This window comes from Enterobacter asburiae (genome assembly GCF_007035645.1).
GTDB lineage: Bacteria > Pseudomonadota > Gammaproteobacteria > Enterobacterales > Enterobacteriaceae > Enterobacter > Enterobacter asburiae_B.
On record NZ_AP019633.1, the window covers coordinates 53,487 to 111,157 of the forward strand.

A 57,671-nucleotide genomic window follows, 5' to 3' on the forward strand; every position below is an offset into this window, starting at 1 on the left:
TGGCCCTGGCGAGCGCCCAGACCGATATCTCCGTCTCCGACCATAGCTGGATCAAAGGTCAGCAGGATGCGCTGACAGCGATGAAGGAAGACCTGCAGGGGCATCCGGCGGCCGCACCCGTCTTACCGCAGCAGCAACTGGACCTGATTAACCGCCTGCAGGGCGATATCGCAGCCCAGACCAACAAGATGGGGGAAAAAGACACGTTCCCGGCTATTTACTTTGTGAGCCTCGGTATTCCACGTGAAGGTCTGCTGCCCATGCTGAAGGATGCCCGCCGTTACAACATTCCGCCAACGCTGCGCGGCCTGGTTAATAACGACATGCGACAGACCGCGGCGGCAATGTTTGAGCTGAGTAAGGAGGACAAGGACGCTGGCGTGCAAATCGATCCAACGTTGTTCACTCAGTACAACATCACCACGGTGCCCGCCCTGGTGGTGACCTGCACTGGCCACTATGACGTAATCAGGGGAAGTCTGCCCCTGCAGCAGGCTCTCGAAAAAGTAGCTGAAAGTGGTGATTGTGCGGCAACGGCACGCCATCTTCTGGAGGCCGGAAAATGAAAAAACTACTTTCAACGGTGCTGATGCTTTTTCCGCTTCTGGCTGGCGCAGCTGATCCTGCCTTTGAGGCGGGAGCGAGCTTTGGTAAAGGCAATGCTTCCGCCGGGACGGGAGCCCTGAAAAATCCGGATACCGTCACGGGGGCAATACCAGGCTATACCGCTAACCCACCGGAGAAAGGATATTACGGCGGCGTGGATGGCGGTGACGGTGGGCTGGCCAACAAAGGGCAGGCCGCTCTGCAGGGCAATGACGCAGCGCAGTCGGTTATCAACTCCGGAAAAACGAATCCGACGCCCGCCATCGACCCGAACGCACCTTTCATCACTATCGGTAAAAATGCGGAAGCTGGCGCTGACGGTGTGCTAAACGGGACCGCGAACCAGTGTAAGGAGGTCACGGTATCGAAAACCACCTTTGAAAATTACACCTGCGATAAAGATGTGGCCTCAGTTGAGGCCTGTACCCGCACAGCAGTGGCGGGCGGGCATGTAGAAAAAACAACTGAACAGAAGACCATCACAATTGATAAACCGATGTGGAACTGGACCTATGACAATGACAAACGCGTCTATTTCACGTTTACCTCCCCTTATTCAGGACCGGTTATCAGTGCTTCGCTGGCCATACATTTCAACGATAAGAATATGTATTACCAGTTAACCTGGTGGGGTGTTGATCAAGAGTCAGTTGCCAAAAGAGACAACTCGTGGGTTCTTCCTGGTGCTGCAGGTGCAGTGCTGGCAGAGGGACAGCCTTCACCGCAAGGTGTGATACTCAATAAAAACTGTCTTAATGGAAACCAGGGGCGATGCAGAGAATACGCAAGAAAAACCTATGACTGGCTGAACAGTGGTGAGGCCACCATGACCGTAACATTGACCATGATCGCGACAACAGAGAAGTGGGTTCCGGAAGTTAACTGGTCCTCTTCCTGTGGCCTGGATATGTCGAAGGCGCAAAAAACCACGTCAACATGCACCTCTCCGGGCGGAAATAAAACCATTGTTAACAATGGCCAGAGCTATGACGTTTATAGCGACTGCTGGGAGTACACCGATAACTATGTCGTACCGTCAGACTCCAAGGGAACCTGCGGAACGCTGATGACGAATCCGTCCTGTACGGCGGCAGGAACAACCTGCACCGAGTCGACCGACGGGCAGTGTACCCATATGAGCTACACCTACCAGTGTCAGACCACTCATCAGTCTGGCGGCCTGGTTTGCGGCGGCGACTACATCTGTAAGTCAGGCGAGTGTGACGACACCAATGGTGCCGGAAGCAGCGGTTTTGATACGGCTGTGGCCAAACTGGCAGGTCTTGCCTCGGCGGCTGAAGATGCAAAAGACGCCAGCAGTACCATTGAAGTTAAAGCCTTCACGGGGAAAGCCATGCGCTGCCGTAAGGCCTTTGCCGGTTTCTCTAACTGCTGCAAAGACTCTGGCTGGGGACAAAGTGCCGGACTGGCCTCATGTGATGATGAAGAAAAGGCTATAGGGAAGGCGAAGGCGAAGAAAATTACCGTCAGCGTCGGCGAGCGGTGCGATCGCAAGGTGCTGGGTGCCTGCATCCAGAAAAGTCAGGTCTACTGCGTCTTTGACGGCAAGCTTGCCCGCATCATTCAGGAGCAGGGGCGTCGCGACCAGCTGGGCGTTAAGTTCGGCAGCGGCGACAGTCCGAACTGTCGGGGGATCACCGTCCCGGAGCTGCAGAGTATCGACTTCGACAAAATCAACTTCTCTGACTTCTACGAGGATTTGATGAAGAACCAGAAAATCCCCGATACCAGCACGCAGGTCCAGCAGATTAAGGAGCGTATCGCCGCGCAGGTGAATCAGCAGGGAGGTGGTAAATGAAGCGTGTCCTCTGTGGCCTGCTTATGGCGCTGACGAGCCATACGGTGATGGCCGAGGAGATTGTGACCCCGGCAGAGCCGTTCACCGGCTGGTCCTGGTACAACGAGCCGAAAAAGCCGCCGGAGCAGTCCAGAAAGCCACAACAGCCTGCACCGCAGGCCATTCCGGATCTCAGCAAAATGTCCCCTATGGAACAGGCCCGGGTGCTGAAAGGGTACACACAGGAGGCGCTTAACCGCGCCATCCTGTTTCCCTCCCGGGAAAACACGGCGACGTTCCTGCGCTGGCAGAAATTCTGGACCGATCGGGCATCGATGTTCAGCCAGTCCTTTGCGGCTGCGCAGCTGAGCCACCCGGACCTCGACTACAACCTGGAGTATCCGCACTACAACAGCATGGCGCCGTTTATGCAGACCCGCGACCAGCAGACGCGGCAGAGCGCCGTGGAGCAGCTGGCGCAGCAGTACGGTCTGTTCTACTTCTACCGGGGCAGTGACCCGATTGACGTGCAGATGGCCGGCGTGGTGGCGGACTTTGCGAAAACCAACGGGATTTCGCTTATACCGGTATCGGTTGATGGCCAGGTGGCAGCCTCCCTGCCGCAGAGCCGTCCGGATACGGGGCAGTCCCAGTCGATGAATATTACGCACTTCCCGGCGCTCTACCTTGTTGACCCCCGGAGCAAGAATTATCGCGCGCTGTCATACGGCTTCATGACGCAGGATGACCTGTCTAAGCGATTCCTGAACGTGGCCACCGGCTTTAAACCCAATTCCTGAGAGATTCTTATGACAAAAACACTTTTCACCCTCATCCGCGATGCAGGGCGGGTCGCCATGTATTCCTTAGTCTTTGGCCCGGCACTGGTGCTGTATGTGTTTGTGATGCTGGCTGTATCAGACGGCTCACTTTCCCGGCAATTCCTGACGACCTTTCATGACCTGACTGACGGTGCGCCTGCCGGCAAGGTCATGGGGTGTGTTAATGAAAATGTGATGGCAGGACGCTTCTTGCCACCTGAACCCGGAGAGTCATTAAAGCCTGTGCCTCCTGCCTTAGCGAAAGCACCGCCTGAAGTGTTGTGTCGGCGTGGCCCTGTGGACAGCGATTCGTGGACGCGTGCGACAGATGCAACATTGCTCAACACCTGGCTTCTCTCGGTGATGTTTGGCTTTGGTGTGTGGTTTGTATTCCGAGGCCTGAACCTTGCCGCCCGAAAGAAAATTTCACCAGACACGCATTCGGTTCTGGCACGGCAAAACAAGGAGACACACGAATGAAACCCGCTATTCTCGCAGGACTGATTTTCTGGGGCACGATGGCGCGCGTACTGAGCGAACTGATGACCTGGTCGGTTGAGCATACGCAGCAGGGGCTCTTATGGCTGTGCAATGGGATGTGGGCTGGTGCGGCTGGCATGGTGGTGTATGCCGTGTATCGCTGGTTCCGTTACGAAAGAGGGCAAGCGCATAAGGAAGCCGATCATGAACATTAAAACCGGACTCATTGCGCTCCTGTTATCCCTGCCCCTGCTGGCGAACGCCGGTGCGCGTGAGGAGTTAATGGCGCTTGAAGCATCCAAAACGGCCTCATCTGCAGACGCTGCAGCCATCACCGCTTCCACTATTCCTGTACCCGCGCCAGCAAGCCTGATGGCGCTGCCGGACGGACGTCGGGCTAACATGAAAGATTATGCCGTGGTGCTCTTTATGCAGGCGCACTGCCAGTACAGCGCTAAATTTGACCCGCTGCTGAAGGGCTGGGCCGATGAACATGCCATCAGGGTGTACCCGTACAGCCTTGACGGCGGCGGGGACGTTTCTTACCCGACCCCGATGATTCCGCGTAAGACGGACCCTAACTCTCCCATCGCAGATGAGATTGTCACCTTCTTCGGAAACGGTTTGCCAATTGCGACACCGACGGCCTTTATGGTCAACGTCAACACCCTGAAAGCCTATCCACTCACCCAGGGCGTGATGGACATCCCGGCACTTGAGAGCCGTATGGCCAGCCTGATTCAGGCTGACATGGATAACGTTGATCCAAAAATGCTGCCGCCAATGCCGGCAAGCGCGCAGGTCACCCCTCAGTAATACAAACGGACTACAAAATGACGACAAATACGTATGCGTTATCGCGTACCGAGCGCGTGTGGCTGTTATTCAGCGTGACGCTGCTTGTGTCCGCAGCGTTCTATGGGGTGCTGGCTCACCGGGTGGTCAGCGTTATGGATCGCCCTGAACTGACAACCTGTCTGCAGGACTTTCCGGTGCTCCTGCTTATCTCGCTGAGCATCGGATTCTTTTTTACCGTCACCGGGCTGTACGTCTGCCGGCAGACCCTGGCCAGGAAACCCCGGGAGGAGATTGCATGACGCTTATCAGACTGAGGACGCTTACACAAGTTGTGGAGGTGCCAAATGATTAAGGCGCTTATTACGGCAGGGGCCGTGTTCTTCTCAGGCCTGGCTGCTCTGCCTGCCCAGGCGGACGTCAACGGCGATCTGAACGGTTTCTTCAATAATCTGGGCTACAGCGGCAACGTTACTCAGGCACAGGCCTGGCAGGGACAGGCGGCCGGTTATTTTACCGGTGGCTCCGTTTACCTGCGAAATCCCGTCAAAAACGTCCAGTTGATCTCGATGCAGCTGCCTTCTCTGAACGCCGGCTGCGGCGGTATAGACGCCTATCTCGGGTCGTTCAGTATGATCAGCGGCGAGGAAATCCAGCGATTCGTGAAGCAAATCATGAGCAACGCAGCTGGCTATGCATTCGACCTGGCCCTGCAGACGATGGTACCGGAGCTGAAGCAGGCAAAAGACTTCCTGCAGAAGCTGGCCAGTGATGTTAACTCCATGAACATGAGTTCGTGTCAGGCCGCTCAGGGCATTATCGGCGGGCTGTGGCCCGTGACACAGGTCTCGCAGCAGAAAATCTGCCAGGACATCGCCGGTGAAACCAATATGTTTTCCGACTGGGCGGCTTCCAGGCAGGGTTGTACCGTCGGAGGACAGGGCGACAAAGTCACGGCTAAGGCCGGGGATGATGAGAAGGATCAGGTGCTGAAGAACAAAAACCTTATCTGGGACACCCTCAGTAAGAATGGTCTTCTCGGCAACGACCGCGCGCTGAAGGAGCTGGTTATGAGTACCGTTGGCTCCATCATTTTCAACAAGAATGGTGATGTGACAATTCTGACGCCACTGGTCGATAACCGCGACCTGATTAAAGTCCTGATGCGCGGCGGAACAGCGAAAGTCTACGGATGTGACGAATCCGATCTCTGTCTGGGACCTGTCGTGACCAATCTGACCATTTCCGAGTCGAACGCTCTGGTCACGTTGGTTAAAAACCTGATGCTCTCGATGCAGAACAAGCTGGTCGACGATACTGCGCTGACCGATCAGGAAAAAGGCTTTGTGAACACCACTTCTGTGCCGGTACTGAAGTACCTGACTAACGCCCAGAGCATGGGTCAGAGTGCAACATATCTGATACAGGTAGCTGACTTCATCGCACAGGACCTGATGATTCAGTACCTCCAGGAGCTGGTAAAACAGGCAAGTCTGTCGCTGGCTGGCAAGAACTTCCCTGAAGAGGCTGCCGCCAAACTACGCGACAACATCATTCATGCGCAAGGACTCCTCGCAGACATGAAGTTGCAGTCTGCTGCTGATCAGAACGCGCTGGACGGTATCGACCGCAACATGCAGTACCTGCAGCAGCAGGTGTCCACCATTGTTTCAGGCTCCTATCAAAGCAACTATCACTGGGGTGATCGCTGATGCTTGAGATATACACCATTTATGGCGGGGGGATGTGGAAAACGGCGCTGGACGCCGTTGTCACCCTTGTCGGTCAGAATACTTTCCACACCTTAATGCGTATTGCCGGCACCTTTGGGGTGCTGGCCGTACTGCTTACTTTCATCAAACAACGTAACCCAATGCTTTTCGTCCAGTGGCTGGCGGTCTTCATGATCCTGACATCCATCCTGCTGATACCGAAACGCTCAGTGCAGGTTATTGACCTCTCTGACCCGGGTACGGTCTGGGTCACCGATAACGTACCGGTTGGCCTGGCGGCTATTGCGTCTCTTACGACCAGTATCGGGTACAAGATGGCGTCGGTTTACGACATGCTTATGGCCAGACCCGACTCAGTGACCTATAGCAAAACCGGGATGCTTTTTGGCTCGCAGATTGTGGCGGAAACCAGTGACTTCACGACGCAAAATCCGGAGCTGGCGCAGATGCTGCCGGACTACGTGGAAAACTGTGTGATCGGCGACATTCTTCTGAATGGAAAATACACCATTAATCAGCTGCTCAATTCTACTGACCCGCTGACGTTGATAACCAGTAACCCAAGCCCGCTGCGGGGAATCTTTAAGATGACCTCCACCTCGCGTCAGTTCCTGACCTGCCAGCAGGCCGCAACGGAGATCCAGAAGCTTGCCAATACTGACGTTAACCCGGGCAGTGCGACGTTCACCTGGCTGACGAGAAAGGTCTTTGGCAACAAGCTGAATGGTGCGTCGCTTCTGGCCAACTCAATGGGGGACAGTTATGGGTTCTTCTATGCCGGTGGTATGACTGCTGCGCAGATCATGAAGAACAACATCACGAACAGTGCAGTACGGCAAGGGATAAAGGGCTTTGCCGCTCGCTCATCAGACACGGCTAACCTGCTTAATCTGGCCACCGAGAACGCTGCAACAAAACAGCGTCTTGCCTGGGCTGCAGGCAATGAGCTGGCGACCCGCACGCTGCCGTTTGCACAGTCTCTGCTGATGCTTATCCTGGTGTGCCTGTTCCCGCTGATGATTGCGCTGGCCGCATCAAACCACACGCTTTTTGGCCTGAACACCCTGAAAATATACGTTTCCGGGTTTATCTATTTCCAGATGTGGCCGGTGATGTTCGCCATTCTTAACTATGCCGCCAACTACTGGCTGCAGAGCCAGTCCGGGGGTACGCCCCTGGTGCTGGCCAACAAGGATGTGGTTGCGCTGCAGCATTCGGACGTGGCGAATCTGGCAGGGTATTTGTCCCTTTCCATTCCGGTGCTGTCGTTCTATCTGACCAAAGGTGCTGCGGCGATGGGCTCTCAGGTGGCAGGGAGTGTACTCAGCTCGGGCGCCTTCACGTCAGCAGGTGTGGCCGCGACCACAGCCGACGGAAACTGGTCATTTAACAACATGTCGATGGACAATGTCAGCCAGAACAAGATGGATACCAACCTGATGCAGCGTCAGGGTCAGCAAACCTGGCAGGCGGATAACGGCTCCACGCAGACTCAGACGGCCGGTGGCCATACGGTTATCGACGGCTCGGGTGCAATGTCGAACCTGCCGGTGAACATGAAGCTCAGCCAGCTGGCCAGCAGTGGATTCCAGGAGTCCGCCCGTCAGTCGCAGGTACAGGCGCAGACTGCACTCGATGGCTACAACCACAGCGTTACCAGTGGCTGGTCACAGCTCTCTCAGCTTTCTAATCAGACCGGTACCAGCGACAGCCTGATCAAAGGCAGTGAAAACAGCCAGGCCACTAATGCAACACGCGGTGCTGGCATGATGTTGTCTGCCGCTGAAAGTTATGCGAAAGCAAACAACATCTCGACGCAGGAAGCCTATAACAAACTGATGGATATCAGTAATCAGGGATCAGTATCTGCAGGTGTTAAAGGTACTGCTGGGGCAGGCGTCAATTTAGGTGTTGTTAAATTTGGTGCTGAAGGAAGTGTTTCTGGCGATTTGCGGCACTCGACGGGCAGTTCAAGAGGCGTTCAGGACTCGGGCTCCCAAACACAAGATTCGCGACATGATCAGAACAGCCAGGCAGTTAATGACTTCCGCCAGGGTATGGATATGGTTAAAAGCAGCCGTATCACTGATGGTGCGAATCATTCCGAAAATGCTGCAAGCAGTAATGTTCAGCAGCTGGCCGCAACACTCAATGATGCTGAAAGCAAGTACCATCAGTACACCACCAGTTCTACACAGAGTAGCGAGTTCAGTCGGATGGCCACCGTTGCGCAGAATCAGAGCGCAAGCCTCGATACGAACTATACGCAGGAGTTTGTGGACTGGGCGGCTAATAAATACGGTGATAAGGCTCAGTCCATGCTGACAAGTGCGCCGTCGGCGCGAGAAGCAGCGATGGAATTCGTAAATGAACGTCTCAAACCTGAAATTATGGGGGATTATCAGCAGGGTCGTTCAGATCTTACCAGCGGCCAGGAGCATGCAGCATTCAGTGGTGAGCATATTGTTCAGCCAGCGCGTGGCAGTCAGCAGGTATCAGGTTCATCTGGTCATGATGCTGGAGTCAGTTACAGTGCTCAGTATGGCGGTGCTCGTAGCTCGGGAAGTGTTAGCAGTACCCAGCCTTACGAAACGACTCAGGGCGCTGAATATGGAGGCCAGCAGGGTGAGAATTATTCTGCCAGAACAGACGATTCTGTTTCGCCGGGTATTGAGCATTCAACTGTTCATCAGGGGCAAGCAGCCGGACAGAGAAGCAGTTCGGGTAATATCACCTCGTCGGCAGGGATGGTTGATGCCGGTGGACGCACTACTGCAGATGAAAGGACCGGTCACATTGCAGAATCGCACCCGGAGTTCCATCATTCAGGAGCCATTAGGGAGAAAGGAAACACGTATGGCCAGGAGAGTGAAATTACTCATAGCCGTTCAGGAATTAATGTTGGCGGCGAAAAAGTACGTGGTGATGCTATGCAGGAGTCCTTCAAAGAAAATCAGGCTAAGTTGCATGAACATTCTACTCAGGGTTTTGGTCCCCAGAATGAATTACAGCGCAGAGTGGCGGAACAAAGATCTGAAAATGAGCATAAAATCAACGAATCTGCTGGAGAAATTGATAAAAAACAATCCACTGTTCAGGCATCCAGTGATATCCTGAAAGGAGAGAATTTAAACGCAACCGGTAATTTCAAAATTCAACGAAAAGAAGCCGAGATTGACCAGCAGACGCCAGTTATAGACAGTGCTGAAAAAAGGAAGTTAGAAGAGCAGTTGCTGGAATTGAGGAAAAGAGCCGGCTAGGAGGATAAATGCTAAAGGCTAATCTATGCAGAATTTCGTACATTCCTGTATTTAGTATATATGCTGCTATTCCACTCATTCATGATGTAATACCTAACCATAACGGGTATTACAGCGAGGATTGGATCGCATTGGCAGGGATGTACGCGTTAGGCACATTGATATCCTTACCATTGTTCTATCTTCTTAAAAAAGCGGATAAGAGCGGCAGTGGTGTTTCAATTGCCTCGCTCTTTCCACGCTTGCTTGCTTCAATTTTAGCGCAAGTAATATGTCTCTATTTCCTCTGGGAAAATTCAGTATATCTTTATCTGTCGATGTCCACAGTTATGGTTCTTTCCGCCGTTTTATTTGGGGCTGGAAGGAAGGGGTTAAACCTCTTGATGGATAAAGATACAGGCAATGTCTATGAAATACGCGGGAGTAAAGCGTATAGACTCTCAGATGAAATGGCCGCCAGATATCAAACAAGTATGTCTGGCAAGGGAATAGCATTGGCTGAGTTTTCATCGAGCCAATATTCAGGGCTAGACACAAATTCATCTGTTCTACCTATCAATTTCGGTGCGAGTCATACGGATATCAGTCAAGGGATTGCTATAAATCCTTCGTCAGGAATGCCAATGGTTGGTGGCATTTCTGGCCTTGATATACACGGAAACAGTTGGGGAACAAACTTCAACGAACCTTCAAATACGTATGACCCTAACCGGGGATACTGAGAGTAAGGGGGCATTGGCCCCCTTAATTTTTGTAGTAATCTAAGTAAGCCATCTATTTAACCTAAATTCCCTTTCAAATCAGCCGATAACGTCTCTGTTAGCTATATCTCGCTAACGGGGACGTTTTTCTATGCACAGGATGAATTCATGAAATTAAAACAATTAGCCGTTGTTGGTCTGATCGCGTCTACTCTCGCTCTGTCTGGTTGTGGTGCCATGTCCACAGCGGTGAAGAAACGTAACCTCGATGTCAAAACCCAGATGAGTGAAACCATCTGGCTGGAGCCATCATCAGAGAAGACTGTTTATTTGCAGATCCGTAATACCTCTGACAAGGATATGTCTGGTCTGCAGGCACAGATTACAAATGAACTGGCCGCGAAAGGTTACCGCGTCTCCAGCTCTCCGGACACGGCCTACTACTGGATTCAGGCAAACGTGCTGAAAGCCGAGAAAATGGATCTACGTGATGCCCAGGGCTTCCTTAAGACCGGGTATGAAGGTGCGGCAATGGGTGCGGCACTGGGCGCGGGTATTACGGCGTATAACTCGTCGTCTGCTGGCGCAACGCTGGGTGTAGGGCTGGCCACCGGGCTGATTGGTATGGCTGCTGATGCAATGGTCGAAGACGTTAACTACACGATGGTGACCGATCTGCAAATCTCCGAGCGCAGCAAAGCTGCCGTCACTACCGACAATATTGCCGCCCTGAAACAGGGCACGTCAGGTATTAAGCTGCAGACCAGCACGGAGCAGGGCAACCGTGCTAAATACCAGACTCGCGTGGTATCCAACGCCAACAAGGTGAACCTCAAGTTTGAAGAGGCAAAACCTGTCCTGGAAGCACAGCTGGCCAAGTCCATCGCTGGCATCATGTAATACCCGCGGCTGCGGCGATCGTCGCAGCCGTTCTCCCTCACAGCTGATTTTTAACCGTGCTCATTCCGGGCAGGGTGCGTCGGTGCTTTCTGTCAGTTACCAGTAATTACGCTTCCTCGCATGACTGCGCCTGGCGCAGCCCTGTCTGCGGCGAGCGTTGCGTCCTTAATTTCAAAGGAGTTTGTCCATCATGATGCATCAGATAAATGAACGTGCAGATTACTCAGCTGAATTCTGGTCGCTTATCCATCTGGAAAGTGAGCTGATGTTAGCGAGGGCTTATATGAATGTATTTGGTTCACTTCCTGAGGGGCAGGGAATGACCATCATTGCTGGCTGGGCTGGCTATGAATTCACTCTATATGGTCTGGAGCCCCAGGAGTGGCATTCACCGGTTTATAAGGATGTGGCCTCCTCAGTCCGTTCTGTGGCTGCATACATTAATGCACAGGACTGGGAGGACGGATGTCAGCAGGCCAGATATGAACTGAGTCTGATGTAATAACCCGACGTTTTCCCACTCGCGCTATCACGTAATTCATCACCCTTTTCAACGTTTCTCCCCTGATAACACACATCACCGAACAGGTGATGCAATAACGGCCGGACAACACTCTATGAGCTTCGCAGGAAAAAACCTCACTCAGGGCGGGCAGATGACCGCCTACCGCTGGCGCATGTTCATTCAGGTGAACAACTGGATAGGATTCTGGATCTTCATCCTGTTCGCCGTGCTAACTACCGCCATTTTTCTCTGGCGAATTCCACAGGAAGCCCTTGATAACGGCTCCCTGTGGTGGTTTGCCAGCATCAACAGCAGTTTTATCGATCTGATGCCGGCAACGGGGACGCCAAAAATTTACGACGTCCACTACTGGTATGCGCCAACCGCGACGATGATGGTGCTCAAAATGACCCTGCCGCAGATCTATACCGACCTGTATATGCAGGAGATGGGCAACCAGTGCCTGACTGAGCTGCAGTGGGCGGCCGGCGCCAGCGGGTTGTTCAGTATGGTGGTGTTTATCGCCGTGACATGGTTTATCGCCAATATCGGTCGAAAGGAAAGTGAAGACGAATACATTTCCGGGATGCAGCTGACTGACAAGCCTGCTGAAGTGAATAAGCTGCTGCGTAAAAACGGTGAGTTCTCTGACCTTCGCGTGGGTGATCTGCATATGGTCAGGATGGCGGAGGTACTCAATTTCCTGATGCATGGCACTATCGGGGTGGGGAAGTCGACGCTAATACGCTGGTTACTCGACTACATCCGCAAACGTGGTGACCGGGCCATCATCTACGACTCCGGCTGTACCTTCACCGAAACCCACTATAACCCGTCTACCGATATCATCCTTAACGCCCACGACGAGCGCTGTGCCAACTGGCAGATGTGGGGTGAGTGTGTCGACGCGGTCGATTACGACAACCTGGCCGCCAGTCTCATTCCGGTGGAAGGGGAGTCCGATCCGTTCTGGGTATCCAGCTCGCGAACTATTTATGCCGACCTTGCAATTCGTATGTCGACGGACCCGGAACGCAGCATTGAGAAGTTCCTCAAAACCCTGCTGTCACTCGACATGAAAAGTTTGCGTGAATATCTGGCCAACACGCCCTCAGCCAACCTGGTTGAGGAGAAGATCGAGAAAACGGCCATTTCCATTCGCTCTGTGGTAACCAACTACGCCAAAGCCCTTCGCTACCTGCAGGGGCTGGATGACGGAACGAAGCCGCCGTTCACCATCCGGGAGTGGATGACGCAGGAACGCTATGACAGCAGCTGGTTGTTTATTTCAACACAGGCTCGTCACCGCAAGAGTGTACGCCCGCTGATCTCGCTGTGGGTATCTCTGGCCACGCTGATGCTGCAGAGCATGGGGGAGAACAGCGACCGCCGCGTATGGTTCATTATCGATGAAGCCCCCAGCCTGCAGCGTATCCCCGAGCTGGCCGAGACGCTTGCCGAGGCGCGTAAGTTTGGTGGCTGTTTTGTGCTGGGGATGCAAAACATGGCCCAGCTGGTTCACGTCTACGGCCGCGAGCTGGCCAAAAGTATCTTCGACCTGATGAACACCCGTATGTACGGTCGATCACCTAGTGCGGAGATGGCCAAAGTGGTGGAAGAGGAGCTGGGCAACCAGCGTAAGCGCAAAATCCGCGAGCAGAACAGCTACGGTCTGGACCAGGTGCGTGACGGTGTGTCCCTCGGTAAGGACGAGGTCAATAACCCGATTGTCGACTACGAGCAGATCATGCGTCTGCCGAACCTCAACTTTTATGTGCGCCTCCCGGGGGAGTATCCGGTCGTCCGTCTTAAGCTGAAATATCGCGCGCCGAAGAAGCGGCAGGCAGGCCTTCTCGAGCGCAATATCCGAGATTCACTGAGTCCGGAGCTGGAGAGGGTTATTCAGGAGAACGAGCGCGCAGCTGCAGCTGCAGGTCTGACGTTCCCAACCGGTGATGAAGTGCTGGAGAAGGGGAGCGAGACATCCTCTGCAGATGACGGTCCTGCTCCGGTTTCGTCTGCAGGGGCATCCGGTTCGCCGGCAACATCGGCCGTCGAAAAAGTGGCGCGTACTCCGGCGGAAGAAAATAAACCTTCGCGCAGCGCTGCACCTGAACGGAAGCCAGTACCAGCCAGGGAGCCCGTCACATCGCGAACAGCGCCTGTGGTTACGCAAGTCGTAACTGAAAATCACAGCACGGTGACAGACACTGTCACCGAAGACAAAAAAGACAACGTCGTTTCACTTCGATCTTCTCCTCCTTCAGTAACTCGTCAAAAAGAGACTGCGCCCCTCAAACCGGAAATACCTGCAGCACTGCAAAAAATCCGCAGCAGAACCCAGCTGGATGCTCCCTCCGAGCCAGCTGCAGTCGGCGCACTGGGGATGCTGAAACGGCGGCTCAATACCGGAGCCACCTCAGGCGGAGGCGAAGATCAGGCCAGCGAGAATGCGGGCGAATCAATGAACCTGGATATGAAGGTGACGGCACTGCCTGACGGCGGCCTGAGTCTGACGACGGCAGGGAAGTCAGTGACACCGCAGACCCAGGATGAAGCCCACAGCACCCACCGTCAGCTGGCGCAGGAAGAAGAGAACATTTTACTTCACCGTCACGCGGACGACCCGGGTTACGACGAAAACGACCATCACTATTACGAGAGAGAGCATGACCTATGATGTCTGTCGCCCCAGTAGCGTCAGCCGGTGAGGCTGCAGGCTACTACAGCAATTCCGATAACTACTATTTTCTGGGGAGCCTGCAGAGTCTCTGGATGGGGGAAGGTGCAAAAGATCTGGGTCTTGAGGGCAATGTTCGTGGCGATGATCTGACGGCCGTGCTCGAGGGCCGCCTGCCGGACGGCTCACGGCTTGGCAAGGAGGTTAACGGACAGCACGTCCACCGCCCCGGCCATGACCTGACTTTTTCCGCCCCCAAAAGCGTGTCCATTCTGGCACTCATCGGCAACGATAAAGAAATGGTGGAAGCACATAACCATGCCGTCCGCGTGGCGGCCGGCTATGTGGAGAAGCTCATCTCGGCCCGCGACACGAAAGACGGCGTTACGTCCATCGTACACACCGGCAAGATGGTGGCGGCCGCCTATACGCATGATACCTCGCGCAATCTTGATCCGCAGCTGCACACCCATCTCCTGATTGCCAACATGACGGAGTATGCGGGCAAATGGAAAGCTCTGGCCACGGACTATATCCATAACGCCGGCTTTATCGAAACCGTCATGAAGCACCAGGTCACCCTCGGGAAAATCTATCGCAGCGCGCTGCGCGAGCGGGTTGAAGCGCTCGGCCATGAAGTGGAAGAAGTAGGCAAGCATGGGATGTGGGAGATCAAGGGCGTTCCGGAAGAAGTCAGGGACGAATATTCATCACGGGGCCGGGAAATTCAGGGGGCCGTGGGGGCTGAAGCCACGCTGCGCAGCCGGGATGTGGCCGCCAAAGACACCCGCAGGGCGAAAGTTGACCCTTCGCGGATGCGCCTGATGGAGCGCTGGCTGGGCCAGATGAAGGAGAAGGGATTTGACCTGAAGGCGTATCAGGAGAGCGTGGTGCCGCGTGATGCAGGTCTTCGTGAGACCGCGCCTCAGCCGGAGCGAGGTCACCAGGCTAAGCCGGCTCCAGCCGGGCCTGAACAGGCTTCTCTGCAGACGTCGTCCACGGCAGAAAAGAGCGTCGACACACCTGCTCAACCCGCAGAACAGGAGAGCCAGTCCCGTCAGCCAGTACCACAACAGACTGACACGCTGAGTCAGCCGGCACAGACCGGTCCCGAAAAGACACCGGCGACCAGGAGCTTACCTGCCGCGCAGCTGGACACTGAAATACCCCGCCCGGAACTGACTGAGGCTGTCCGGCTGGCCATCTCGCAGCTCAGCGACAGTAAAACGCGCTTCACCTTTGGCGAGCTGATGATGACCACCGCTGAGCTGAGTGAACGGCTGCCGGAGATTAAGGATATTCGTGTGGCCATTGATGCAGCGCTGAAGGACGGCATGATTGTGCCGCTGGACAGTGAGAAAGGGGTTTTCACCTCCCGTATTCACCTGCTGGATGAACTCTCGATCCAGGCGCTGAGTCAGGAGCATCTCAAATCCACAAAAGTCGTCAGTTTCACCCGCCCGGCGCAGTACGCGCCGGCGGCGCTTGAAGTTGTGGAGAAGGACGCCCTGGTGCTGATGAATGCCCCGTCAGGCGTGGCGGGCATCCGTGACCTGACCGCGCAGCTGGCCGGTATTGCCGGCGCGAATGGTCGTGATGTGCAGGTGCTGGCCAGCTCTGCCGAACGCGCCATTTCGCTGGCAAAATCCGACGATTTGCGTGAACGGATTATCAGCCGGCAGCATGTTCTGAGCGGTGATTTCCACCTTAAACCCCAGAGCACGCTGATTATAGAAGGGGCAGAGCGTCTGGGGCTAAAGGAGACGCTGGTTCTGCTGGGCGAAGCGCGCGCGCAGGACGCACAGCTGGTCTTTCTCGACAGTGCCGGACGGCAGGCGAACGGTAACGCCATGTCCGTGCTGGAGTCCGCGGGGGTTGCCCGCTCCCGCCGCACGGAGCCTGCGCCCGGGCTGGAGGCCGAAGTGGTCAGTATTCCGAACAAACGCGACCGTTACGAGGCGCTGGCCAACCGGTTTGCAGAGCTGAGCGGTGGAACTGATAACGTCACCGCCGTCGTGGTCGGCAAACGTGAACAGGCGCAGCTGACGGGCCTGGTACGTGAGGCGCTGCAGAACGCAGGGCAGCTGGGGCGTGACGGCGTGGAGATAGAGGCCCGGCAGCCGGTGTGGCTCGACAGCAAAACGCGCCGCATGCCAGGTTCGTACCGTCCCGGCATGGTGCTTGAAGATCGCACGGACGCAAAAGAGCGTAAGTCCTATGTGATTGACCGGGTGCATGAGGACACGCGAGTCCTCTCGCTAATCGACGGTGACGGCGTGCTGACCCGGATGAAAATCGGGGATATCAGCGCTGACTGGCGTCTCTTCAGCCGTGAAACCCTCAGCGTGGCCACCGGCGAAAAACTGCTGTCCGTGGCGGGCGACCGCGAGCACAGCCTGAAGGCCAAAGATCGTCTTGAGGTGACCGGGATAAGTGAAAAGGGGATTGAGGTTAAACGGGGGGAAGACACACTGACGCTGCCAAAAGACCAGCCGCTCTATCTGTCACATGCTTACGTGACCGCGCCGGGCGGACGGGATAACGACACCGGCGTGGTGCTGGCCGCGCTCAACAGCCGCGACATATCGACCCAGACCATGAACTCGCTGGCACAGAGTGGCCACCGGGCGGAAGTGTTCACCGCCGAAGTGCAGGACCGGGCTGAAGCCCGGCTGCAGCGCATGAAGACCAATGCCTCTCCCGTGCAGCTGGTCAGAAACCTGAGCGGTCACCAGGACGTCAGTCAGGCGGTTGATTCACTGCATCACAGCGTCCGGACGGACGCGGGTCTGGCCGTGTGGCGTGCCATTAACGACCAGCGCACCGTGGTGATCAGCGAGCTTAAGCTGGCGACGGAAGCGCAGAAATATCATCCCGACCTCGAAGCCATCGGGAATGAAATTGGCGCGATGATTAAAAATGGCGAGCTGTTGTCCGTATCCGCAGGGGGAGAGCCGGTACTGGTGTCCCGGTCCACCTGGGAGATGGAGAAAGCCATTCTGCGCGTGGTGGAGGAAGGGAAAGGTACGCAGCAGCCGTTGCTGGAACAGGTACCGGAGGCCGTGCTGAACGGACTCACCGATGGCCAGAAAAAGGCGACCACCCTGGTGCTGGGTACCACCGATCAGTTTATCGGGATTCAGGGCTATGCCGGCGTGGGGAAAACCACGCAGCTGAAGGCGGTGATATCTGCACTGGAGACCCTGCCGGCGGACGTTCGTCCGGTGATGACGGGGCTTGCTCCTACGCACCAGGCGGTGAAAGAAATGAGCGACGTCGGTGTACGGGCGCAGACCATCAAATCCTTTGTCGTTGAGCATGACCAGGCGACGGCCGCAGGCGGGAAACCTGACTATAAAGGACAGGTGTTTCTTATCGATGAATCATCAATGGCAGGCAACCAGGATACGGCGGCATTGTTCCAGGCCATTGCCAGCGGCGGCGGACGTGCAGTCTCGATGGGGGATATCGACCAGTTTGAAGCGGTCGACGTGGGCGCGCCGTTTAAGCTGATGCAGGAGCGAAGCCCGATGGATGTGGCCATCATGAAGGAAATCGTCCGTCAGAAAGACATGCAGCTGCGCGGCGCCGTTCACGACATCATCGATAACCGGATCGATGCGGCCCTGCAGCGCATTGAAACCCAGCCGGCTGACCGTGTGGCGCGTAGCGCTTCAGCCGCGCTCCCGGAAAGTGCGATTCAGGAAACGGAGACGCCTGTTAACGACATCGTGGCGGACTGGAAGGACCGGACGCCGGAGGCGCGGTCCCGTACGCTCATCATTGCGCAGCTGAACGCCGACCGTAAAGCGATAAATGCCGGCATTCATGCCGCGCTTGCAGCGCGGGGAGAACTGGGGGAGAAGGCCATTAAGGTGCCTGTGCTCGATAAAATCACCCATACGCGCCATGAGTTCAACAAAACAGAGGCCTGGGAAGCAGGGATGGTGGTTAAACGCGGTGACCGCTACCAGGATGTGGTGGCTGTTGACCGTAACGGCAGAACGGTGACGGTACGTGATGAGGAAGGGAAGATTGCTCTGATTTCACCGAAGGAGCTGATCACCGGTGACGTGCAGCTGTTTCGCCGCAGCGAGATGGAAGTCCGTTCCGGCGATCTGCTTAAGTTCACGGCGACCGATCGCGAACAGGGGCAGATGGCCAACCAGCGCTATACGGTGGAGTCGGTCAGCGAGGAGGGGAATATCCGTCTGAAAGGGGAGAACGGTCGCGTCACCATCAATCCGGAGAAGGTCCGGGCGCAGCAGCATATCGACTACGGCTGGGCCGTCACCGGCTACGGCGCACAGGGGGCCAGCAGTGATTATGTCATTGCGCTTGAGGGCACGAAAGACGGACGTAAGGCACTGGCTTCCCGTCGTGCCTTCTACATTTCAGCCTCACGCGTGAAAGAGCACGTCCAGATATACACCGACGGGAAAGCGGACTGGGTTAAGGCGGTAAAAACACCGGAGCGTGATATCAAAACTGCGCACGATGCGCTGGCACCGGAAACGCAGCGCAAACAGGCGAAAGCCATCTGGGCAATGGGGCAGCCGGTGAATAAAACGGCCATCGGTCGCGCCTGGGTGCGCCATCAGGGCATGCAGGATGCGTCACTGACGGCAAAAATCATCCCGGCCACCCGGCGCTTTCCTGAACCGGCGCTGGCGCTGCCGGTGTATGACAACAATGGCAGGAGTGCGGGCCTGGCCCTGGTTTCCCTGGTTTCCAGCCCGGAAGGACGGATGGCTCAGGGGGAGACACGAATGGTCATGACAGAGCGTGCCCGTGGCGCCGTGCTGCAGCGGAGTCAGTCCGGAAACACGATTGTGGCCAGCGACCTGACGGCTGCACTCGATGCAGTACGAAATCATCCAAAGGACGGCGTGGTCTGGCAGACCGGTGATGAACCGCCTTCAGCATGGCTGCTTAAGGTAAGCGGTGGGACAAAACAGGATGTGTCGCCGGGTATTGTCTCCACGCTGACGGACGAACAGAACGTACAGCAGCTGCGCGAGCAAATGCTGGCAGACCAGGTTCGCAATGAAGAAGCCGGACGAAGCAGGCAGCCGGAGTCGTTGCTGGCGGAAGTTCCACAGGAAGAGGTGATCAGACTGAAACCGGAAGACATTAACCCGCGTAAACCGGAACCACTCAACCCGGATGCGGATGTGATCGCCAGGGTCAGAGGTGAGGAAAACACCGATGGACAGGAAATAAAAGCCGCTGCAGGCGTCAGAAGCGAGCTGGAAGGTGCTGACAAGACCGCTGGTGAACAGTCGCGGGCATCGCGTGTGATTGCAGATCTGGCAAACGCTGAACGAGACATGCTCAGGGCGGCAGAAAATACTGAACGCGGCCGCATGCCGGAGCGTGAAGAACAGACCCTCACTCGAACCATTCAGAAAGAACGTTAATCCCCCTTTTAATCATGAGAATCAGGCTATGAAAGCAAACAAATTAGCAGCATTAATAGTTACAACATACATTGGCTTTATTTCAATGGCACACGCTTCGGCCCCTCAGCCCTTATTCAGCCCGGAGCAGGAGGCACGTATCGGCGAAATCGCTGCTGACTACCTGGTGTCGCACCCGGAGATACTGGTGACGGTCAGTCGTAAGCTGCAGGAACAGCAGGAGACACGTAAGCAGAAGATGTTTGCACTCAGCGTGATGGAGAATCAGGCGAACCTTCTGCATGATCCGGACACCCCGGCTTACGGGCCTGATAATGCAAAGGTCGCTGTGATTGAATTCTTTGATTACCAGTGCGTGTTCTGCAGCCGCTTCGCGCCGGAGCTGGAGAAGGTCATGAAAGCGCAGCCGGACGTCCGCTACCTCTTTAAGGAGTGGCCAATATTTGGTGGACGCTGGGAAGCTTCACTTCAGGCTGCGCAGCAGGGGCTGACGGTCTGGCAAAAGAAAGGGCCGCAGGCCTATGTCACCTATCACAATGCCATCTACGCCACCGGCCATAATGAAGGCAAACTGACGGCGGAGGATATTCACGGAGCAGCGTCAAAGGCGGGACTGACCACCCCAGCTCCTGGCGACCATACCGCATCCCTTGAGAAAAACAGTAACCTGGCTGAGGCGCTGGGACTCACCGGAACGCCGGGGATCATCGTCATGCCCGTTAGCGGAGCGACTCCTGACACCATCACGGTTTTCCCGGAAGCTGTAACCGCTGTAAGACTCCAGGCTGCAATCCAGAAAGCCACGGCCAGATAGAGGATTTCAATTTCCTGTTTGCTGTGCCAGCAACATATGCAACCAACTTTTTTTCGCATATAGTTAAGTTCAGTAGTAAAATGCAGCGCCTCGTCGAGAGATGATGATTATGGAGCCCGTCGTGAAATTTAAAATCCAGCACTTGCAGGCCGCAGTGGCACTGGTTCTTGCCAGTTTCCAGCCGCAACCCAAAGCGGTTGCGTGTCAGCCTACGATTGTTGAACGGGTTTACGAAATGGGCTCCAGAGTCAACAAAACCGATATCAGCGAGCTCACTGTTGCTCTCAATGACGTAGCTGAAGAATTACGCTCAAGTCGCATCGAGCTGGCCCGGTATGCAGACAGCGATTTCTCCGGCGCTATCAAAGTCGCCAGCGACATCAGAAATCATACTATCCATGTCGCAGGTATCGCAGAGTCCTTTGTTCTGATGCTGCCGGAAAAAAACATCGTTCAGTCGTATGACAGGAATTCTGTTGAGTTTGCATTCTTTAAGGCCATTAAAATGGTCAGTCTTGCGACCAAAAACTACCTTAGTCTGATTGATCAAATCACACGAACGACAGAAGTGCGTGACTCTGGAATCAACCTCTCGGCCATGAATCACCTGCTGGATTCAGGCAACAGAGCTGCGGCTAAATGGCGTTAACGGCTGAGTATAGTCATCTCACGTGGGATACTTTTTTCCAGCCCACGTTTGCCGTTTACCCTGAGCTGGAGAGCCAGTTACAAGCAGAGTTCATTACGTATAAATCAACTGGCGCACCATCAAATCTTCTTGGAAGGGACGCCCCTTTTGATTTCCCGCCATTCGCTGTCAATGCTAACGTCCTGCATATTCACGTTAATCTGCATTTCCAGCTCACTTGGAGTGCCAGACAAGAGAACTACAACCGTACCTCAGATCACTATCTCATTTACACAGAACACATGTGGGATAGCGGCCGCTTTCTGCTGATGGGGCTGATAACACCGGCTCATGAACGTATGCCGGCGAGAGATACCCGGTTACTCAGCTACTTTTCTGAAGTTGCAGAAGATTTTCACGCTTCATAACCTTCAAAATCACATATGGTACCCGGCGAAAGAACGAAAAGGACCGGCCATCCCGCATATCCAAACCACCCCGGTTCAGAAGGGGAAGCAGGATAGCCAGCAGACCTACTTTAACGGAAGTTCCACTGTGACACCATTTCAGAAAATTGCGCAGTATGCGAGCATCCACGCTAACTATCTTGTTAACTTGGTATCTTAATATGTTGTTAAGTTCATATCAGATCCAGACGGTCGCGCGCCGTACGCAGGCGCGCCTCTCCACGGCGATCGTACTGCTGGGTGGTGGTGACGCTGGCATGCCCCATCGCATCCTTAACCGTGATTAAATCCTCGCCGTTATCCAGCATGGCCGTAGCAAAGGTTCGACGCAGGTCGTGCGGCGCACATTTCCCTATCCCGGCCTGACGCTGGCGCACCTGCAGGACATGGTATACCGCCTGGTCGGTCAGTCGGTCGCTCGTCAGGGTGTCAAACCGGCGAATGCGGGTGAACAGCGGCCCGTCTTTTTCCCCCCGAACCTCATCGATCCACATTCTGAGCCGCTGCCAGGTGCCGGCCGGCATGTAGGCGAGGCGCTCCTTGTTGCCCTTGCCCAGTACCCGGAGTGCCCGCTCATCTGTGACAATGTCACTTAAATCAAGCCCTACGGCCTCCGAGCGTCGCAGGCCGCAGCCAAGAATAACACCCAGCATCGCAGCATCACGCACCCCGATGCTGGAGTCATCGGCCTCGCAGACACCGAACAGCGACAGGATCTCCTCCGGCGGTAGGGCCCGGCCGCGCGGGAGACGGCTGCCGCGCAGATTACGCACCGCCCGGATGTGCTGGAAGCTTTCGACGTCCATCAGCTTCAGCATCCAGGCTTCCTTCGCCACGCCCTTGAGCGCCGATAGGTAGGTGTTAACGGTGGCCGTGGCCCGGCCGGTGTCGCGCAGCAGCTCGGTCACGGCCATCACGTGATGGCGCCGCAGGCAGCCCCAGCTGCAAGCATCCATGGTGGCGGCGCCGAGCATGCCGGCGACAATCCTGAGGAAAGAGGCCATGGTCTGCCGGCTGCGGGGGGAGTTCAGGGAAAGCAGGTAGGCCCGGGCGGGACTGACCGGAGCATCACCGCCTGACAGCGCAGGCAGGAAATCCTCATCTGAGGGAATACCCACCGGCGACGGGATCAGCTCTGGTTCATCGTCAGGCATCAGTGTCATCCAGTGCTCCGTCCGGGCCGGAAAGCGTCCGGCGCGCTGCGTGAAAAATCGGGGAAAAGTATACGCCAAAGCGTACCGCAGAGAGTCTACTTTTTCAAAGGTACATTTTAATAAGTAAATAATCGGCAAAAGATAACGTACTTTTTACTCATCTAACCAACGAGAGGTAAAAGGTGTAACAACAAAGCGAACATTACAAAATAGCTATAAACGCGCCACGTGATGTGACTTTCCAGAATAACTACATATCGATTGAGCAGTTTAGATTGAATCTAGCATCTTTATTCATAAAAAGAACACCCCTGTATAAACTTATGAAAAAACATCAACTCGATATGGGAAGTATTATAGACATAACTGTGAAATCTGAACTACTATGATCAGTGACATCATATTTTTAACAATCCTGAAAAGGTAAACATCATGAAGATGATAGATAAAACAATAAGTCAGTTTATTGATTATTATAGCGCAATAAATATGCGCCCTCCTCATATACTCAATGAGATATATCACCCTGACGTAATTTTAATTGATCCTTTCGGGTGCTATTATGGTTTGAATAAATTAAAAAAAGCTCTGTCACCGTTGGTGTTAAACCTTAATGTACATTATCTGCTAACAGATGAACCACTGAGAAATGATCGTTCTTTCGCCATAACATGGACATTATACTGGTCACATCCTATTTTAACGTTCAATACAATTGCAGAACTAAATGGCTGCACATACGCATGCATATATAAAGGCAAAATAATCTCACAAGAAAACTATTATGACCTTGGTGAATTTCTTTATGAGAAAATACCACTTTTAAAGTGTGCTATCAAAAAAATCAAGATAAATCAAATGAATGAAGATCCTGATGCTGCGTCCGATAGCGATCATGGTTAGTTAAATGCTCTGAAGTCAGAGCGTATAAACAACCATATATTTGAACCAATGTTAATTTTGCTTTCTTTAACTTCGCATAAGGATATATCTCCACATGATAATTAACACGTAATTCATAGACAGAAAATCAATAAATTTCTCAGGGTAATAAGAAATTTTATAAAGACTAAGATATATGTAATCTCTGTTTATAATAAAACTATCTAATTAGTTTTATGATCTATAGAAAAAAGCCACGTACGTGATTATGAGCATTAGCTGAAACACAAGTAAATGCGTATTTATATAATCATGTAAAAACACCTACATAGCAACTAAAGAAAAGGGGAAATTGTACATACTAAACCTGTAGTTGATGAAAGATCGATATATAAGTGATCCAACTGCACAATCACAAGCGCCTCTATGGTTGAATTGGAAGCCTTAAACTATAGGGCAGGATCGTCTACCAGGGCGTGGTCAGTCCATAAATGATTCTGAGGCGTCTAACCTGTGGCGATTCATCAAGTCTATAACCCCTCGGTGGGCACCAGTACTGAAGGGCCTTACGAATCAAATAACAACACTAAATACTAGTTTTAAGTTACAAAAAAACAATTGAAGTTTTTTTTAGGGGTTTACGCGAGTGAGAAATATAATTATGATATTAAACATTGAGTTGCTAATATAGTGTAATTTTAAACAATTGCCGTTATAACTTAAAAGCATTCTGTTTATCATTAAAATATTGGTGCCACGTTAATGGGGTAAACACATTTACGTGCCAATAAATAGGAAGAACTCAACCTAGTTACTGCTTACATTCTAATCTTATCAAGTTGGCGGTTTTAAATATGAATGGATATTTCAATTAAAACCTGGGAAGTATTAAACACAAACCTTTATGGTAATTTACTAATGATAAACTACAGATTATGTAAATTATTTTTGATGCTTATATTTTTTATTAATAAAATTTTTTTCGCATCGGCTTTTGCTGAAACTGAAATTTACCCATCAAAAATGATAAGGCTGATAGTTCCTTTTCCTCCAGGTGGTGGTGCTGATATTTCTGGTCGTATAATGGCACAGCATTTATCTCGTGAGTTGAAGGTTAAAGTTATTGTTGAAAATAAACCTGGTGCAGGTGGGAATATAGGGGCGTTTTATGTATCAAAAGCTCGTTCAGATGGTTACACACTTTTGGTAAGCACATTAGGCCCCAGTGTTACTAACAAAATAATTTATCCAAAAGCAGGATTTGATCCTGAGCTCGACCTTATCCCTGTTGCTCTTTATTCCAGAACACCGATGGCTTTAGTTGTAAATAAGTCCTCTCCATTTAACAGTGTACAGGACTTAGTGAACACTTCCAAAAATAGTGATGCAGGACTTGTTTATGGTAGTGGAGGTCGGGGCTCTACTTCACATTTGGGTATTGAGTTGTTAAAAGAGATGACTGGTATGAAACTTACCCATATCCCGTATAAGGGAAGCGCACCCGCATTGATCGATCTCATAGGCGGTCGTTTAGATTTTACGCTAGATAGTCTTCCTTCTGTAACTCCACATATTCACTCAGGCAATATAAAAATTCTTGCAGTTACCGAAAAATGGCGCCTCAAGGATCTACCAGATGTGCCAGTTCTTTCTGAGATTCCTGATTTATATAACTATGAAGCGTCAGGATGGGTTGGTTTATTTGCTCCAAAAAACACTCCCCCTGAAGTAATATCGGTTATCGCGCGTGCTTTGACTCAGCCAGTCGATAAGATATGGATCAAGGGTAGATTAGAAAATATAGGAGCTATTTATGTTGGTGCTGACACACAGGAATTTAAAGTTTTTTTAAATAATGAAGTTAAAAAGTGGACGCCGCTTGCTGAAAAAAACAGCTCAAAATAATTTCATGTAACTCGAATGGATGGTTTGTAATATGAGTTTAAAAGTGTTTTTACCCTGGAAAAAACCTGGAAAAATAGAAAAAATTACTCGGAATGCTAAAGAGACTGCACATCTTCTCGGGCATTTAGCACTATTTAATTCGCTTGAAAAGGTTTGCCGTGAATATGGCGAAGGGAAAATATCTTGCCCTCCACGCACCTATATATCCTTGCCTGAACACGGACATCTTTATTCGATGGTTGCTAGTGCCCATGATATAACTGTACACAAACTAATCCTCGTTAATCCCAACAACCGCAAGCGAGATTTACCGCTAGTACATAGTGAGGTAAGGGTTTACGATTCAAAAAGTGGCGAATCAATATTATTACTGGATGGGCCTACAGTAACAGAAAGGCGTACAGCGGTATTAAGTGCAGTTGGTATGCGGCATCTCTGTTCTGCTCCGCCTTCTGAGGGAATGTTAATCGGTACGGGAAAACTGGCAATAAGTCACTTACAGGCATTTAATATATTGTTTCCTAATATGAGTTTTTGGATTAAAGCAACAAGTGAGGCTAAAGCTAAAGAGTTTTGCCGTAAACATTCTTCGATTGGTGTGGAATTACGCCCATGCACTAGTAACGTTGTCCCTGAGTCTGTAGATGTAGTTATAACTATGACTAGCAGTACTAATCCTGTTTATTCTGAACCAGCAATCGCTGGACGATTGCTTATTGGTGTAGGAACATGTAATCCAAATGCTTCTGAGATTTTTGCTGATACAGTACGTTCCAGTCAGGTGGTTATAGATGAAAAAACAGGCGGCATAAATGAGGCGGGTGATTTGCTTCAAGCGAAAATTGATTGGTCGGAGGTTCATTCGCTTTCCGATATTTTGACATCTCAACCTGATTTTTCACGCCCCATTTTTTTTAAGACTGTCGGTTGTGCCGCCTGGGATTTAGCAGCAGCTAGAGTTGCTATTGATACAGCTAGATAATTTTTAGCCATAAAATTATGGATAACCCTGATGTATGTATTTTTAATTATTTATAGAATTCTATAAAAGGCGATTGCCAAACAGTCCCTTAACTAAATAAAAAAGATGAGGTCGCCAGAAATGCAAGTCAATACTATAACACAAAATCTTAACCAATTCTTTTAGATATGTTATGAAATATAACTTTAACAATAGAGATGGACAGAAAATTTGAAAAGTAAAAAAAGAGAGTGGACTTCATCAGTGGTTATATTTTCAATCGCTATCATTACTCTGTATGGCGGACTTAGCTACCCGAGAGGAACATTAGAAAATATGGGGCCGGGTTTTTTTCCTTTAATTATAGGTGGGAGCATGGTTGTCATAAGTATAATCATGGTTGCAGTGCCTATAAGTCAAGATAAGATCGAAAAAGTCTCCACGCAAGAATTACGAGCTTTCTTCTTCCTTGTTGGGGGTTTTTTAGCTTTCGTGATCTTGGGCATTTATTGTGGTCTAGTACCTGCAACTTTCTCGATAGTGTTTATATCAGCACTAGGGGATAAAAATAATTCTCCGTTATCTGCGTTGATACTGTCCTTGGCAAGTGTTATTGCAATGTTACTCTTTGCATTTGTTCTTCAAATTCAGCTTCCATTTTTCCGCGAGATGTAAGTTTTTATGAATAATATTATTAGCCTTTTTGACGGCTTTCTTGTAGCATTAGAGCCAATTAATTTACTATACTCCTTTATAGGGGTTTTTCTTGGAAACGTCGTAGGGGTCTTGCCTGGGATTGGTCCGCTTGCTGCTATTTCTATTCTATTGCCGATTACTTATAATCTAGATCCTACTGCTGCTCTGATGATGTTAGCTGGTCTATATTATGGGGCTCAATATGGCGGGGCAATAACATCTATTTTATTGAATATTCCTGGTGTTACATCGCATGCAGTTACTTGTTTTGATGGATATCCTATGGCCAAAAAAGGCCTTGCTGCACAAGCATTGTTGATTTCAATGTTTGCATCTTTTATCGGCGCATCTGTAGGTATTATTCTCATAATATTATTCACTCCTTTTTTAACAGGTATTGCATTCAAATTTGGGGCGGTAGAATATACTTCTATTTTAATGCTTGGTCTCTTGCTGGCATCGACTGTTTCTGTGAGCTCACCATTAAAAGGTATTGCGATGATGCTTTTAGGTTTGGTTGCTGGACTCATCGGTACAGATATTAATTCAGGAATTGTTAGGTTTTCGTTTGGGTTTGCAGAACTCAATGATGGGATTGCAGTTGTTGCGATCGCTATGGGACTTTTTGGAATTTCCGATGTCCTGCGTAATGCTAACCGCGATAATAATCGGGAAACCGTCGACTCCAATATATCTATAAAGTCAATGCGACTAAATCGAAATGGGAGAAAAAAGTCAATAATGCCGATTCTCAGAGGCTCAGTAATAGGTTCATTATTTGGTATATTGCCTGGAACTGGCTCAACTATAGCATCATTTATGTCCTATGCAATTGAAAAAAAAATATCATTATCGCCAAGGCGTTTTGGCCATGGAGCAATTGAAGGTGTTGCAGGTCCAGAAGCAGCGAACAGTGCTGCTGCACAAACTGCGTTTATTCCGACTATGAGTATCGGTGTTCCAGGAGATGCTGTAATGGCGCTTATGCTTGGTGCGCTAATGATCCAAAATATTCAGCCAGGTCCTCAATTAATAAACGAGTATCCGTTAATTTTTTGGGGGCTTATAGCCAGTTTCTGGGTTGGGAATTTATTACTTTTAATTCTTAATGTACCTCTGATTGGATGCTGGACTAAGATGCTATCTATTCCTTATAGACTAATATTTCCTATTGTACTCTTCTTAATATGTATCGGTGTATATAGCACGAATGCAAATATTTTTGATGTTTTGATTGCGCTGGCTATTGGCGTTTTTAGTTATTCTTTATCTCGCCTAGGATTTCAACCTGCTCCTTTACTTCTGGGCTTTGTTCTTGGCCCAATATTCGAAGAGAATTTACGGCGAGCTATGCTGCTATCACGAGGAGATGTCGCTGTATTTTTAACTAATCCTATTAGTGTGATGTGTTTATTTATTGTTGTGATTGTATTGATTTATAATGTTCGGAGGAAATTAATCCTCAGCTATGACGTTAAATAACTAGTTAAGCTAGTTAGTTTATTTACATCTAAATGGAAAAGACGTTCTGGATCAAAGGAAGAACCAGTTTAATCGGTTGTATTTAGAACGTTGGTCGGAGGTGCTATATTCAGGACCAATATCTGCAGATTCCTAAACAGAGTTCTAGAGCTTAATTTTTCTTCTAATGACTGACCTGATAAAAGGACATATATATTAATGGAAATTTCAACAGAAAAAATTTCTAACGGCATCGTTCTGACGCTTCGTTCTCCCTCCGACAGTACAAAAAGCCCGGTGCTCATTTTGTGCCATGGCTTCTGTGGTATCAGAGAATTTTTACTACCTGATTTTGCTGAAGCATTTACCCGCGCCGGATTCTCCACCATCACGTTTGATTATCGTGGTTTTGGGGACAGTGACGGCGAACGCGGACGCCTGGTCCCTGCTATGCAAATTGACGATATTATCTCCGTTGTTAACTGGGCAAGAGAACAGCCATCCCTTGATGCCCAGCGTATTGGCCTGTGGGGAACATCATTTGGAGGATGCCACGTATTTGGTGCGGCGGTCAGAAGCCAGGGGGTCAAATGTATTGTCAGTCAGTTGGCTTTTGCAGACGGTGAAGGAATAGTCACCGGGAATATGAATAAGGAAGAGAAAGAAGCTTTTGTTTCAACCCTGGACAAGATGGCTGAAAAGCAGAAGAGCACCGGTAAAGAAATGTTCGTGGGGGTCAATCGGGTACTGAGCGATACAGAATCAAAATCATTTTTTGAAGAAAATAGAACGCAACATCCAAAGATGGACATTAAAATACCATTCCTTACGGTGCGCGAAACTCTTCTGTATAAACCCGCATTTAATGCCTCACTGGTGACGTGCCCAACCCTGATCGTTATTGCTGGTCAGGATACGGTTAATCCACCGGAGCAGGGACGAGCCTTATTTGACGCTGTGGGGGCCAAAGAAAAAAGGCTATACGAGGTAAGCAGTGCACGTCATTACGATTTTTATGCAGGAGAGCATCTTAAGCAGGTTATCAGCATTCAGACAGAATGGTTTAAAACGCACTTGTAATTTTAGATGTCCACTAACGGCGGGTTCAACAGAGCCCACCGTTATGACAAACGTCAAATGCCGCATCCGCATTTTGTAGCTTCAGCTTTCTCTGAGTCTTATTTCACGATGTTTTTGCCACCGGCCCTCTTTTTTGACATGTACACATGCCAGTAATCACATCCGGCGGTCAGTATAAGGCTGCGCCACTGCGATTTGATGGTGATGGGCGGCTGCGAGACGCCGTCTGACCAGGCGCCCAAGAGAAATGAATGTGAAGATGCCATTTGATTCGACTTCCGTTGGAAAGGATAGCACAGAAAACGCCGATATACAGCCCGCACTTGCGGGCGGCGTACCGCATGTTATCTAGAGCCAAGTGCCAGAGCGCACGGTTGTTCTTCCAGACCGTCGGTATAATGCTTTCCTATCTCACTTTCTGTCCGTGGCAGATCGCTCTGGCAACCGCATAGCTGCTTTCTCCGATGTTAAGTTAAGTCAGTATAAGCCTGCGGAACGCTTCATCATCAATCAAATGTTTTGTTAATTCCGCCCACTTCAATTATTGCCTGAATCAGTCTGGAGGGGCTTTCACTTTTCAGTAATGAACATACCTGCACCGAGGACAGGGCTTTTCTCTGCTTCAGGAAACTAAAGCTGGTAGGTTCAACGTTCAATTCTCGCTGAAGATGAGTGGGAACACTCATCTGCCGGAAACCGTATGCTGTAGTTCTGTGAGTCGGGTTCTGAGGAGTACACGTCCGCATAAACGGCGTGCCAGCAAGCCTCAACTCCCATCACCACAAAATACTTTTTGCGCTGCAGTACCGCTTTGAAGCAAAAAATCGCCCTATTCACGTATTTTTTCAATATCTTAGATAACATATCCCACGGAGTAAACTTTATCCGCCAGTACAGCATGACCACGTCGCTTCTCTGGTGCTGAACACCAATGCAGTCCTGCTTGCTTTCTACGGACTGGCTTTCGTTGCTTTGTCCGATGCTGAGCACGATATTTAACGGCAGTTCGTTTCCGTCTATCGTCAGATTGGTTTTGTGCCAAAACCACCGCGAGTGCGACCCCGCACACTATCTCTGGAGATATCAGTATGTTCTTTTTAGCCCTGGCAGCTCATCTGATGAGTGCACGGATATTGCTGCTATCCAGCGCTGTCGCTGACCAGTCAACGAAACCATGAGCTTCAGGAGATAAAAGCAACTTATTGAAAGTAATGTTCATCACCGCTGACTTTGAACGCGGGCTGTAAACGGCCTTACCTGGACCATATCGCTCAGGAAATCGGGTCATGGTGCGACCGAACACAGAATACAGAACATATAATGAATATACGGTTTTCTGCCCAAGAGAGTGCTGCCCCGGTGTTGCTGGTTCAGCAGTCTGGATGAGAGCCCCTGCTTCACAGGAAAGAACGTAACGAGCAATAGTTCAATATGTTGTGAAAAAAGGCTGTGACAATTAAGAGGCTCAGCCTGGATTATCCGTGGCAATTCACTCAGCCACTTCCTGTGATTCTCGATGCAACTGCCGTACAGCCAGAGCCGCTCGCAGAAGATACGTAAAACGATGTGCCCGGATTACCGCACCCATCAGTAACGCTTATGGTGCTCTGCCGCACTCATGGACAGCCTTGTATCCTGGGTTCGGTGTCTGGTCCGCACTCCACGTTCAGCGGCGATGTTCTGTGCATGAGCCTAAAGAGCGCAAAGAACTGACCGCACCGGGTGAAGTAAATCACAGCCAGCCTTTTATCTTCCTTGATGCAACGCATGACTCTGGCGGGTCGGTAAGGATGGAAACCTCAACCACAGACTCATCTTTAATAATTTTTTGGGAGATGTCGAAGCTCAATCAGTTTTCCTCTTTCCATGGTAATGTACTGCCCAGCCTGCAGACTCCTGATAACCTTGTACAGAGTGCTGCGGGAGACGGTTGAACGCTCGCTGATATACCGGTGAAACGATTCCTGCTTCAGGAGGCCCCCGTCACCGTTGCTCAGGGCAAGAAGATGGTGGCGAACGATGTGGTAATTGCTGCCGAACGCACTGATGGCGAGATTATCCCGCACATGCCGCGCATTGTCTGCAAGAATGCTGAAGACATCATGCCACATCCCCGACAGCTCAATTTCCGCAGCAAGGTCAGAAGACAGCACCTGAATAAGACGAGCTGAATCCTGAACGGCCACGGTTGTATCTGGTTCACGACCGCAGAGCAGCTCAAGACCGAGCACCGCGGGTGCCGTGAAGTCGGCAATAATGTAGCCATTACTTTTAAGGCGAAGGGAGGCCCGCCCCTCCTCGAGAAAGAAGACAGTGGGACGTGCGCGCAGTGTCATGGCTATATCTTCCCGCCCGGAGACCATAACACTCCTTTTTTCCCGGAGGGAGCGAATGATGTTTTCAAGTTTCTGCTGCGGAGTGAATTCAGTATTCATCATAAAAAAGTTTATTTATTAGTTTAGGGAGTGGAGTACCTGGGCTCTCAGGTACTCCGGTGTTGCCTTTAGTTCGTGGCACCCGCTGTGATGGTGTACGGGGCGGAGAGGACGATTCCGTCGGCTAGAGTGATGGAGGCCACCATGTCGGAGCCCTCATTCTGTGCGATGCCGGTCATTAACCAGGTGCCGCCTGCCGGCATCCAGGCTGGGGTCGGGGCCGGCCCGGCGCCCGGTATGTTGATGGTATCCGGACTATCAGGCGGCATGTTCGCAATGTTGCCCTGCGCGTCGCGCGGGGTGAAGGTGACGGTCATCTCGTCTCCAATCCAGAACGTGTTGCCGCTGACGACAAGGGTGGAGGTGGCCGCAGAAGCCGCGCCCGCCGTGATGGTGTACGCGGCGGAGGTGACGGTTCCGCTGCCCAGCGTGATGCCGGCCGTCAGGCCGGTGCCCGCCGTCGTCGCGGTGAAGGTGCGGGTCCAGACGCCGTCGGCCTGCGTCCAGGCTGAGCCCTGTGCCGGCGCGGCGTTCGCCACGGTGATGGTGTCCGCAGCCTCAGCCGTGATGGTCGCCGGGCCGTTAAAATTGTTACGCGGGATGAAGGTGACGGTCATCTCGTCTCCGGCAGTGAACGTGTCGCCGCTGACGGCAAGGGTGGAGTTGGCCGCAGAAGCCTCGCCATCCGTAATTGTGTACGTGGCGGAGGCGATCGCCCCGTCGGGTAGAAAGAGTAAGGCCATAAGATCGGTGCCAAACGACGCTGCGGTGAAGGTGCGGGTCCAGACGCCGTCGGCCTGCGTCCAGGTTGTGTTCAAGAGCGGAAGGGTGCCAATCACTGTCATGGTTTCCAGTATATCAGTATCGATGCCTGCTGGGTTGCCCTGCGCGTCGCGCGGGGTGAAGGTGACGGTCATCTCGTCTCCAACCCTGAACGTGCCGTTAGCGCCGCCGCTGACGGCAAGGGTGGAGGTGGCCGCAGAAACCGCGCCCGCCGTGACGGAGTACGGGGCGGAGGTGACGGTTCCGTCGCCCAGCGTGACGCCGGCCGTCAGGCCGGTGCCCGCCGTCGTCGCGGTGAAGGTGCGGGTCCAGACGCCGCCGGCCTGCGTCCAGGTGGAGCCCTGAGCCGGCGTTGCGCCCGGCACGGCGATGGTGTCCGCAACCGCAGCCGCGATGTCTGCCGGGTTGCCCTGCGCGTCGCGCGGGGTGAAGGTGACGGTCATGCTGTCTCCGGCAGCGAACGTGCCGTTAGTGCCGCCGCTGACGGCAAGGGTGGAGGTGGCCGCAGAAGCCGCGCCCGCCGTGACGGAGTACGGGGCGGAGGTGACGGTTCCGTCGCCCAGCGTGACGCCGGCCGTCAGGCCGGTGCCCGCCGTCGTCGCGGTGAAGGTGCGGGTCCAGACGCCGCCGGCCTGCGTCCAGGTGGAGCCCTGAGCCGGCGTTGCGCCCGGCACGGCGATGGTGTCCGCAACCGCAGCCGTGATGGTCGCCGGGTTATCCTGCGCGTCGCGCGGGGTGAAGGTGACGGTCATCTCGTCTCCGGCGGTGAACGTGCCGTTAGTGCCGCCGCTGACGGCAAGGGTGGAGGTGGCCGCAGAAGCCGCGCCCGCCGTGACGGAGTACGGGGCGGAGGTGACGGTTCCGTCGCCCAGCGTGACGCCGGCCGTTATGCCGGTGCCCGCCGTCGTCGCGGTGAAGGTGCGGGTCCAGACGCCGCCGGCCTGCGTCCAGGTGGAGCCCTGAGCCGGCGTTGCGCCCGGCACGGCGATGGTGTCCGCAACCGCAGCCGCGATGTCTGCCGGGTTGCCCTGCGCGTCGCGCGGGGTGAAGGTGACGGTCATCTCGTCTCCGGCGGTGAACGTGCCGTTAGTGCCGCCGCTGACGGCAAGGGTGGAGGTGGCCGCAGAAGCCGCGCCCGCCGTGACGGAGTACGGGGCGGAGGTGACGGTTCCGTCGCCCAGCGTGACGCCGGCCGTTATGCCGGTGCCCGCCGTCGTCGCGGTGAAGGTGCGGGTCCAGACGCCGCCGGCCTGCGTCCAGGTGGAGCCCTGAGCCGGCGTTGCGCCCGGCACGGCGATGGTGTCCGCAACCGCAGCCGCGATGTCTGCCGGGTTGCCCTGCGCGTCGCGCGGGGTGAAGGTGACGGTCATGCTGTCTCCGGCAGCGAACGTGTCGCCGCTGACGGCAAGGGTGGAGGTGGCCGCAGAAGCCGCGCCCGCCGTGACGGAGTACGGGGCGGAGGTGACGGTTCCGTCGCCCAGCGTGACGCCGGCCGTCAGGCCGGTGCCCGCCGTCGTCGCGGTGAAGGTGCGGGTCCAGACGCCGCCGGCCTGCGTCCAGGTGGAGCCCTGAGCCGGCGTTGCGCCCGGCACGGCGATGGTGTCCGCAACCGCAGCCGCGATGTCTGCCGGGTTGCCCTGCGCGTCGCGCGGGGTGAAGGTGACGGTCATGCTGTCTCCGGCAGCGAACGTGCCGTTAGTGCCGCCGCTGACGGCAAGGGTGGAGGTGGCCGCAGAAGCCGCGCCCGCCGTGACGGAGTACGGGGCGGAGGTGACGGTTCCGTCGCCCAGCGTGACGCCGGCCGTCAGGCCGGTGCCCGCCGTCGTCGCGGTGAAGGTGCGGGTCCAGACGCCGCCGGCCTGCGTCCAGGCTGAGCCCTGTGCCGGCGCGGCGTTCGCCACGGTGATGGTGTCCGCAGCCTCCGCCGTGATGGTCGCCGGGTTATCCTGCGCGTCGCGCGGGGTGAAGGTGATGGTCATCTCGTCTCCGGCGGTGAACGTGCCGTTAACGCCGCCGCTGACCCCAAGGGTGGAGGTGGCCGCAGAAGCCGCGGCAGCCGTGATGGTGTACGCGGCGGAGGTAACGGCCGTGCCGCCCAGCGTGATGCCGGCCGTCAGGCCGGTGCCCGCCGTCGTCGCGGTGAAGGTGCGGGTCCAGACGCCGCCGGCCTGCGTCCAGGCTGAGCCCTCCTTCTCCTGTAGCCCCGGACCAGTAAATGTGGCAGAGGCAAGATCCACCTCCGTCACACTGTTGCCGGATGCATCCTTCAGAGTCAGTGTCAGTACCACATCCTCCTGACTGGCATAACGCGTACGGTCTGTTTTAAGGGTCGAAGTGGCCTGCGAGACAGAGCCCGCTTTCACTGTGACGGTGGCCTGCGGCTGCGCCAGCTGGATGCCGTTCACAATAGAGCTCACCGTCACCACGCCCGTCCGCGTGGCGCGCATAGTGGCAGTGTAAACTCCGCCAGCAGACTCCTGCACGTCAGAGAAGGTGACGCCGTCCTGACCGCTGCTGAATCTCACCTTCTGGCCGTTAATCGGAATGCTCGCCTCATCACGCAGCGTAAGCATTACAGGCACCGGCGTATCCGTGTCGGTAACAGGCTGCCCGACCACCAGTGAGGAGTTAGCATCACTCAGAGTCTGGCTGATGTTGACAGTGATGGTGCCGGCGCTGTAGCCGCGCACATACGGAGTCAGCGTGAAGTGCTCTTCCTGCGTTCCCGGAGTAACCGTCAGGTCATAGCTGCCGGCAGAGGTGCGTACGAAATGCCCCACCCGGGCGAGACCGCGTGCAGCCCGCGCTGCGTTTTTGTCGGTATTATCGCTGCGTTCCGTAACAATCTCACTTTCGTCCACGTCAACCGGATTGCCGGCTGCATCACGCAGGGTGAGGGTGACTTTCTGCGCACTGGTGCCGTCCGGGACCAGATTAAGCGACGAAAGGCTCAGGCCCGACAGTGCGGGACTGATGGCTGCCTGTGAAACGACAACACGGGTGCTGGACGCGGCAGAGCGGTTGCCCCGACTGTCCACGGCAACACCGCGTACCGTATAGGTATTGCCGTGGAGAGCTCTTCCCGGCTGCCAGGCCGGTAGTATAACAGCGTGAGAATGCGGGCCGGAAGACATGATAATCCCTCCGGCCGCCTCCAGCTCTGGCGACTGCCACTCAATGCGCTCAGCAGGATACCGGCTCTTTATCTCCACGCTCAGGGGCTTCTGCTCACCAGCGTAGCCAGTGACCAGCTCCTGGGTCTTCAGGAATATGACCTCTTTCTTTTTGTACTCGAGGACAATGTTGCTGTTGCGCTCGACAAGGTCATGGCGAGCACCGCTCAGACTACGCAGTGCGGCGACGGAGTCAGGACTGGTCTGATGCGCCCAGGATACGCCCGGGGTGTAGCGCAGCTCAAGACCCAGGCGGGAATCGCTGGCCGAGCCCTTGCCCTGACGCTGCCCGGCGTTCAGGGTGAGCAGCGGGAACGGCGTCCAGTTCAGGCCTGCAGTGGCGGCATAAGGGTCCTTCTGGCGGTTGCTGTGTCCGAACAGGCCCACCTCTTCACCGTAGTAGCGCTCAAAGCCCAGCGAGGCGCCGAGCTGCGGCAGCGAAGGAAGCCAGCCGCGGGCGGTAATGTCCCAGCCGTTTGCCGGACGCTCAAGGTAGTCGGTGACGTCCGGGGAGTCCTTCCAGCCCGAGAGGCGCATGTAGCTGTTGGCGCCAAGGCGGAGGTTGTCGCGCCAGTATTCAATACCGAGCCCAGCCCGGGTGTGGCTGCGGGAGAGGTCGTGGTCGATAAAGGCGCTGGCGCCGAGCATACTGTCGGACCCGAAGCTGCGCACGCCGAGGCCGAGGGAGGACTGCGTGCGGTCGTCCGCCCGGCGGATACCGCCCTGGGCAAAGGTGAGCAGGTCAGGCGAGTCGTGCAGGGGCACCAGGAGGTCGAGAGAGGAGCCCTTCAGTGAGAAGTCCTTATCAACGTCAATGGTGGTGCGCGCCGTGCCGAACTGGCTGAGCCACTGCTGGACTTCGGCACTGGCGTACCCGCTGGCGAGTGATGCAGCAGCATCGGTATCTGGGGCGTTGCTCAAGAAGGTCCCTGCCCGGGATGCGGCCTGGGCAAGGCGTGCGGCGGCCTGATTGTCGTTCACGTCGGCGGTCGCGGTGGTGTCGCGGTTTGGCTGAACGGCGGAGGCAATAGCCGGGGTAAAGGCAACAGATAATGGAGAGCAGAACTGCACCAAAAGTGTGGCGATTGCAGTTTTCCGAATAAGAACTTTTTTCACAGTTTAATATTCTTCCTAATGGAATGAATGACTGCGGTACTTTAGAATCGGAGTGTGTTTTTTTGGAATGTAATTTTGTTGATTATAGTTATATTAGTTTTATGTGTGTAGAAAGTTTATTTTTTTGGATAGAAAAACCAGCAGAATAAGTGCATGTCGTGGTCGGGGCTGGTGACTGGCGGAGTTTACGGTGTATGGAAAAAAAACCGCCCGGGGAGGGCGGAAAAACCACATCCAGAAAAACAGGGGAATGCAGTGCAACACAATGTTCAGAAGAATCATGACAGGCTATGCTGGCAATTGACAGGCTATAATGGGATGGCTGGAGTGCAAAATAACACGTATCACTCTGTACATGACGGAGGGGGGCGAAAAACGAGATCAGATATTAGCCATTTATAACACATCCTTTTATCTCTGCAACCGGCTGAACCGTACCGGGTTTCAGGGAGACTAAACTCTCAGTGAAAGAAGAACCGAAATGTTATCCAAAACGAGCCAACCGTTATATGCCCCCTTTGATGAAAAGGCGATCCGTGCGGCTTCGGCCAGCCATTATCAGACCCAGCAGCCGTCCTATCCGTCGAGACGGGTCTGTTGCTGCCAATGTGACAAGCTTGTGTTACATTTCGCTGATTATCGAAGGTCTTCACCTTATTAGGTCTGTTAGTTCACTTCGCAAACACCTTTAAACTGCTTCCCTTTGCCGTGTAACGGGCTTTCCCCATCACAGACTACTGCGGAAGCTCCGCCAGCCAGCGAGTCATCGGAGCCATGCCCCCTTAACATCCGTCGCTGACTTTCCCCGGTTCACCTTTCAGCTTCCGTCAGGGAAGCCTTAACTGACTGGAAGTCTGTGTGGCTCAATATCATCTCGTTGCGTTCCCCTAGCAGTTACTGAATGTAGCCATCCGGACTAATTGTCGTTCACGTAGGCGGTCGCGGTTTGGCTGAACGGTAGAGGCAAGAGCCGTGGTAAAGGCAACATATCATAGAGAGGAGCTGAACCAAAAGTGTGGCGAGTCATGCGAAAACATGGAATTGTGGAGGATTGTTGGAAGACGGACATTTATAGCAAAGGAAAATCTGGCACGAGGAAATACTAGCTGTTTTGTCAGCCAAAATGAGCATTCGCGCGATAGCTGCTACACTTAATTCTAGTCATTAGACGATCCCTGCTGAAGTTCAGCGTAATCGAGGCAGGCGCTATTACAAAGCTGTTGATGCTAATAACCGTGCAAATAGGATATCAAAAAGAACAAAATCGTGCTTACTGGAACAGAATTTACCGATGTGAGCGCTTGGTAGTGATTAGCTTATGTAGCATTAATCATAAATATATTCGCCGGTATTATCGTAGCTGGAACTTTTCACTCGTAACCTTGAACGGTATTATCATCGGCTGCCCGAGTTTGTTCCAGCATATTTTTAAACTCATTTAAAGGTACAGGTATACTGAAATAATAACCCTGAAAATGTGTCACCCCCATTGCTCTCAGCATTTGTTTTTGTGTCTCGTTCTCTACACCTTCAGCTATTATAGCGCAGCCCAGCTTTCTGGCCAGATTAATAATACTGGAAATCACATATTGACAAACTCTATCATTTTCAACACCGGAAGTAAACATCTTATCGATTTTTAGATAGTCAGGAGAGAAAAGCTTTACATAGCTGTAGTTGGCATTTCCTGTTCCAAAGTCATCCAATGACAATGCAATATGACGTTCTTTTAATGACTCTATAACTTCCTGTGTTTCTAAACTGTCGGTAATTATTTCCCTTTCGGTTACCTCTAGGACGATACGGAAATGATTGGGTGAAACAAGCCGTGAAAAATAATCACATAATGAGAGTATGTCTTTGTTTTTAAAATGCCATGCACTTACGTTGAAACAAATAATGAGAGGAGTATAGCCGGCGAAACTGAATTCTTTCAATTCTTTTGCCGTATTTATAAAGCAGATGCTTGTCAGTTCTTTAATCGTGCCGTTCTCTTCCGCCAGTTTGATAAATATATCGGGTGCGATATAATCCTTACCGGGTTCTAACCAGCGAAGAAGTATCTCACCGCCTGCAATTTGCTCATTCTCTGCATCATAAATCGGCTGGATCCAGGGTGAGATTTCAGCTTTTTTTATCGCTTTATGAAGACGGGCATCAAGCGTTTTACGATAAAGAACGTACCGGCTCATAAGAAAACTGGTCAGAACCGAAAAAAATACAACTAAAGCTATTGAATCCCAGGAATGTTGCAGGAAAGTAGAAAATGTGTATATCTGTGAAATATCCGCTACGACTGAGAAAGGATACAGCGAAGAATCTTGAGAGATCGTTTTCTCAACTCCTGGCTGGGTGATAACGATACCATCCTTGCTCATAAATTTATTACCTACCTGTATATAAAAATGTGATTTACTGTCTATTAGCTTCAGTATATTGTACAGATAATACCCATCGACACCGGCCAGCACAGAATTTCCATAGCTCGTAAGGTTACGATAGACAATAAGAGAGCGGTAAGGTGTCAGTTCGTTTCCATTAAGCAGTAACAGTTTTCCCTGAGTGTAATCTTTTCCATCAACGTCAAAATGTCTGCTGCCGTAGACAGTTGTACAGTAAATCTGATTGTACTTAGCAAGATTAATAGAACGGACATCAGGAATTGCAGCAACATGTGCCCGCAGAGCTGAAAGAACCGAATCTGTGCAGGTACTTCCAGCATACATGGCGCCTTTTTCAGAGGCTGACTTTGCATGCCCTAATATTGCCTCAACTCTTACTGCGGCCTGCACAAGCTGATTGCGTGTCTCTTGCTCAAGCATTGATTCCATTTTCCAGTAACTGAATGCGAGACCTGAAATAAAGATTACAAAGAAGACAAATGCATTAAAAAGCCATATCGGAAGTTCTAAATTTTTCATAGTATCTGGCATCTTAATATACGGGAGGCTGTACTTAATAAAGTAGCATGAAAAAAGATATTTTGCATGTGTGCAGGATAAACAATAGTAATTCAGATTGCTCGATAATATGTAGTCTAATGAAATATTAGGGCATTATGCTACGTGTCAGCCTATTTTTCTCCTGCAGATCCCTCGCAGCAGCCTCAGTTAGTTCCCACTGCTGCTTCCCTCAGTCGCCCGCTCCTTACATCCGGCTGCGAACTGGATTATCTGCTTCGCCATTCGGACTCTTATATAGTGCCACCCTCCATCCTCCACCCGCCGCCATCGCGACATTATATGCTGATATAAAGGTTGTGCATAGTGTTATAAATTAATATTTATGTAATTGAAATATTATCTTTCAATAACCACCCTGTCCTTCCTATTATTTTTCCGCAATTAGAGCGACCTAATCCCATAAACCGTCGCCGCATTGCTGCATCATGCGCAGCGGTAAAATAAAGCCACTATGCGCCTGCCTTGCGGTTTTTTCAGGCAGATTTGAGGAACACTTTAATCTTGCCCGCAGGACGCTTCATTTTGTGGATGCGCCCTGATTTTCCGCCCGGCAATCCTGCTTTATCCTGGAATCAAGCGCCACAAAGATGCAGAACTGCGGTTTTATTGCCTGGATGCAGGAATGCTGCTTACTGCTTTTACTGACTGGAGTTTCTGGTGAAAAACACCCATATTACCCGCGCGCCGCTGTTCCTCGCGCTTATTTTCGTTATGCCTTCCGCCAGCTCAGCGGAGCCACAAACCAAACTGGAGCAGAAGACCACCACCTACTCTGTCGGCCTCAGTGCAACCCGTCTGATATACACACCGGGCTCGACAGGGGTTTCCGTCACTATCAATAACCCGAACGATTTCCCTGTTCTTGCCCAGAGCGAAGTTTCTCCTGATGATGGTGGGAGCCGTGTACCGTTCTCGGTTACCCCTCCCCTGTTCAGACTTGACGCAGGCCAGCAGAGCCGTGTGCGCATCATAATGACCGGCGACAGCAGCCCGAAGGATCGTGAATCCCTCAACTGGTTCTGCGTGACAGGTATCCCGCCTGAAAAAGGGGACGCCTGGGATGAGCGCAAGGACGCCAAAAACGGCAGCGCCACACTTGACGTTAAGGTTAAGCTTCGTCAGTGCATCAAACTCTTTACACGGCCTGCAGGTCTGAGCAGCACCCCGGAAGCGGCAAGCTCAGAGCTCACCTGGTACCGCGATGCTAAAGGGGTGCGGGCGATGAATAACTCGCCTTATTTCATTAACCTCAAGACCATCTCTGTGGGTGGAAAATCCATTGATGCCCCGGACTATATCGCGCCGTTCAGCAGTCGCATCTACACCGTATCCGGTGGTACCGGTCCGGCCAGCGAGCTGAAGTATGTGGTGATTAACGACCTGGGCGGTGATAGCGCGCAGGTAACCGCCCGTATTCAGTGATGATTTTCATCTTTAGTTTTCCGGGGAGCCATCAAACCATGCGTATTACTGCGATATTTTGCGTGCCTGCCGTTTTGACCTGCCTGACACTGTTTTCAGAGTCTGCGGCCGCACGCACCTATACTTTCGACCCGGCTATGCTGGGAGAGGCCGGGGTCGGAGCAGACATAAGCCTTTTTAACGAAGGTGCGCAGCTGCCGGGAACCTATATGGTCGACATTCTGCTCAATGGCCAGCGAGTGGACAGCCGGGAGGTTGTGTTCTCGCTGGTGCGTGAGGATAACCGTCCCGTGCTTTAGTCCGCTGGAGCGGAAGCGAGTGCAGTGCAAACTATACACTCCCTGCAAGTCCGGGAGCTTCAGGCGTCCATACCATACAGGCGACGTGCCGCTGACGGCACCCACAGGAGAATTAGATGAGAATTCTGAAAGCAATCTTGCGGGCGACCCTGGTCGCCATAATCCTGAGTTTCCTGCAGTCGCTTCCGGCATCGGCAGACATTCCGCATATCGATTTTCGCCCGGAAGCGACCCGAACCGCCGGGCCTGTTGCAGACGGCTCCCTGCTCGGAAGGGGGCGGGTGACCTGGAATGGGCCGCATGAAGGTTTCCGTCTGTGGCTGGAAGGGGGTCAGGATGCTGGCGATTATCGTCTTGCACTCACCTCCCCCGGTGGTACAGGTCTTCCACTTCGGGTCAGGATTGAGACCGACGAGCCGGCGACCGCAGAAGATGCAGGACGTGGCCTGCGTATTCTGAGTAGTCAGAACAGTGTCAATTTCAGGATAGTTACGGACGGCCATCAGGAGGCAAGCCCCGGCATGTGGCGGTTGCTTATCGGGGCGTCAACGGTGCTGAGCCTCTAAAACACAACTCCTTTTACTGTGACCATGGGTACGAAAGGCCAGTAATTTTCGGATCCGTAAAGTGTGGTTCAGCAGGGTCAAAACCCAGAATAATGGAAAAAAGATGATTTATAAAATGAAAAAACTGGTTTTTGCCAGTGCCCTGATATGGTCGTCAGCATCCGTCCTCGCCGCTGACTTCAGCGATCGTCAGGAAAAGGCGGCAGAATTTTCTGATGGCGGTACGGCAGAGACGCTCGTAACCTTTCAGGCGCCTGCTGATGCCTTTGAGCTTGAAGTCAACGGCTATGTGGTACCTGCTGGCCCTATAGAACTACGCCGTATAGTCGCGGATTTTGAGATTAAAACCAAGGTGCCGCGATATATCGCTTTCGCTTTTGCTAACCCCGAATCGACTGAAATCATCTCTGTGTCTCAAGTTATTCCAGGTACAGGTGTTACAAATGCGAACATGGTACTTTCCTTGGTGGATGTAGATGATTTACCTTTGACTTCTGAACCAACTACATTTTTACCCTCTGACTCCGGGGCAGGTTATTGGGAGATAACAGAGAAAATGGTTACCTATCAAAAAGCGTTTATTTTTGCTGTCGGCTCCTATGATCACGGTTATGTTAAGAATACGTTATTCCCCGGTCGATACGAGATAAAGATTAAGGCTGCGGTATATAATCCTTGAGCGACTCCAAGCTCAATTAGTAGGGAAATAAGGATGAAAAATTTGATTAAAACTATCGGACTCACTTGGCTGGCTCTCACCAGTCAGGCCGGAGCATTTACCTTATCTCAGATCACTGAGTCCTCGGGAATGGTGGAAGTTCTTTATCCTGCCAACCAACTGACACTGAATATCTTCACGAAACCTAACCTCCGTCCGGGGACGTTTGCTCCTGGTACAACATGGGCAAACATCACTCTCCAGGCCGAGGGGCCAGGTCTGCTCGGTTTGCGGTGGTCTCCAGACCAGCCAAGGGCGGAAGTTTATAGGGGTGACAGAATCGCGGTTATTTATGGCTACTATAATCCACGCAATAAACTCAAGGTCGAATTTTGGATGCCAAACGCGAACTGGAAGGATGTGGAGGGCGAGAGCTTCTTCGTCCTGAATACTGCCGCCAGCAATATCGGCATGGACGCCACGCTTAATTCTTCATCTGAAGAAACTATCGTCGTGGCTGATCGTTATGAGGCTCGCCTGGAGGCTGCTATATACCGGCCATAAAAGATGAGGCAGAATCCGTACCATGAAGACAAGGTGCCTGCTATTAAAGATTAGCCTAAAGGTACAGGAATAAGTATGAAAAGACTATCGTAATAATTCTGGTTATCGCATCAATACCAGCAGGAAAAGTTATTGTGCAGGATATATTGACCACCACAAACGTAGCGTAAAAACACATTCATTATATAATTAAATTAAAAATATAGTTTAAATAAGCTTTGACATCAAGTGAAAAGCATCATGAGTGTTTTCATAAATTCAACTAACGTGAAGTATGAACCATAAACAACTAATGTATAATGTGAATCATAAACACAAAGCACTCCTTGTCACGGATAATAATTTTCTGGCTGAAGGGGTTGTATCTGTCTTTAAGTATAAACTAAGTCATTTAAAAGTAGAGGTTATTAAAATCACACATGAGGATTTTAGCATGGTTGAAAATTTTTGCGCAGATTCTTTTAAAGTGGTATTTATAGATATTCCACCTCCTGTCTTTTATTTTGGTGGTGAGTCTGGAAGCATCTTAAGAAATAGAGGGGTGGCAATGAAAATATCACCACCATCCATTTTAAAAAAAATAAAGATAATAAAGCCAAACAAAAAAAATAATTTTTCTTTTGAATGCCTTTCACAAAAACAAATAGAGTTTTTAAGCCTGGTATTGCGTGGCGCTACAGAGAGAACTATCAGCAAAGTAATGAATATTTCTGTTAAAACAGTAAGTGCGCATGGTCGTAATGTGCGAATAAAAATGGGGTTGGAAAATAGGAACCATTTTCTTCAGTTTGTCAATTTCATGAGGATAATATAGCGTTCTTGTGCTATAAAACATAGAAAAGATTGAAAAAAAACAAATTTAAATTATACTTAAGAATGCATACTTCAATAGTAGAGTTCGTTATGAACATTATCATCAATAACCAAGTTGTCTTTAACCAAGATGAATTTACACTAACCCTTGTAAGCCAGCCTGAAAACTATATTAAGTTACAACCAATAACATCGTTAGTGCTTTCTGAGCTACTTGAGAAAAGTAATAACACCATATCACGGGAGGAGTTGCTTGAAAACATCTGGGTTGGTAGGGGGTATGCACCATCCAATGCTAGTTTAAATAATAGCATAGCAGCCATAAGAAAAAGCTACTACACATTGACTAACGATGAGTTGCATTTAAAAACAATACCTAAGGTTGGATACGAATTTTATTGTGATAAATATATAGATAATAATGAGAATGAAATTCCAGATGTGTTGGGAAATAAAAAAGAAAGTCGTTACAACCCCAGCGCATACTCATACACAATAATAAATTTTTTATCATTGTTTTCTTTGGTTTTTTTATCCTTGTATTTTTATTTTGAAAGTGTTGGTTTTAATGAATTTAAGAGTAAAACCTATAGTGAGATTGAAAAAATAGGCATTTGTAATATTTATGGATATAACTCATTCGCACCTAAACAAACCTTTGATAATAACATCAAGAAAGATCTCAATCTTGATGAGTGTTACGGCCCTAAAGATGGAAGCTCAGTTGATATATATTTAGATTTCAATACCCAAGGAGGCAAATATATTTTCTATACCACATGCAAAAATAAAAAAGGTGAAGATTTAGAACAATGCATGAATTACAAGATATCGTACTCAACAAGGTGATTCACATGAACAAAAGAGGGTTTGTATTTTTTCAAATAACAGTGGTATTGATTGCTGTGTTTTTTTTATGTACATATTATTTCTTTGTGGACAGAACATTTACATGCGTCGCAGATGTTAATTTTATAGTAAATAAAAACAATGAATCAATTAAATTGGATAGTGATTACGATTTTGTTTTGAAACCTAACAATAAGGCCACAATGCATATAAATGGTACGCTAATATTTAATGATAAAAGATATGAACTAAACAGGGCTTACTTCATTGAATATACCCGCAAACATAATAGCTTATATTATGAAATGCTCATAGTAAATAAAGATAAACATAAACTTGATAACACTCCTGATGAATTATTTGAGGCGTATTTTATGGCGCAAAATATAAGTATACCTTTTTATCTTAAAGTGTCAAAGATACGTAATAATTTATACTTGACTGAAGGGCTTAAAAGAACATATTTTACCTGTTTGAGATCGTAATCAAGTATTAATAGTCGAATTAACCGAGATGGCACGTTTGCCCTGCACCTTCTTGAATAAATTGAACTATTATACATGAAATCATGTATGAGGGCGCGCCAGTGAACGGAGTGATTGAATCAGAAACCAACCCCAGATTCATCATATACGCAGTAAAATAATGTCATCCGCAGCAGAAGGAGCTTAAGACTGTTGGTCACGTCACTATTAACTGCACCTAAAGAAAAACAGTTTCACGATCCCTCACCGAAAGACGCCTGTTACCGTGCTGGAGAATCCGTGCGTTTGCTAAATAACAAATTAAAGTCTTCGCTAAATAGCGGAAACGCCCATGTACAAGATAAAGCAACTGTGCGGCAGCTGCGAGAGTATGATGGTCTGGCAGCAGATGCCCTTTTCATGGTGCGTGCACTTAACAAAAGACAAAGGCAGGTATGCCAGAAAGTGATCTTATCGCCTGGAAACACAACACGCTACTGAAATACTTTCCTGAATTTTTTATTTAACAAATAATGTGAAGTCATGAAATGCGTTTCTTGAGAGACAGAATGACTCATTTCAAATAAGGACTATATATGAAAGATTTAAATATCGGATTGACTGTGAATTTAAAAGATTATATCTATGGGCCTGATGCAGGGATTAATCCTGATACAGGAGAAGACCTCACGGAAAAATTGGCCGCGTTACTTGATGTTAGTAATTCTGCAAAGAAAGGGATTTTCTTTCCGCCTGGAGTCTATCTTTTTTCTAATGATGTAAAAATGAAGTCCTACAATTCGCTGAAAGGTTCTTTCAGCGGCACTGTATTCCGAGGTATCTCTGATAGTGGTAATGCTGTGATGTTTGGTGACTGCACATATGTTAATACAGTCACCACGTTAAGCATCGAAAATATTATTTTTGATAATGCTATTGTGAACTTCTACGGACGTAAAACGAATATAAGCATAAGTCATAATGTGTTTATCAACACCATAACATCTACTGATGTAGCGCAGCTCACCTGCTCTACGCACCCCTATATAATTAAAGGTAACGTTTTCATGCGTGGTAGAGGTTATGCGGGGGTTGGTCTTAGTACTTATGGAAACGCTCCTGGATTAGTTATCGAACAAAATTTCCTTGGTTCAGTGGTTGATATCGATACGGCAAAACCGTGGCTCGATGATGAAACCCAGGTGATGCTCGCAATTTTACTTAAGTTGCGCAAAGCTGGTTCTATTTCATTCGACGACGTACAGGGGGATTTTGTTGCTGGCTGGTACTCCACCAGTAATCTGAAGAAAGCCTTATTTCGTAAAAACTTCTTCGTAGGTAGTCAGGAAATGTATCTCTTCAATCCAGCAACAGGTAAAGAGGATATTAGCCGTGACCATAACATATATATCAAGCAGTATGACCAGGTTGAAGTCGTACAAAATTATTTTGGTGGTTGGCCTTGCGATGATAATCCTTCTGGGCAGTTAAAGTTCCGTAACGCTAAAGGTCTGATTTTCGCAGGAAACTATCTGCAAGGTATTTCCTTCAATGCACGACCATATGACGATGTTAATAATGTCTGGTGGATTATGCAGGACACCTACATTTTTAATAACTACATCAATAATGGGATGGTTAGTTACTGGCAAAATTTTGGTGACAGTGGAGAAAAATCAATCAGGATTTTAAACTATCTGGTCTTCTCTAATGAGTTCATTAATTGCGGAGGTTCTAAGGCATTAATTTCATCACCATCAAGGACTTTTTCACCCAATCAGTTCCTGTGTGCTGAAAACCGTTTCGTTGATACTGGAAAGCTAGTGCCGACAATCGGAGTTTTTGTCGAGACAGATATAAATACTTTGCGAGGAATGTTGCCTGAGTATGCTTATAAGTATCTAGAAGTTAAGCCAATAATGCCTTGAGTGCTTTATTTGATTTAATCTTGAGCTCTCAGGGCATTTAATTATTAGTGCAGGCTTCACTGATTGCCAGCACTAATATTAACTCATTCTTATATACTACGTAAATTACGGCAGTAATTAAGAGCTTTGCTTTTGCGCAAGACTACGATATGCATTGCACTCGAGGATTGATATATTTAGTCTGGCACGCTATTAAGCGTGAAGCCGGAATTTTAATGTCCATTTTAAACTTGATTTTGTGGATTAATACGACAGAAAGAATAAAGTGTGGCAATGCAATTTATTCTATAATGCCGATCGGTAAGGGCACTAACATTGCTCCAGTATGAATTATATCTTAAATTTCATAAACTCACTTTAGTAACTGCATACAGGCTGAACCTAATAGCAGTAACTTTAAAAAAATTTTTAATAAAAATCTTCATAACATCTTTGCGAGTATTCTTAGCTTCCTAAACAAGCATATGTAGTTTAATCATGATTTTTTGCTTTTGGTTTGAACTGCCCCAGTATTAGTTACAACCGTCGAGCTCTTATAGGCTGCTCCCACCCCGGTAGACGATCCTGCCCTATAGTTTGAGCATAGCAACTGTCTTTAGCGCCCGTTTACGAAGCATGCTGGTGATACATCGGATCCCATGCTTCATTCTTTTTCAGCATTGCGTTCAGGATTGTCAGCAATTTTCTTATGCAGGCCGTCAGTGCAACTTTTTTGGGTTTTCCTGCGGCAACCAGGCGTGTATAGAACTCTTTAATTATCGGATTGTGCCTCGTCCCAACCAGGGCTGACATATAGAGCGCTGTACGGACTGAAGCTCGCCCTCCGAATACTGTTCGGCGACCGCGCATCGTACCGGAATCCCTGTTTACTGAAGCACCCCCAATAAGGGCGCTAATTTCACGTCGAGAGAGCGAGCCAAGCTCAGGAACTTCAGTCAGCAATACAGCAACTGTCGCAGCCCCAACACCTTTAACTGCACTCAGTAGATCAGATAACTCACTGAAATGGCTCTTGATGTGAATCAACATTTCACCTTGGATGCGAGCCAGCTCACTCTTCAGTGCCGAAATAATTGATCTAATGCTTTCATAACTCAGAGGATGCGAGGGATGTAATCGGTTTCGTTCGGCTGTAAGCATGGCTGTTAGCTGTCTGCGTCGGCCACCATCGCAGCCAGAATCTGCCTGTGGGCATCAGGCAAGGGACGAATGTATTTTTCCCTTTCCGGGTGCTGGTTAATCACTTCCGACATCTGAAGCAATACTCTGGCATCTATACGATCAGTCTTCGCCAGATAGCCCATTGCACGGGCAAAATCTCGAGCCTGGCGGGGATTAATGACGACAACGTCAAAGCCTTCTGATTGAAGATAACAAGCCACACCTGACTCCAGACCCCCTGTCGCTTCCATGAGGATCAACCTTGTTTCATTTCTCTTTAACTCCCTGAGAACTTGAGTAAAACCATCAGTTCCATTTGGTACAGTGAACTGGCTGGCATTATTGCTGATTGCAATATCCAGAGTACCTTTTGAAACATCTATGCCTGCACAACGGTGATTTGACACGCTCATCTATACCCCTCCTTGCAAATACGATTTGAAGTTCGGACAACTGTTCGGGCTTCAGATGAACGGCTCAGGCTGTGCGTCAGTCGCTATGCTGCGGGCTTCAATAACCCCGGGAGGAATCAGACTACACAGACCTTGCCAAATCAGCCCTTTACCGCGTCGTCTGCGTTTTACGCTCAGTCCATTAAGGTGGTAAATACGGCATACCCGCTTTTGATTGACGTGAAGGCCCTCCCGACGCAGCAGCTGCCGGACGCTGAGCCTCATAGCTGCAGGTCGACAGGGACAAACCTGTAAGTCCGCATGCACTACGTTGCGACAGACCGGTCGCATCACACATAAACTCAACGGCTTCCCGCTTCTGGCCTGTCGTCAGTACTTTCGCCCCTGAGCCACCTGAAGTGCCTCCTTATCCAGCATGGCTTCGGCAAGCAGCTTCTTGAGGCGGGCGCTCTCCTCTTCAAGAGATTTAAGCCGCTTCACCTAAGGAACTTCCATGCCACCAAACTTCTTGCGCCAGGTCTAGAAATTGGCATCGGAAATGGCGTGCTTACGGGCAGAAGCTCCGGTTTCCGCTTCGCGAAGAATACTGATGATCTGTTCGTCGGAAAAACGCTTCTTCATGGGGATGTCCTCATGTCATGTGGCTTATGAAGACATTGCTAATATGGCTGCTTATTAAGCAAGGGAGAACGCCTCAGGTTTTGCTACGACTGTTAAAAATTAATTATTACTGCTTTATTTGTTTTTACTTTAGGAAAAACGGAATGACTAGAGTAATTAGCATGAAAGATTGTAACGAAGACTATATTGGTTGACACTGCGGGAATATTTCACCCAGCAGTGTCAGAGGTATATTAAGAGATGTAACTCGAGGCGTCTAAGGTTACGACATAGTTCCCGGGCATAATTTCTTGTGGACCGTCACTCAAGATGTCAGTAGCGATTGGCCCACCATTATCATTCACGAAGTAAAGATCATTACCAACTGATGTTTGGGTTAATCCAGCAGTATTAATTGCCGCATAAAGGATATGACCATTTTCGTTGGTAATTTTCGCTGAGTAATTATTAATAATCTGATTTGTATTTGAAGGACTCCAACGAACACCTAATTTTTGTGTATTATCAGAACTTTTTACAGAAACAGAAGCAAGTCGTTTGCCGCCGTCATCAGTGCCAGAGGTCAAATCCGAGCGTGGGGTAATTTTCAGAGTAATTGGTCCTGAAGGACTGCTAAAGCTAATAGTGGCACTAGTAGTGGTCTCATCTTGAAAACTTGCAGCTGTTGACATGTTAGATGCAGCCATTCCTGCCAAAGCTAGAATGGATAAAGTAATTTGTTTCATCTTCATTCTGTATACCTGTGAGTCTGTGAGTTTTTTGTTTGAGCTAAACGAAGTTGTTTTAGCTGGTGCGAGATTAAATGAAAAAAAACAAGCGCAAAACATAATATCAAAATTAACCAAAAATTAGATTAAAATCCCATAAAGAAATGTTTTTTTTGATTTTTTTGTTCATTTTTTTGTAATTACTGTGTTCATTGACTTCTATGCCCATATGCAATTGACAGATCTAACTTCGCCATACTCTCGCGCCCTGTTTTTTTGGTACTGACGAGAACATGGTGAACGCTTTTTAACATCCTTTACTCATGGTGATCGACTGTTTCTTCCTTTCGTTCCCCCCCACTTTGCTGCTTTAACACCATAATTCGTAACAGCTATCCTCCTGCATCTCATTAAGTACGACCCGTTCTCTCCAGAACGCTTTACCTGCGTTCAGACTGATACCTCTGACACTCAGCTTTCCTCTGATACCTACTTTCCTGACTATCCCCCCCTTCCTCATATTCCGATGGAGATATGTTGCTGCTGTATTGCCGCACAGAAGGCTGAGAAAGCGAGGCCGCCAGAGCACTAGCGCATATCGCTTTCTGCTACTGCGATTTTACCCTTATGCTCACGCTTTGGCCGTTCCGGTTTGTAATGCAGTAATAACAGATTAGTTTCTGCATTATCGCGTTTGACATACCCGAGGTCGTCTATCACTATCACCCGGTACCTGAGCGAGAAAGCCAGCAAGGATCGCTGGTACTGGAATAACAGTATCCAGCGGGGCCGAAGTACCGCAATCAGAGAAAACTGGCAATCGAAACCCGCTGTGGCGTACTGCCGATATGCCGGTGACTTCGTGCTTATCGTCAAAGGCACCAAAGCACAGGGGGAATTATCAGAGAGGAGTGTCGGGGGGGCTCGAAGACAGCCTGAAAATCAGGCTTAACATGGACAAGCGCAGAATCACCCATGTTAATGACGGCTTTATCTTTCTGGGGCACAGGATCATCCGCAAACGCAGTCGTTATGGCGAGATGCGGGTAGTTTCGACGATTCTGAAGGAAAAAACCAGATACTTCGCTGCATCACTGACAGCACTGTTATCAGGCAATTACAGTGAAAGCAAAGTTGATATGGCTGAACAACTCAACCGGAAACTTAAAGACTGGTCTCCGTTCTACCAGTTCGTTGATTTTAAAGTCAAAGTCTTCAGTTATATTGACCGTGCCGTGTTCTGGAAGCTGGCTCACTGGCTGGCCCGAAAATACCGTACAGGTATCGCTTCCCTGATGAGGTGGTGGTGTAAATCACCGAAACCGTGTCAGGGCAAAGCAAGAAGCCAGAAACACGTATACATCGCGCTTTACAGAAGTGGCAATGGCGTTCGCCAGCATTTAAATAGAGCGGATGCGCTTAAAGGTGCACGTCCGGTTCGGGGAGGAGAGGCAGGGAAATAGTCCGACTACGCCCTGCCTCTTACTCCACACCGTACCAGCCAAGGCTGGTTCTATCTGGCGGTGGTTATCGATCTCTTCGCCTGTTACATAGATGAAACTGACTTTATCTCGCGATCTGACACTAGATACGCTGATGATGGACTGATGACGAGGAAAACCTACAGTTGGGTCTTCGTATACTCAGACCAGCGCAGCTGGTGAGGCACTTGATCGGTCAGTGCATCGCTTTTTTTCTGAAGCCGGGTCAGATTGCTATATGTCGAGATTCCTTTTCAGAACGGCTGCCGAAGTTCATTCTGCGGAGTTTATACTGCTGTGCCTGAAGATGGTCTATTTCACGTTCCGGTTGCTCGGTTTTTCCTGCAGGGCGAGGATCAACGCATCCTGTTCGTCCAGACGCTCTTTAAACAGAAAAGTGTTGTCAGAATAGATGTAGTTAATAAGCCTGAGTTTTCTCAGGCCTATTATAGAGGCATGTAGGATATGTAATTTACTGATACAAATCATTTTTTAAGGGTTATATATCGCCCCTTCAACACTTAATGTATATGTGCCAGCATTAATTTTATGCTCTCCCGCTAACATTGCACTAAACGTATAACTCGGCGTTGTTGTTTCTGTAATAATCATATCTATGCCATTAATAGATGAATAGCTCACTGCATCACCTACAAGCTGCAAAGGTAATTCATGTGAAAAGTTTTTCCCTTTTCCTTTTAGGATGGTTTTACTCCCAGAGGTTTCTGTTACTTGATTTGAATTGGTTGGACTAAATCTGAGCGCTAAACGTTGTGATGAACCATTGTCGGTCGTTATCTTAATATCAGCAATCTTGGTTCCCTTGGGATAGTCATTTTCAATTAATTCCATAGGTATTATAGAAATTGTAATGGGGACTGGTGCCTTTTTAACCTCAAAAGTCACTTCCTTATAAACATTATCTGAAAAGCTAGCGGCAAAACTACTAGCGTTAACAATCAGAAGGGTTGCAATTGTAAGGGATTTTAAATTTGTCATGGCGTTTCTCGCTTGCATTAGATTAATTTTTTTCAAAAAATTAGTTACTGTAATTTTGACGTCCTTTGCCATATTTTTGCCTCAAATTGTTTAAGTATCATTGAGGAAAAAATCTAAGCTTCACAGTTAATGCTATTTAAACTAGCTAAGTTGACCTATTCCTATATGTGAGAGCCTTTCCATTAGCGTTTTTTCATCTGGCATTCTTTTCAGGAGCATTGCAACCCGCCGGCTGCAAATGCTATGTCAATCGTTATATACCGCAGCCTGAATTGAGACCGGGTACACACCCGGTTCAATCTCCTGAGCTGCAGCCAAGCTAATGTCCGCCTCTACCGGCCCCTTCTGCCCGGAGACGTAAAACGTCTCTGTACCCAGCACAGTCGCTGTCAGGTCATAAATGTTCAACATCAGCTTCAAAGTTTTTTTTGGCTGTGTTTTGTTTTTCACCGTCACGACATTGCCGTTCACCCCCTGACTTGGGGACAGCAACCAGCGGAATCCAATCTTCTCGTCACGCTCACTGCTGGCGCGCAGAGTTGCTACTTTCGTACCAGCTTCCATCGTCACGCTAGCGTACAGACCTGTGATTTGCTCGAGCGTCAGGGTGACACTGTTTATGTCGCGTGTGAATTCCAGCGAGACGTCTGCATTTATGCGGTCACTGAAGGCATCGGATAATGCCGGTGCAGACAATCCCGCCATGACGCCTGCAATAATCAGCTTTGTCATCTTTATATTCATGTTAATCATTCCGATTGTTATGTATTAACAAGGAAATAGCCTGGGCAGGAATTACGGGTTGTACACTGCGGCATCAACAGCTATAAGGTATGATCCCGGCATAATGTCTTGGTTTGCGGCGAGAACAATATCATTAGTCAGGTTGCCGGCAACATCAGACACGAAGAATGTGTCGGTTCCCTCCGTTATCGGACTCACGCCTTGTTTCTCAGCAAATGCCAGAGTCACGTATGTATTTGGCTCACTCACATGATTAACCTGAACAATTCTGCCATTTTCCTGAATGCTCTGATATATTTTATCGGACCAGCGGAAGCCCAGTTGTGCTGGGTACTCGCTAATCACACTCAGATTCGCAATTTTCGTGCCAGCTTGTATATTTTGCCCCGCGGACAGATTCTTAATCTGGCTCAGTTTCAGTGTCACCTTGTTAAGCTGGCGGGCATAGGTCAGGTCAGCCTCGATCACCTGACGATCGCTGAAGTCAGCGGCGAGGACGGATGCTGAAGACCATATCAGGGCACTGGCAAAAACCAGTTTTTTCATTTTATAAATCATCTTTTTTCCATTATTCTGGGTTTTGACCCTGCTGAACCACACTTTACGGATCCGAAAATTACTGGCCTTTCGTACCCATGGTCACAGTAAAAGGAGTTGTGTTTTAGAGGCTCAGCACCGTTGACGCCCCGATAAGCAACCGCCACATGCCGGGGCTTGCCTCCTGATGGCCGTCCGTAACTATCCTGAAATTGACACTGTTCTGACTACTCAGAATACGCAGGCCACGTCCTGCATCTTCTGCGGTCGCCGGCTCGTCGGTCTCAATCCTGACCCGAAGTGGAAGACCTGTACCACCGGGGGAGGTGAGTGCAAGACGATAATCGCCAGCATCCTGACCCCCTTCCAGCCACAGACGGAAACCTTCATGCGGCCCATTCCAGGTCACCCGCCCCCTTCCGAGCAGGGAGCCGTCTGCAACAGGCCCGGCGGTTCGGGTCGCTTCCGGGCGAAAATCGATATGCGGAATGTCTGCCGATGCCGGAAGCGACTGCAGGAAACTCAGGATTATGGCGACCAGGGTCGCCCGCAAGATTGCTTTCAGAATTCTCATCTAATTCTCCTGTGGGTGCCGTCAGCGGCACGTCGCCTGTATGGTATGGACGCCTGAAGCTCCCGGACTTGCAGGGAGTGTATAGTTTGCACTGCACTCGCTTCCGCTCCAGCGGACTAAAAGTTTACCTTTTACCGGCAGTCCGGTTAGGTATACCTCACCGCCAGCGCCGGCAACGCCGGCACCGCCTTCCGCCCCAGACACGGTTACTAGAGCGCCGAATGGAACACCGCTGCCATCTACCCGCGTCAGACGCATCAGAGCACGCGCACCGGAGCGGGTATTAAAGCGTGCCGTGACGACGGCTCCACGAGTAGGTACCACCCGTACATCCGTCTGGGTGATTTCTACATCATCAGCAAGACTCAGCGGATCAAGACTAATTATGTTTTCCTGATACGGTGTAACCGACGGATGCAAAGTGTACCCACGATAATCGGTCCGCACACCGGAGGTGCCACTGACAGAAACACCTGCTGCACCGGGGGCCTGCACCAGGCTAACAGTGCCCGGTATGTTCTGTCCGAATGTCAATCCGTTTTCGTGCAGAATCATACCGCCATTAAGTTCTGCGCTAACGGTACGCTGCTGAGTGTTATAGCTGTAACCAGTCCCGGCATTACCATAGGCTCCGCTCCAGCCCAGATGCATATAGCCGTTGTTCGTTGACGGTCCTTCACGACTGAGGCTGCGGGCTTGGCGTACGTCCCAGTTCAGGCGGTGGTCCAAAGCGGAACCGTTGAGACCCAGGCTATGGGTATCCCCGCTGCGGCCCATGGTGCCCTGATAAGAGGCTGTGATGGTGCTGTCGGCACGACTTGTGAGCGGCAAACTGAGCCACAGACTGCTCAGTGACTCATTTCGAATTGCCCCAGTGGCAGTGGTGCTCCGCGTACGGGACTGACTCAGTGAAAGCCTTGCCCCCCATGGCAGTCCCATTCCGTAGCTCAGGCCATAGTTATTGTCATTTCCGTCATGGTGCCAGTAGTCTGTGATGGAATAATTAATCCCCAGACTACCAAAACGACCTATTGCCTGAGAGACGGCAATACTGGTCGTGGAGCGCATGCGACCGTAACTTCGGTTGTACCAGAGGTTACTGTCAGTCGGATTAGTCCGGCCGTAGCTATTGAGAGTCTCCTCAATAGTCGCAAATCCAGGAGTAGCATGACGATAGCCTGCTACGGTAAGGGTTGTATCGGTAGCGTCGATGAGTTTGCTGTAGCGCACACGCCATGCCGTTCCCTGTTCTTTGTCTTGGTCACGCAGCTGCGCCTGGGCACCGGTTACGTCAAAAGACGCAGATCCCCAATTACCAAGGGATACTCCCAGCCCGAGCGCTGCGGACCGATACGCTTTTGCACCCTGCAAGCCGCCGTAGATTGTCAGATCATAAGGCAGACCGTAGAGCAGCACAGCCTGCCCAATAGTTGCAGCTTCTGTGTTATGGTCAGCAGGCCGATACTGGCCTGCCATCAGGCCGTAACTAAGATACCCTTCCTTCAGAGAGACCGCGGGGGTCTGATAGGGTACGCTGAAGGTCTGCTGGCTTCCATCACTTTCGCGCACTGACACCTGAAGCTCTCCGCCCCAGCGGCCCGCCAAGGTAAGATCCCGCAGGGCAAACGGACCCGGAGCCACAGTGGTTTCATACAGCAGGTATCCTCCCTGTCGAACCTCAACGCGCGCCTGGGTTCGGGCGATACCACGAATCATAGGGGCAAAAGCGCGTTCGGTATAAGGCACCATCAGCTCGTCTGAAGCCAGCATTACGCCGCGGAACGGTACACCGTTAAATACTTTGTCTTCCGTGGTACGGTCTCCGAGGGACAGCCTACTGCGCAGGCCACGAAGGCCACGCTCGGCATATGTATAGCTTGTCTGCCAGCGCGCCTGCGTATTCTCCTGTTTCTGCCAGTTGGACTGGCTGCGCAGGCGCCAAGCTCCGGCGTTCAGACCAGGACTCAACTGCGCGAAGCTGCTGTCGCTATTTTTCCCACTGTTACCGCGCAGTTCGGTGCGACTTGTACTGGCGCTGTAGTTCATAAGAAAAGCCGGAATACCATCGTCCCACAGAGACTGTGGCGCAATTCCTTTACTGGCGGGCCGAAGATGGATTTGCGGTACCGACAGACGAAGTTGCTGCTCGCTAAAGCTGAAGTTGTAGGTTGTCCCGGACAGTATGGAAAGATCAGCACAGCCGGAACCGTTGTCAAGCGACTGAAAATCCTCTGTGCGCACGCCATAGCGCGCTAGCTGTTCGACACTCAGACAAGGGTAAAGCACGGGACGGTTATCCTCACGCACCAGCGAGAACACAACCTCCCGGCTGTCCACTCGCTGGCCATTGAGCAGAATGTCGACCATATAGGTTCCCGGCAGCTGCGCACCTTCGTTAAAAAGGCTTATGTCTGCTCCGACCCCGGCCTCTCCCAGCATAGCCGGGTCGAAAGTATAGGTGCGTGCGGCCGCAGACTCTGAAAACAGTGTCAGGCAGGTCAAAACGGCAGGCACGCAAAATATCGCAGTAATACGCATGGTTTGATGGCTCCCCGGAAAACTAAAGATGAAAATCATCACTGAATACGGGCGGTTACCTGCGCGCTATCACCGCCCAGGTCGTTAATCACCACATACTTCAGCTCGCTGGCCGG

At 50.6% G+C, this 57,671-nt stretch carries 43 protein-coding genes and 10 pseudogenes (2 of these 53 cut by a window edge); 36 read left to right on the top strand and 17 right to left on the bottom strand.

Annotated features, from left to right (window positions below; genetic code table 11):
- The 17 genes from trbC to FOY96_RS22695 form a co-directional block, all read left to right on the top strand.
- Positions 1–566, top strand: partial view of a type-F conjugative transfer system pilin assembly protein TrbC gene (trbC, locus tag FOY96_RS22615; protein WP_143347820.1) — the 3' portion only. The gene continues 58 nt to the left of window position 1, outside the view; the window shows 566 of its 624 coding nt (coding positions 59–624); its start codon lies beyond the left edge, outside the window; it ends in the stop codon at positions 564–566.
- The gene (gene traN / locus FOY96_RS22620) at positions 563–2,425 is read left to right on the top strand and encodes a type-F conjugative transfer system mating-pair stabilization protein TraN (protein ID WP_143347821.1); all 1,863 of its coding nucleotides are present in this window, start codon (positions 563–565) and stop codon (positions 2,423–2,425) included. The genes trbC and traN overlap by 4 nt, the downstream gene beginning before the upstream one ends.
- Positions 2,422–3,204, top strand: a complete 783-nt coding sequence (gene traF / locus FOY96_RS22625) for a type-F conjugative transfer system pilin assembly protein TraF (RefSeq protein WP_143347822.1) — start codon at positions 2,422–2,424, stop codon at positions 3,202–3,204. Before traN ends, traF begins: the two co-directional genes overlap by 4 nt.
- Positions 3,205–3,213: 9 nt before the next feature.
- Positions 3,214–3,705: a hypothetical protein gene (locus FOY96_RS22630; RefSeq protein ID WP_143347823.1), complete on the top strand. Its 492-nt coding sequence runs from the start codon at positions 3,214–3,216 to the stop codon at positions 3,703–3,705.
- On the top strand, positions 3,702–3,920 hold the full coding sequence (locus FOY96_RS22635) for a hypothetical protein (RefSeq protein ID WP_063154486.1): 219 nt from the start codon (positions 3,702–3,704) through the stop codon (positions 3,918–3,920). Before FOY96_RS22630 ends, FOY96_RS22635 begins: the two co-directional genes overlap by 4 nt.
- Complete coding sequence (gene trbB / locus FOY96_RS22640; RefSeq protein ID WP_126349208.1) at positions 3,910–4,521, top strand: F-type conjugal transfer protein TrbB; 612 nt, start codon at positions 3,910–3,912, stop codon at positions 4,519–4,521. The genes FOY96_RS22635 and trbB overlap by 11 nt, the downstream gene beginning before the upstream one ends.
- 17 nt (positions 4,522–4,538) lie before the next feature.
- On the top strand, positions 4,539–4,802 hold the full coding sequence (locus tag FOY96_RS22645; RefSeq protein WP_032641305.1) for a hypothetical protein: 264 nt from the start codon (positions 4,539–4,541) through the stop codon (positions 4,800–4,802).
- Between the two features lie 45 nt (positions 4,803–4,847).
- On the top strand, positions 4,848–6,212 hold the full coding sequence (gene traH, locus FOY96_RS22650) for a conjugal transfer pilus assembly protein TraH (protein WP_126349207.1): 1,365 nt from the start codon (positions 4,848–4,850) through the stop codon (positions 6,210–6,212).
- On the top strand, positions 6,212–9,493 hold the full coding sequence (traG, locus tag FOY96_RS22655) for a conjugal transfer mating-pair stabilization protein TraG (protein ID WP_143347824.1): 3,282 nt from the start codon (positions 6,212–6,214) through the stop codon (positions 9,491–9,493). The genes traH and traG overlap by 1 nt, the downstream gene beginning before the upstream one ends.
- Positions 9,494–9,501: 8 nt before the next feature.
- A complete protein-coding gene (locus FOY96_RS22660; RefSeq protein WP_143347825.1) occupies positions 9,502–10,215 on the top strand; it encodes a hypothetical protein in 714 nt (237 codons plus the stop codon).
- A 147-nt stretch (positions 10,216–10,362) separates the two neighbouring features.
- Entirely contained in the window at positions 10,363–11,094 is a 732-nt protein-coding gene (gene traT / locus FOY96_RS22665; RefSeq protein ID WP_032641144.1) for a conjugal transfer complement resistance protein TraT, read from the top strand.
- Between the two features lie 190 nt (positions 11,095–11,284).
- On the top strand, positions 11,285–11,596 hold the full coding sequence (locus FOY96_RS22670) for a hypothetical protein (protein ID WP_143347826.1): 312 nt from the start codon (positions 11,285–11,287) through the stop codon (positions 11,594–11,596).
- A gap of 115 nt (positions 11,597–11,711) precedes the next feature.
- Positions 11,712–14,279, top strand: coding sequence for a type IV conjugative transfer system coupling protein TraD (gene traD / locus FOY96_RS22675; RefSeq protein ID WP_143347827.1), 2,568 nt, complete (start codon positions 11,712–11,714; stop codon positions 14,277–14,279).
- Positions 14,276–19,699 carry a conjugative transfer relaxase/helicase TraI gene (gene traI / locus FOY96_RS22680; protein ID WP_143347828.1) on the top strand — a complete coding sequence of 1,808 codons (5,424 nt, stop codon included), beginning with the start codon at positions 14,276–14,278 and terminating at the stop codon, positions 19,697–19,699. Before traD ends, traI begins: the two co-directional genes overlap by 4 nt.
- A 28-nt stretch (positions 19,700–19,727) precedes the next feature.
- The gene (locus tag FOY96_RS22685; protein ID WP_143347829.1) at positions 19,728–20,513 is read left to right on the top strand and encodes a DsbA family protein; all 786 of its coding nucleotides are present in this window, start codon (positions 19,728–19,730) and stop codon (positions 20,511–20,513) included.
- Positions 20,514–20,634: 121 nt separating this feature from the next.
- Entirely contained in the window at positions 20,635–21,162 is a 528-nt protein-coding gene (locus FOY96_RS22690; protein WP_223563580.1) for a hypothetical protein, read from the top strand.
- Positions 21,153–21,569 (top strand): type II toxin-antitoxin system YafO family toxin, encoded by a 417-nt coding sequence (locus tag FOY96_RS22695; protein ID WP_143347830.1) that lies wholly within the window; start codon positions 21,153–21,155, stop codon positions 21,567–21,569. The genes FOY96_RS22690 and FOY96_RS22695 overlap by 10 nt, the downstream gene beginning before the upstream one ends.
- Before the next feature lie 212 nt (positions 21,570–21,781).
- Here FOY96_RS22695 and FOY96_RS22700 read toward each other — a convergent pair whose 3' ends face one another.
- Positions 21,782–22,771, bottom strand: coding sequence for a tyrosine-type recombinase/integrase (locus tag FOY96_RS22700; RefSeq protein WP_143347831.1), 990 nt, complete (start codon positions 22,769–22,771; stop codon positions 21,782–21,784).
- Positions 22,772–23,194: 423 nt separating this feature from the next.
- Between FOY96_RS22700 and FOY96_RS22705 the strand changes: the two genes are divergently transcribed.
- The 6 genes from FOY96_RS22705 (at position 23,195) to uilS (ending at position 29,747) form a co-directional block, all read left to right on the top strand.
- The gene (locus tag FOY96_RS22705; RefSeq protein ID WP_143347832.1) at positions 23,195–23,665 is read left to right on the top strand and encodes a nuclear transport factor 2 family protein; all 471 of its coding nucleotides are present in this window, start codon (positions 23,195–23,197) and stop codon (positions 23,663–23,665) included.
- An 837-nt stretch (positions 23,666–24,502) separates the two neighbouring features.
- On the top strand, positions 24,503–25,549 hold the full coding sequence (locus FOY96_RS22710) for a Bug family tripartite tricarboxylate transporter substrate binding protein (protein ID WP_143347833.1): 1,047 nt from the start codon (positions 24,503–24,505) through the stop codon (positions 25,547–25,549).
- Positions 25,550–25,580: 31 nt separating this feature from the next.
- Complete coding sequence (locus tag FOY96_RS22715; RefSeq protein WP_172620543.1) at positions 25,581–26,531, top strand: delta(1)-pyrroline-2-carboxylate reductase family protein; 951 nt, start codon at positions 25,581–25,583, stop codon at positions 26,529–26,531.
- Between the two features lie 210 nt (positions 26,532–26,741).
- The gene (locus FOY96_RS22720) at positions 26,742–27,185 is read left to right on the top strand and encodes a tripartite tricarboxylate transporter TctB family protein (protein WP_143347835.1); all 444 of its coding nucleotides are present in this window, start codon (positions 26,742–26,744) and stop codon (positions 27,183–27,185) included.
- A 6-nt stretch (positions 27,186–27,191) separates the two neighbouring features.
- Positions 27,192–28,688, top strand: a complete 1,497-nt coding sequence (locus FOY96_RS22725; protein ID WP_143347836.1) for a tripartite tricarboxylate transporter permease — start codon at positions 27,192–27,194, stop codon at positions 28,686–28,688.
- Positions 28,689–28,886: 198 nt separating this feature from the next.
- Complete coding sequence (gene uilS, locus FOY96_RS22730) at positions 28,887–29,747, top strand: UilS family quorum-quenching N-acyl-homoserine lactonase (protein WP_143347837.1); 861 nt, start codon at positions 28,887–28,889, stop codon at positions 29,745–29,747.
- 356 nt (positions 29,748–30,103) lie between these two features.
- Here uilS and FOY96_RS22735 read toward each other — a convergent pair.
- From FOY96_RS22735 to FOY96_RS22745, 4 genes and pseudogenes are all read right to left on the bottom strand, one after another.
- Positions 30,104–30,373, bottom strand: a pseudogene (locus tag FOY96_RS22735) (Tn3 family transposase); the annotation flags it as partial.
- 245 nt (positions 30,374–30,618) lie between these two features.
- A pseudogene (locus FOY96_RS23305) lies at positions 30,619–31,170 on the bottom strand (transposase family protein); the annotation flags it as partial.
- A gap of 394 nt (positions 31,171–31,564) precedes the next feature.
- Positions 31,565–32,185, bottom strand: coding sequence for a helix-turn-helix domain-containing protein (locus FOY96_RS22740; RefSeq protein WP_127728950.1), 621 nt, complete (start codon positions 32,183–32,185; stop codon positions 31,565–31,567).
- 65 nt (positions 32,186–32,250) lie between these two features.
- On the bottom strand, positions 32,251–37,254 hold the full coding sequence (locus FOY96_RS22745; RefSeq protein ID WP_143347838.1) for an inverse autotransporter beta domain-containing protein: 5,004 nt from the start codon (positions 37,252–37,254) through the stop codon (positions 32,251–32,253).
- 1,093 nt (positions 37,255–38,347) lie between these two features.
- Here FOY96_RS22745 and FOY96_RS22755 point away from each other — a divergent pair.
- Positions 38,348–38,548: pseudogene (locus FOY96_RS22755) on the top strand (helix-turn-helix domain-containing protein); the annotation flags it as partial.
- A gap of 76 nt (positions 38,549–38,624) precedes the next feature.
- Here the strand turns inward: FOY96_RS22755 and FOY96_RS22760 are convergent.
- Positions 38,625–40,175: an EAL domain-containing protein gene (locus FOY96_RS22760; RefSeq protein ID WP_172620544.1), complete on the bottom strand. Its 1,551-nt coding sequence runs from the start codon at positions 40,173–40,175 to the stop codon at positions 38,625–38,627.
- Between the two features lie 699 nt (positions 40,176–40,874).
- Here FOY96_RS22760 and FOY96_RS22765 point away from each other — a divergent pair.
- The 10 genes and pseudogenes from FOY96_RS22765 to FOY96_RS22805 all read left to right on the top strand — a co-directional run bounded on the left by FOY96_RS22765 (position 40,875) and on the right by FOY96_RS22805 (position 47,780).
- On the top strand, positions 40,875–41,639 hold the full coding sequence (locus FOY96_RS22765) for a fimbrial biogenesis chaperone (RefSeq protein ID WP_127728956.1): 765 nt from the start codon (positions 40,875–40,877) through the stop codon (positions 41,637–41,639).
- Positions 41,640–41,677: 38 nt separating this feature from the next.
- On the top strand, positions 41,678–41,938 hold the full coding sequence (locus tag FOY96_RS22770) for a FimD/PapC N-terminal domain-containing protein (protein ID WP_143347840.1): 261 nt from the start codon (positions 41,678–41,680) through the stop codon (positions 41,936–41,938).
- A 137-nt stretch (positions 41,939–42,075) separates the two neighbouring features.
- Positions 42,076–42,504, top strand: coding sequence for an AfaD family invasin (afaD, locus tag FOY96_RS22775; RefSeq protein WP_164850603.1), 429 nt, complete (start codon positions 42,076–42,078; stop codon positions 42,502–42,504).
- Between the two features lie 103 nt (positions 42,505–42,607).
- The gene (locus FOY96_RS22780) at positions 42,608–43,183 is read left to right on the top strand and encodes a hypothetical protein (protein ID WP_143347841.1); all 576 of its coding nucleotides are present in this window, start codon (positions 42,608–42,610) and stop codon (positions 43,181–43,183) included.
- Between the two features lie 33 nt (positions 43,184–43,216).
- Positions 43,217–43,726, top strand: coding sequence for a hypothetical protein (locus FOY96_RS22785; RefSeq protein WP_143347842.1), 510 nt, complete (start codon positions 43,217–43,219; stop codon positions 43,724–43,726).
- A 274-nt stretch (positions 43,727–44,000) separates the two neighbouring features.
- Positions 44,001–44,540 (top strand): helix-turn-helix transcriptional regulator, encoded by a 540-nt coding sequence (locus FOY96_RS22790; RefSeq protein ID WP_143347843.1) that lies wholly within the window; start codon positions 44,001–44,003, stop codon positions 44,538–44,540.
- 89 nt (positions 44,541–44,629) lie between these two features.
- Positions 44,630–45,388: a winged helix-turn-helix domain-containing protein gene (locus FOY96_RS22795; RefSeq protein WP_172620545.1), complete on the top strand. Its 759-nt coding sequence runs from the start codon at positions 44,630–44,632 to the stop codon at positions 45,386–45,388.
- Positions 45,389–45,393: 5 nt separating this feature from the next.
- Complete coding sequence (locus FOY96_RS22800; protein WP_172620546.1) at positions 45,394–45,873, top strand: FidL-like protein; 480 nt, start codon at positions 45,394–45,396, stop codon at positions 45,871–45,873.
- Positions 45,874–46,189: 316 nt separating this feature from the next.
- Positions 46,190–46,379, top strand: a pseudogene (locus FOY96_RS23200) (hypothetical protein); the annotation flags it as partial.
- A gap of 69 nt (positions 46,380–46,448) precedes the next feature.
- On the top strand, positions 46,449–47,780 hold the full coding sequence (locus tag FOY96_RS22805) for a glycosyl hydrolase family 28-related protein (protein WP_143347846.1): 1,332 nt from the start codon (positions 46,449–46,451) through the stop codon (positions 47,778–47,780).
- 606 nt (positions 47,781–48,386) lie between these two features.
- Here the strand turns inward: FOY96_RS22805 and FOY96_RS22810 are convergent.
- The 4 genes and pseudogenes from FOY96_RS22810 to FOY96_RS23205 all read right to left on the bottom strand — a co-directional run.
- Positions 48,387–49,354: pseudogene (locus FOY96_RS22810) on the bottom strand (IS110 family RNA-guided transposase).
- Between the two features lie 111 nt (positions 49,355–49,465).
- Positions 49,466–49,975: pseudogene (locus FOY96_RS22815) on the bottom strand (transposase); the annotation flags it as partial.
- Between the two features lie 233 nt (positions 49,976–50,208).
- Positions 50,209–50,706, bottom strand: coding sequence for a hypothetical protein (locus FOY96_RS22820; protein WP_143347847.1), 498 nt, complete (start codon positions 50,704–50,706; stop codon positions 50,209–50,211).
- Between the two features lie 283 nt (positions 50,707–50,989).
- Positions 50,990–51,257, bottom strand: a pseudogene (locus FOY96_RS23205) (IS481 family transposase); the annotation flags it as partial.
- Between the two features lie 152 nt (positions 51,258–51,409).
- Between FOY96_RS23205 and FOY96_RS22830 the strand changes: the two are divergent.
- Positions 51,410–52,086: pseudogene (locus tag FOY96_RS22830) on the top strand (group II intron maturase-specific domain-containing protein); the annotation flags it as partial.
- Positions 52,087–52,163: 77 nt separating this feature from the next.
- Positions 52,164–52,340 (top strand): annotated as a pseudogene (locus FOY96_RS23310) (IS3 family transposase); the annotation flags it as partial.
- 8 nt (positions 52,341–52,348) lie between these two features.
- Here the strand turns inward: FOY96_RS23310 and FOY96_RS23210 are convergent.
- The 7 genes and pseudogenes from FOY96_RS23210 to FOY96_RS22860 all read right to left on the bottom strand — a co-directional run.
- A pseudogene (locus tag FOY96_RS23210) lies at positions 52,349–52,586 on the bottom strand (IS66 family transposase); the annotation flags it as partial.
- A gap of 69 nt (positions 52,587–52,655) precedes the next feature.
- Positions 52,656–53,234 (bottom strand): hypothetical protein, encoded by a 579-nt coding sequence (locus tag FOY96_RS22835; protein WP_143347848.1) that lies wholly within the window; start codon positions 53,232–53,234, stop codon positions 52,656–52,658.
- 174 nt (positions 53,235–53,408) lie between these two features.
- A complete protein-coding gene (locus FOY96_RS22840; RefSeq protein WP_143347849.1) occupies positions 53,409–53,894 on the bottom strand; it encodes a hypothetical protein in 486 nt (161 codons plus the stop codon).
- A gap of 63 nt (positions 53,895–53,957) precedes the next feature.
- Positions 53,958–54,464 (bottom strand): hypothetical protein, encoded by a 507-nt coding sequence (locus FOY96_RS22845; protein WP_143347850.1) that lies wholly within the window; start codon positions 54,462–54,464, stop codon positions 53,958–53,960.
- 103 nt (positions 54,465–54,567) lie between these two features.
- Positions 54,568–54,996, bottom strand: coding sequence for an AfaD family invasin (gene afaD, locus FOY96_RS22850; protein ID WP_164850603.1), 429 nt, complete (start codon positions 54,994–54,996; stop codon positions 54,568–54,570).
- A 42-nt stretch (positions 54,997–55,038) separates the two neighbouring features.
- Positions 55,039–57,594 carry a fimbria/pilus outer membrane usher protein gene (locus FOY96_RS22855; RefSeq protein ID WP_269473789.1) on the bottom strand — a complete coding sequence of 852 codons (2,556 nt, stop codon included), beginning with the start codon at positions 57,592–57,594 and terminating at the stop codon, positions 55,039–55,041.
- Positions 57,594–57,671, bottom strand: the end of a protein-coding gene (locus tag FOY96_RS22860; protein ID WP_127728956.1) for a fimbrial biogenesis chaperone. It continues 687 nt past the right edge of the window; the window shows 78 of its 765 coding nt (coding positions 688–765); its start codon lies beyond the right edge, outside the window — the gene reads right to left on this strand; its stop codon occupies positions 57,594–57,596. Before FOY96_RS22860 ends, FOY96_RS22855 begins: the two co-directional genes overlap by 1 nt.

Coding starts and splice junctions, on each gene's coding strand:
- traN (WP_143347821.1), top strand. CDS start 563: ATGAAAAAACTACTTTCAACGGTGCTGATGCTTTTTCCGCTTCTGGCT.
- traF (WP_143347822.1), top strand. CDS start 2,422: ATGAAGCGTGTCCTCTGTGGCCTGCTTATGGCGCTGACGAGCCATACG.
- FOY96_RS22630 (WP_143347823.1), top strand. CDS start 3,214: ATGACAAAAACACTTTTCACCCTCATCCGCGATGCAGGGCGGGTCGCC.
- FOY96_RS22635 (WP_063154486.1), top strand. CDS start 3,702: ATGAAACCCGCTATTCTCGCAGGACTGATTTTCTGGGGCACGATGGCG.
- trbB (WP_126349208.1), top strand. CDS start 3,910: ATGAACATTAAAACCGGACTCATTGCGCTCCTGTTATCCCTGCCCCTG.
- FOY96_RS22645 (WP_032641305.1), top strand. CDS start 4,539: ATGACGACAAATACGTATGCGTTATCGCGTACCGAGCGCGTGTGGCTG.
- traH (WP_126349207.1), top strand. CDS start 4,848: ATGATTAAGGCGCTTATTACGGCAGGGGCCGTGTTCTTCTCAGGCCTG.
- traG (WP_143347824.1), top strand. CDS start 6,212: ATGCTTGAGATATACACCATTTATGGCGGGGGGATGTGGAAAACGGCG.
- FOY96_RS22660 (WP_143347825.1), top strand. CDS start 9,502: ATGCTAAAGGCTAATCTATGCAGAATTTCGTACATTCCTGTATTTAGT.
- traT (WP_032641144.1), top strand. CDS start 10,363: ATGAAATTAAAACAATTAGCCGTTGTTGGTCTGATCGCGTCTACTCTC.
- FOY96_RS22670 (WP_143347826.1), top strand. CDS start 11,285: ATGATGCATCAGATAAATGAACGTGCAGATTACTCAGCTGAATTCTGG.
- traD (WP_143347827.1), top strand. CDS start 11,712: ATGAGCTTCGCAGGAAAAAACCTCACTCAGGGCGGGCAGATGACCGCC.
- traI (WP_143347828.1), top strand. CDS start 14,276: ATGATGTCTGTCGCCCCAGTAGCGTCAGCCGGTGAGGCTGCAGGCTAC.
- FOY96_RS22685 (WP_143347829.1), top strand. CDS start 19,728: ATGAAAGCAAACAAATTAGCAGCATTAATAGTTACAACATACATTGGC.
- FOY96_RS22695 (WP_143347830.1), top strand. CDS start 21,153: ATGGCGTTAACGGCTGAGTATAGTCATCTCACGTGGGATACTTTTTTC.
- FOY96_RS22700 (WP_143347831.1), bottom strand. CDS start 22,771: ATGACACTGATGCCTGACGATGAACCAGAGCTGATCCCGTCGCCGGTG.
- FOY96_RS22705 (WP_143347832.1), top strand. CDS start 23,195: ATGAAGATGATAGATAAAACAATAAGTCAGTTTATTGATTATTATAGC.
- FOY96_RS22710 (WP_143347833.1), top strand. CDS start 24,503: ATGGATATTTCAATTAAAACCTGGGAAGTATTAAACACAAACCTTTAT.
- FOY96_RS22715 (WP_172620543.1), top strand. CDS start 25,581: ATGAGTTTAAAAGTGTTTTTACCCTGGAAAAAACCTGGAAAAATAGAA.
- FOY96_RS22725 (WP_143347836.1), top strand. CDS start 27,192: ATGAATAATATTATTAGCCTTTTTGACGGCTTTCTTGTAGCATTAGAG.
- uilS (WP_143347837.1), top strand. CDS start 28,887: ATGGAAATTTCAACAGAAAAAATTTCTAACGGCATCGTTCTGACGCTT.
- FOY96_RS22740 (WP_127728950.1), bottom strand. CDS start 32,185: ATGATGAATACTGAATTCACTCCGCAGCAGAAACTTGAAAACATCATT.
- FOY96_RS22760 (WP_172620544.1), bottom strand. CDS start 40,175: ATGAAAAATTTAGAACTTCCGATATGGCTTTTTAATGCATTTGTCTTC.
- FOY96_RS22770 (WP_143347840.1), top strand. CDS start 41,678: ATGCGTATTACTGCGATATTTTGCGTGCCTGCCGTTTTGACCTGCCTG.
- FOY96_RS22780 (WP_143347841.1), top strand. CDS start 42,608: ATGATTTATAAAATGAAAAAACTGGTTTTTGCCAGTGCCCTGATATGG.
- FOY96_RS22785 (WP_143347842.1), top strand. CDS start 43,217: ATGAAAAATTTGATTAAAACTATCGGACTCACTTGGCTGGCTCTCACC.
- FOY96_RS22790 (WP_143347843.1), top strand. CDS start 44,001: ATGAACCATAAACAACTAATGTATAATGTGAATCATAAACACAAAGCA.
- FOY96_RS22795 (WP_172620545.1), top strand. CDS start 44,630: ATGAACATTATCATCAATAACCAAGTTGTCTTTAACCAAGATGAATTT.
- FOY96_RS22800 (WP_172620546.1), top strand. CDS start 45,394: ATGAACAAAAGAGGGTTTGTATTTTTTCAAATAACAGTGGTATTGATT.
- FOY96_RS22805 (WP_143347846.1), top strand. CDS start 46,449: ATGAAAGATTTAAATATCGGATTGACTGTGAATTTAAAAGATTATATC.
- FOY96_RS22820 (WP_143347847.1), bottom strand. CDS start 50,706: ATGAAGATGAAACAAATTACTTTATCCATTCTAGCTTTGGCAGGAATG.
- FOY96_RS22835 (WP_143347848.1), bottom strand. CDS start 53,234: ATGGCAAAGGACGTCAAAATTACAGTAACTAATTTTTTGAAAAAAATT.
- FOY96_RS22840 (WP_143347849.1), bottom strand. CDS start 53,894: ATGACAAAGCTGATTATTGCAGGCGTCATGGCGGGATTGTCTGCACCG.
- FOY96_RS22845 (WP_143347850.1), bottom strand. CDS start 54,464: ATGATTTATAAAATGAAAAAACTGGTTTTTGCCAGTGCCCTGATATGG.
- FOY96_RS22855 (WP_269473789.1), bottom strand. CDS start 57,594: ATGATTTTCATCTTTAGTTTTCCGGGGAGCCATCAAACCATGCGTATT.